Annotated in this window: 49 protein-coding genes and 2 pseudogenes (2 of these 51 cut by a window edge); 28 read left to right on the plus strand and 23 right to left on the minus strand. The window is 62.3% G+C overall.

From position 1 onward, the window contains the following. The 6 genes from D109_RS0110025 to D109_RS1000000134880 form a co-directional block, all read left to right on the plus strand. On the plus strand, nucleotides 1-967 hold the 3' portion of the coding sequence (locus D109_RS0110025; RefSeq protein ID WP_017476762.1) for an asparaginase. It extends 11 nt beyond the left edge of the window; 967 of the gene's 978 nt are visible here — the last part of the coding sequence; its start codon lies beyond the left edge, outside the window; the stop codon is at nucleotides 965-967. 50 nt (nucleotides 968-1,017) lie between these two features. Beyond that, a complete protein-coding gene (locus D109_RS0110030) occupies nucleotides 1,018-2,010 on the plus strand; it encodes an AraC family transcriptional regulator (protein ID WP_017476763.1) in 993 nt (330 codons plus the stop codon). Between the two features lie 155 nt (nucleotides 2,011-2,165). Next, on the plus strand, nucleotides 2,166-3,200 hold the full coding sequence (locus D109_RS0110035; protein ID WP_017476764.1) for a histone deacetylase family protein: 1,035 nt from the start codon (nucleotides 2,166-2,168) through the stop codon (nucleotides 3,198-3,200). Continuing rightward, on the plus strand, nucleotides 3,197-4,288 hold the full coding sequence (locus tag D109_RS0110040; RefSeq protein WP_017476765.1) for a polyamine ABC transporter substrate-binding protein: 1,092 nt from the start codon (nucleotides 3,197-3,199) through the stop codon (nucleotides 4,286-4,288). Before D109_RS0110035 ends, D109_RS0110040 begins: the two co-directional genes overlap by 4 nt. A 79-nt stretch (nucleotides 4,289-4,367) precedes the next feature. Next, nucleotides 4,368-7,031, plus strand: coding sequence for a dermonecrotic toxin domain-containing protein (locus tag D109_RS1000000134875; RefSeq protein WP_256219485.1), 2,664 nt, complete (start codon nucleotides 4,368-4,370; stop codon nucleotides 7,029-7,031). Beyond that, entirely contained in the window at nucleotides 7,010-8,965 is a 1,956-nt protein-coding gene (locus tag D109_RS1000000134880; RefSeq protein ID WP_256219486.1) for a hypothetical protein, read from the plus strand. The genes D109_RS1000000134875 and D109_RS1000000134880 overlap by 22 nt, the downstream gene beginning before the upstream one ends. Here D109_RS1000000134880 and D109_RS0110050 read toward each other — a convergent pair. Then, the gene (locus tag D109_RS0110050; RefSeq protein WP_017476766.1) at nucleotides 8,925-10,472 is read right to left on the minus strand and encodes a PLP-dependent aminotransferase family protein; all 1,548 of its coding nucleotides are present in this window, start codon (nucleotides 10,470-10,472) and stop codon (nucleotides 8,925-8,927) included. The two genes, D109_RS1000000134880 and D109_RS0110050, sit on opposite strands and share 41 nt — an antisense overlap. 90 nt (nucleotides 10,473-10,562) lie before the next feature. Here D109_RS0110050 and D109_RS0110055 point away from each other — a divergent pair, with 90 nt between their 5' ends. The 3 genes from D109_RS0110055 to D109_RS0110065 are packed head-to-tail and all read left to right on the plus strand — an operon-like array spanning nucleotide 10,563 to nucleotide 12,326. Next, nucleotides 10,563-11,198, plus strand: a complete 636-nt coding sequence (locus D109_RS0110055; protein WP_017476767.1) for an FMN-binding negative transcriptional regulator — start codon at nucleotides 10,563-10,565, stop codon at nucleotides 11,196-11,198. Further along, complete coding sequence (locus D109_RS0110060; protein WP_003213433.1) at nucleotides 11,195-11,641, plus strand: GNAT family N-acetyltransferase; 447 nt, start codon at nucleotides 11,195-11,197, stop codon at nucleotides 11,639-11,641. The genes D109_RS0110055 and D109_RS0110060 overlap by 4 nt, the downstream gene beginning before the upstream one ends. 13 nt (nucleotides 11,642-11,654) lie before the next feature. Continuing rightward, on the plus strand, nucleotides 11,655-12,326 hold the full coding sequence (locus D109_RS0110065) for a GNAT family N-acetyltransferase (RefSeq protein ID WP_017476768.1): 672 nt from the start codon (nucleotides 11,655-11,657) through the stop codon (nucleotides 12,324-12,326). 490 nt (nucleotides 12,327-12,816) lie between these two features. On the opposite strand, the gene D109_RS1000000134885 is transcribed toward D109_RS0110065, so the two are convergent. Then, nucleotides 12,817-13,056, minus strand: a complete 240-nt coding sequence (locus D109_RS1000000134885) for a hypothetical protein (protein WP_032868384.1) — start codon at nucleotides 13,054-13,056, stop codon at nucleotides 12,817-12,819. 33 nt (nucleotides 13,057-13,089) lie between these two features. Between D109_RS1000000134885 and D109_RS0110075 the strand changes: the two genes are divergently transcribed. From D109_RS0110075 to D109_RS0110085, 3 genes are all read left to right on the plus strand, one after another. Next, entirely contained in the window at nucleotides 13,090-16,062 is a 2,973-nt protein-coding gene (locus D109_RS0110075; RefSeq protein ID WP_017476770.1) for an autotransporter domain-containing protein, read from the plus strand. Nucleotides 16,063-16,173: 111 nt separating this feature from the next. After that, the gene (locus D109_RS0110080) at nucleotides 16,174-17,502 is read left to right on the plus strand and encodes an autotransporter domain-containing protein (RefSeq protein WP_017476771.1); all 1,329 of its coding nucleotides are present in this window, start codon (nucleotides 16,174-16,176) and stop codon (nucleotides 17,500-17,502) included. A gap of 112 nt (nucleotides 17,503-17,614) precedes the next feature. Continuing rightward, on the plus strand, nucleotides 17,615-18,688 hold the full coding sequence (locus D109_RS0110085) for a hypothetical protein (RefSeq protein WP_152416344.1): 1,074 nt from the start codon (nucleotides 17,615-17,617) through the stop codon (nucleotides 18,686-18,688). Between the two features lie 74 nt (nucleotides 18,689-18,762). On the opposite strand, the gene oadA is transcribed toward D109_RS0110085, so the two are convergent. Both oadA and D109_RS0110095 read right to left on the minus strand, forming a co-directional pair. Continuing rightward, nucleotides 18,763-20,571 (minus strand): sodium-extruding oxaloacetate decarboxylase subunit alpha, encoded by a 1,809-nt coding sequence (oadA, locus tag D109_RS0110090; RefSeq protein ID WP_017476773.1) that lies wholly within the window; start codon nucleotides 20,569-20,571, stop codon nucleotides 18,763-18,765. Nucleotides 20,572-20,582: 11 nt separating this feature from the next. Then, a complete protein-coding gene (locus D109_RS0110095; protein WP_003213442.1) occupies nucleotides 20,583-21,998 on the minus strand; it encodes an acetyl-CoA carboxylase biotin carboxylase subunit in 1,416 nt (471 codons plus the stop codon). A 196-nt stretch (nucleotides 21,999-22,194) separates the two neighbouring features. On the opposite strand from D109_RS0110095, the gene D109_RS0110100 reads away from it, so the two are divergent. After that, nucleotides 22,195-23,169, plus strand: a complete 975-nt coding sequence (locus D109_RS0110100; protein WP_026077866.1) for a LysR family transcriptional regulator — start codon at nucleotides 22,195-22,197, stop codon at nucleotides 23,167-23,169. Here D109_RS0110100 and D109_RS1000000134890 read toward each other — a convergent pair. From D109_RS1000000134890 to D109_RS0110110, 3 genes are all read right to left on the minus strand, one after another. Further along, nucleotides 23,099-23,296: a PA3496 family putative envelope integrity protein gene (locus D109_RS1000000134890; protein WP_081253237.1), complete on the minus strand. Its 198-nt coding sequence runs from the start codon at nucleotides 23,294-23,296 to the stop codon at nucleotides 23,099-23,101. The two genes, D109_RS0110100 and D109_RS1000000134890, sit on opposite strands and share 71 nt — an antisense overlap. 222 nt (nucleotides 23,297-23,518) lie before the next feature. Beyond that, the gene (gene hexR, locus D109_RS0110105; RefSeq protein WP_010168370.1) at nucleotides 23,519-24,385 is read right to left on the minus strand and encodes a transcriptional regulator HexR; all 867 of its coding nucleotides are present in this window, start codon (nucleotides 24,383-24,385) and stop codon (nucleotides 23,519-23,521) included. Between the two features lie 162 nt (nucleotides 24,386-24,547). Beyond that, entirely contained in the window at nucleotides 24,548-27,421 is a 2,874-nt protein-coding gene (locus D109_RS0110110; RefSeq protein WP_017476775.1) for an EAL domain-containing protein, read from the minus strand. A 279-nt stretch (nucleotides 27,422-27,700) separates the two neighbouring features. Between D109_RS0110110 and uvrD the strand changes: the two genes are divergently transcribed. The 3 genes from uvrD to D109_RS0110125 all read left to right on the plus strand — a co-directional run bounded on the left by uvrD (nucleotide 27,701) and on the right by D109_RS0110125 (nucleotide 31,495). After that, nucleotides 27,701-29,884: a DNA helicase II gene (uvrD, locus tag D109_RS0110115; RefSeq protein ID WP_017476776.1), complete on the plus strand. Its 2,184-nt coding sequence runs from the start codon at nucleotides 27,701-27,703 to the stop codon at nucleotides 29,882-29,884. Nucleotides 29,885-30,075: 191 nt separating this feature from the next. Continuing rightward, entirely contained in the window at nucleotides 30,076-30,951 is an 876-nt protein-coding gene (locus D109_RS0110120; RefSeq protein WP_017476777.1) for a Tim44 domain-containing protein, read from the plus strand. 136 nt (nucleotides 30,952-31,087) lie between these two features. After that, nucleotides 31,088-31,495: an SMI1/KNR4 family protein gene (locus D109_RS0110125; RefSeq protein ID WP_003213456.1), complete on the plus strand. Its 408-nt coding sequence runs from the start codon at nucleotides 31,088-31,090 to the stop codon at nucleotides 31,493-31,495. Between the two features lie 84 nt (nucleotides 31,496-31,579). Here the strand turns inward: D109_RS0110125 and D109_RS0110130 are convergent, their stop codons facing one another. Continuing rightward, nucleotides 31,580-33,343, minus strand: a complete 1,764-nt coding sequence (locus D109_RS0110130) for a cation:proton antiporter (RefSeq protein ID WP_017476778.1) — start codon at nucleotides 33,341-33,343, stop codon at nucleotides 31,580-31,582. A 295-nt stretch (nucleotides 33,344-33,638) separates the two neighbouring features. Between D109_RS0110130 and D109_RS0110135 the strand changes: the two genes are divergently transcribed. Next, nucleotides 33,639-34,124, plus strand: coding sequence for an acyl-CoA thioesterase (locus tag D109_RS0110135; protein WP_003213461.1), 486 nt, complete (start codon nucleotides 33,639-33,641; stop codon nucleotides 34,122-34,124). Here D109_RS0110135 and pdxY read toward each other — a convergent pair. Beyond that, nucleotides 34,121-34,993, minus strand: coding sequence for a pyridoxal kinase PdxY (gene pdxY, locus D109_RS0110140; protein ID WP_017476779.1), 873 nt, complete (start codon nucleotides 34,991-34,993; stop codon nucleotides 34,121-34,123). The genes D109_RS0110135 and pdxY overlap by 4 nt on opposite strands. 117 nt (nucleotides 34,994-35,110) lie before the next feature. Here pdxY and D109_RS0110145 point away from each other — a divergent pair, with 117 nt between their 5' ends. Beyond that, nucleotides 35,111-35,509 carry a DUF3301 domain-containing protein gene (locus tag D109_RS0110145; protein ID WP_017476780.1) on the plus strand — a complete coding sequence of 133 codons (399 nt, stop codon included), beginning with the start codon at nucleotides 35,111-35,113 and terminating at the stop codon, nucleotides 35,507-35,509. On the opposite strand, the gene D109_RS0110150 is transcribed toward D109_RS0110145, so the two are convergent. Genes D109_RS0110150 through dksA form a run of 4 tightly spaced genes read right to left on the minus strand, consistent with a single transcriptional unit; the run spans nucleotide 35,503 to nucleotide 38,792 of the window. Then, a complete protein-coding gene (locus D109_RS0110150) occupies nucleotides 35,503-36,465 on the minus strand; it encodes a GTP-binding protein (RefSeq protein ID WP_017476781.1) in 963 nt (320 codons plus the stop codon). The genes D109_RS0110145 and D109_RS0110150 overlap by 7 nt on opposite strands. A 45-nt stretch (nucleotides 36,466-36,510) precedes the next feature. Continuing rightward, nucleotides 36,511-37,155: a DUF1826 domain-containing protein gene (locus tag D109_RS0110155; RefSeq protein WP_017476782.1), complete on the minus strand. Its 645-nt coding sequence runs from the start codon at nucleotides 37,153-37,155 to the stop codon at nucleotides 36,511-36,513. Then, entirely contained in the window at nucleotides 37,155-38,360 is a 1,206-nt protein-coding gene (gene zigA, locus D109_RS0110160) for a zinc metallochaperone GTPase ZigA (RefSeq protein WP_026077867.1), read from the minus strand. The genes D109_RS0110155 and zigA overlap by 1 nt, the downstream gene beginning before the upstream one ends. 27 nt (nucleotides 38,361-38,387) lie before the next feature. Continuing rightward, nucleotides 38,388-38,792 carry an RNA polymerase-binding protein DksA gene (dksA, locus tag D109_RS0110165; protein WP_017476784.1) on the minus strand — a complete coding sequence of 135 codons (405 nt, stop codon included), beginning with the start codon at nucleotides 38,790-38,792 and terminating at the stop codon, nucleotides 38,388-38,390. A gap of 126 nt (nucleotides 38,793-38,918) precedes the next feature. On the opposite strand from dksA, the gene D109_RS0110170 reads away from it, so the two are divergent. Then, nucleotides 38,919-39,287, plus strand: a complete 369-nt coding sequence (locus D109_RS0110170) for a hypothetical protein (RefSeq protein WP_017476785.1) — start codon at nucleotides 38,919-38,921, stop codon at nucleotides 39,285-39,287. Here the strand turns inward: D109_RS0110170 and D109_RS0110175 are convergent. Next, a complete protein-coding gene (locus tag D109_RS0110175) occupies nucleotides 39,284-40,507 on the minus strand; it encodes an N-acetylmuramoyl-L-alanine amidase (RefSeq protein ID WP_017476786.1) in 1,224 nt (407 codons plus the stop codon). The genes D109_RS0110170 and D109_RS0110175 overlap by 4 nt on opposite strands. Before the next feature lie 128 nt (nucleotides 40,508-40,635). Between D109_RS0110175 and folE2 the strand changes: the two genes are divergently transcribed. Genes folE2 through D109_RS0110210 form a run of 7 tightly spaced genes read left to right on the plus strand, consistent with a single transcriptional unit; the run spans nucleotide 40,636 to nucleotide 46,278 of the window. Next, nucleotides 40,636-41,532, plus strand: coding sequence for a GTP cyclohydrolase FolE2 (gene folE2, locus D109_RS0110180; protein WP_017476787.1), 897 nt, complete (start codon nucleotides 40,636-40,638; stop codon nucleotides 41,530-41,532). Beyond that, nucleotides 41,529-42,197, plus strand: a complete 669-nt coding sequence (locus D109_RS0110185) for a metal ABC transporter ATP-binding protein (RefSeq protein WP_017476788.1) — start codon at nucleotides 41,529-41,531, stop codon at nucleotides 42,195-42,197. The genes folE2 and D109_RS0110185 overlap by 4 nt, the downstream gene beginning before the upstream one ends. Next, nucleotides 42,197-43,063, plus strand: coding sequence for a metal ABC transporter permease (locus D109_RS0110190; protein ID WP_017476789.1), 867 nt, complete (start codon nucleotides 42,197-42,199; stop codon nucleotides 43,061-43,063). Before D109_RS0110185 ends, D109_RS0110190 begins: the two co-directional genes overlap by 1 nt. Before the next feature lie 11 nt (nucleotides 43,064-43,074). Then, the gene (locus D109_RS0110195) at nucleotides 43,075-43,959 is read left to right on the plus strand and encodes a metal ABC transporter substrate-binding protein (RefSeq protein WP_017476790.1); all 885 of its coding nucleotides are present in this window, start codon (nucleotides 43,075-43,077) and stop codon (nucleotides 43,957-43,959) included. Continuing rightward, a complete protein-coding gene (hisI, locus tag D109_RS0110200; protein WP_017476791.1) occupies nucleotides 43,956-44,381 on the plus strand; it encodes a phosphoribosyl-AMP cyclohydrolase in 426 nt (141 codons plus the stop codon). The genes D109_RS0110195 and hisI overlap by 4 nt, the downstream gene beginning before the upstream one ends. Then, nucleotides 44,378-44,938: a DapH/DapD/GlmU-related protein gene (locus D109_RS0110205; protein WP_017476792.1), complete on the plus strand. Its 561-nt coding sequence runs from the start codon at nucleotides 44,378-44,380 to the stop codon at nucleotides 44,936-44,938. The genes hisI and D109_RS0110205 overlap by 4 nt, the downstream gene beginning before the upstream one ends. Nucleotides 44,939-44,940: 2 nt before the next feature. Beyond that, on the plus strand, nucleotides 44,941-46,278 hold the full coding sequence (locus D109_RS0110210) for a dihydroorotase (RefSeq protein WP_017476793.1): 1,338 nt from the start codon (nucleotides 44,941-44,943) through the stop codon (nucleotides 46,276-46,278). A 142-nt stretch (nucleotides 46,279-46,420) separates the two neighbouring features. Here the strand turns inward: D109_RS0110210 and D109_RS0110215 are convergent, their stop codons facing one another. Further along, nucleotides 46,421-46,942 carry a DUF3617 domain-containing protein gene (locus tag D109_RS0110215; RefSeq protein WP_017476794.1) on the minus strand — a complete coding sequence of 174 codons (522 nt, stop codon included), beginning with the start codon at nucleotides 46,940-46,942 and terminating at the stop codon, nucleotides 46,421-46,423. A 130-nt stretch (nucleotides 46,943-47,072) separates the two neighbouring features. On the opposite strand from D109_RS0110215, the gene cls reads away from it, so the two are divergent. Further along, a complete protein-coding gene (cls, locus tag D109_RS0110220) occupies nucleotides 47,073-48,512 on the plus strand; it encodes a cardiolipin synthase (protein ID WP_017476795.1) in 1,440 nt (479 codons plus the stop codon). Nucleotides 48,513-48,657: 145 nt separating this feature from the next. Here cls and cfaB read toward each other — a convergent pair whose 3' ends face one another. Further along, the gene (gene cfaB, locus D109_RS0110225; RefSeq protein WP_026077868.1) at nucleotides 48,658-49,842 is read right to left on the minus strand and encodes a C17 cyclopropane fatty acid synthase CfaB; all 1,185 of its coding nucleotides are present in this window, start codon (nucleotides 49,840-49,842) and stop codon (nucleotides 48,658-48,660) included. 305 nt (nucleotides 49,843-50,147) lie between these two features. Here cfaB and D109_RS1000000135240 point away from each other — a divergent pair. Beyond that, a pseudogene (locus D109_RS1000000135240) lies at nucleotides 50,148-50,222 on the plus strand (hypothetical protein); the annotation flags it as partial. Between the two features lie 202 nt (nucleotides 50,223-50,424). On the opposite strand, the pseudogene D109_RS1000000135245 reads toward D109_RS1000000135240, so the two are convergent. The 7 genes and pseudogenes from D109_RS1000000135245 to hflK (D109_RS0110260) form a co-directional block, all read right to left on the minus strand. Continuing rightward, a pseudogene (locus D109_RS1000000135245) lies at nucleotides 50,425-50,715 on the minus strand (DNA-binding domain-containing protein); the annotation flags it as partial. Further along, a complete protein-coding gene (locus D109_RS0110235; RefSeq protein WP_017476798.1) occupies nucleotides 50,706-51,551 on the minus strand; it encodes a DUF692 domain-containing protein in 846 nt (281 codons plus the stop codon). The gene D109_RS0110235 and the pseudogene D109_RS1000000135245, both read right to left, overlap by 10 nt. Nucleotides 51,552-51,617: 66 nt before the next feature. Then, a complete protein-coding gene (locus tag D109_RS0110240) occupies nucleotides 51,618-51,869 on the minus strand; it encodes a membrane protein (RefSeq protein ID WP_017476799.1) in 252 nt (83 codons plus the stop codon). 107 nt (nucleotides 51,870-51,976) lie between these two features. Further along, nucleotides 51,977-53,872, minus strand: a complete 1,896-nt coding sequence (locus D109_RS0110245) for a cation-translocating P-type ATPase (protein WP_017476800.1) — start codon at nucleotides 53,870-53,872, stop codon at nucleotides 51,977-51,979. Continuing rightward, the gene (gene hflK / locus D109_RS0110250) at nucleotides 53,869-54,903 is read right to left on the minus strand and encodes a protease modulator HflK (RefSeq protein WP_017476801.1); all 1,035 of its coding nucleotides are present in this window, start codon (nucleotides 54,901-54,903) and stop codon (nucleotides 53,869-53,871) included. Before hflK (D109_RS0110250) ends, D109_RS0110245 begins: the two co-directional genes overlap by 4 nt. Next, nucleotides 54,900-55,898: a protease modulator HflC gene (hflC, locus tag D109_RS0110255; protein WP_177325510.1), complete on the minus strand. Its 999-nt coding sequence runs from the start codon at nucleotides 55,896-55,898 to the stop codon at nucleotides 54,900-54,902. The genes hflK (D109_RS0110250) and hflC overlap by 4 nt, the downstream gene beginning before the upstream one ends. A gap of 9 nt (nucleotides 55,899-55,907) precedes the next feature. Further along, nucleotides 55,908-57,671 carry the 3' portion of a protease modulator HflK gene (gene hflK / locus D109_RS0110260; protein WP_017476803.1) on the minus strand. 168 nt of this gene lie beyond the right edge of the window, so the window shows 1,764 of its 1,932 coding nt (coding positions 169-1,932); the start codon falls outside the window, past its right edge; the stop codon is at nucleotides 55,908-55,910.

The raw sequence follows: 57,671 nt of genomic DNA on the forward strand, positions 1-57,671 counted from the left end.
CAACAACGTCATGGTGCTCTACACCGGCGGCACCATCGGCATGCAGGCCAGCGCCAACGGCCTGGCCCCCGCTTCGGGTTTTGAAGCGCGCATGAGCGAAGCCCTCGCCCAACTGAATATGCCAGCCTGGCGCTTTAGGGAAATGTCCCCGCTGATCGACAGTGCGAACATGACCCCCGCCTACTGGCAGCGCCTGCGCGCCGCCGTGATCGAGGCGGTGGACGAGGGTTGCGACGCCGTACTGGTGCTGCACGGCACCGACACCCTGGCCTACAGCGCGGCCGCCATGAGTTTCCAACTGCTGGGCCTGCCCGCACCGGTGCTGTTTACCGGCTCGATGTTGCCGGCCGGCGTGCCCGACAGTGATGCCTGGGAAAACGTCAGCGGTGCGCTGGCAGCCCTGGGCGAAGGCCTGATGCCGGGTGTGCAACTGTATTTCCACGGCGCGCTGATGGCCCCAACCCGCTGCGCAAAAATTCGCAGCTTTGGTCGCCACCCGTTTGCCGCGTTGCAGCGTAACGGCGGCGTGGCCAAGGCGGACATGATTCCGGCGGCGCTGCATTACCGCCAGGCCAAGGCGCTGGCCAATGTGGGCGTGCTGCCGTTGGTGCCGGGCATCGCCGCCGCGCAATTGGACGCGTTGATCGACAGCGGTATCCAGGCGCTGGTGCTGGAATGCTTCGGCAGCGGCACCGGGCCAAGCGACAACCCGCCGTTCCTCGCCAGCCTCCAGCGCGCGCAGGATATCGGCGTGGTCGTGGTGGCAATCACCCAATGCCATGAAGGCGGTGTGGAGCTGGATGTGTACGAAGCCGGTAGCCGCTTGCGGGGCGTGGGCGTGTTGTCGGGTGGCGGGATGACCCGTGAAGCGGTATTCGGCAAGCTCAATGCCTTGATCGGCGCCGGGCTGGACACCGCCGAAATCCGCCGCCTGGTCGAACTCGACCTGTGCGGCGAACTGAGCTGACCGGCATATAACTTGCTCCTCTTCCAGCCATCCCCTGGCTGGAAGCACCCATGCTGCACTCCCACCTCACCACCCTCAACGCCGTCTCGCTGGTGCTCAGCACCTTTAAGGCCGAAGGCCAACCCGCCGAGGCCTTGCTGGCCGGCAGCGGTATCTGCGCGGCGGACTTGAGCCGCGCCGACACCCGCATCACCACCAACCAGGAGATGCGCGTGTGCGCCAACGCCGTGGCCCTGCGCCGGGATATCGGCCTGGAGCTGGGCCGGCAAATGCACGTTTCTTCCTATGGCATGCTCGGTTACGCACTGCTCACCAGTGCCACCTTCGGTGACGCTTTGCGCCTGGCGCTGCGGTATCCGGCGCTGCTGGGAACACTTTTCGAGCTGGACCTGGAGGAAGACGGCACGCGCATCTGGTTCAGCGCCGCGGATTACCGGGAAAATCCGGCACTGGAAATATTCAACGTCGAACTCTGCCTGGCCTCGTTGAAGGTGATCTGCGACGACCTGCTGGGGCATGCCCTGCCGCTGCTGGGGGCGCGCTTTGAACACGACGCCCCGGATTACCGCGCGCGGTACGCCGAAAGCTTTGCCTGCCCGCTGCAATTCGGCGCCACCGCCAACGCGTTTGCCTTCGACCGAAACTGGCTGGACCAGCCCCTGCCTTTAGCCGACGCCGTCACCCACCAGGCCATGGCCGAGCGCTGCCGCAAGCAAAACACCGAGTTCACCGGGCGCCAGGCCTGGCTGGGCAAGATTCGCCACCTGCTCGCCAGCCAACTAAGCGCCGCGCCGGGCCTCGACGGCCTGGCCGAGCAGATGAACTGCTCCCCGCGCACGCTACGCCGGCACCTGCATGACTTGGGCTGCAGCTATCAGGAGTTGCTGGACGAGCTACGCTTCGAGCGGGCCAAACGGTTGCTGGGCGAGGATGAACTGCCCATTTACCGAATTGCCGAGGCGCTGGGCTTCAGCGAAACCGCGAGTTTCCGTCACGCCTTTGTGCGCTGGAGCGGCGTAGCACCCAGCCAGTTCCGCCCCTGAAGCCACTTGCTGGGGCGTGGCCGCGCCATTTCGGGGCGAATTGCGGTCACACACTTTGGCCATATTTATCCCCTTTTGGCCGCTCCTGCCATTCTCATAAATCCCACCCGCCGCAAGACTGGACCTCACCGATTCAGCCTGCGGAGAACAACAATATGCTGACGATCTACTCGGACGATCACCACCTGCACCATGGCCGGTGCGAGTTGATGGACGGGCAATTGATGCCCTGTTTCGAAATGCCCTCCCGCGCCGACCATGTGTTGCAACGGGTCAAGGAGCGCGAGCTGGGCCCGGTGCAAGCACCCGAGGACTTTGGCCTGGCGCCGCTGCAACGTATTCACAGCCCCGCGTACCTGGACTTCTTCAAAGGTGCCTGGCAACGCTGGACCGCGTTCGGCCAGGACGGAGACTTGCTGCCCTACACCTGGCCCGCCCGCACCTTGCGCCGAGTCATCCCCACCAGCCTGCACGGCCAGCTTGGCTATTACAGCTTCGACGGTGGCGCACCGATCACCGCCGGTACCTGGCAGGCGGCCTACAGCGCAGCGCAAGTCGCACTCACCGCGCAACAGGCGATCCAACAAGGCGCCCACAGTGCCTTCGCCCTGTGCCGCCCGCCCGGGCACCATGCCGCCAGCGACTTGATGGGCGGATATTGCTACCTGAACAACGCGGCCATCGCCGCCCAGGCGTTTCTCGACCAAGGCCACAAAAAGGTGGCGATCCTCGATGTGGATTACCACCACGGCAACGGTACCCAGTCGATTTTCTACGAGCGCAGCGATGTGCTGTTCACCTCGATCCATGGCCATCCGGAAGCGGAGTTTCCGTTCTTCCTGGGCTACGCCGACGAGTTGGGCGAAGGCGCCGGTGAAGGTTTCAACTTCAATTACCCGCTGCCCGCAGGTTCTGGCTGGGACCGTTGGAGTGCCGCCCTCGAGCAGACGTGCGAGGAGATTGAACGCTATGGCGCCGATATCCTTGTGGTGTCGCTGGGCGTCGACACCTTCAAGGACGACCCGATCTCCCAGTTCAAACTGGACAGCCCCGACTACCTGGCGATGGGTGCGCGAATCGCCCGCCTCGGCAAACCGACGCTGTTCGTGATGGAAGGCGGCTACGCCGTGGCAGAAATCGGCATCAATGCCGTCAACGTTCTCGAAGGTTTTGAGGGATTCGTCCAATGAACAGGCTCAAGCATCTTGTCCTCTGCGCCGCCGTGCTCAGCGGGGCCACGCACGCCGAAGAAAGAACCCTGCGGGTCTACAACTGGTTCGACTACATCACGCCCAAGGCCCTGGAAGATTTCAAGGCGCAGAACCCCAGCGTCAAGCTGGTCTACGACATCTTCGACACCAACGAGGCCCTGGAGGCCAAGCTGCTGACCGGCAACTCCGGCTATGACGTGGTGGTGCCGTCCAACGTGTTCCTGGCCAAACAGATCGAAGCCTCGGTGTTCCAGCCACTGGACCGCAGCAAACTGCCCAACTGGAACCACCTCGACCCCAAGCTGATGAAGCTGATCGAGGCCAACGACCCCGGCAATAAATTCGCCGTGCCTTACATGTACGGCACCATCCTGATCGGCTTCAACCCGGACAAGGTCAAGGCCGCGCTGGGGGCCAATGCCCCCGTGGACAGCTGGGACCTGATCTTCAACGTCGAGAACATCAGCAAGCTCAAGCAATGCGGGGTAGCGCTGCTGGATTCGCCGTCGGAGATCCTGCCCCTGGCCCTGCAACACCTGGGCCTGGACCCCAACAGCAGCAACCCCAAGGACTATGAAAAGGCCGAGGCCCTGCTGATGAAAATCCGCCCGTACATCACCTACTTCCACTCCTCCAAATACATGGCTGACATCGCCAACGGCGACATCTGCGTGGCAGTCGGTTATTCCGGCAGTTTCTCCCAGGCGGCCAACCGCGCCAAAGAGGCGAAGAACGGTGTGGTCGTGGACATGCGCCTGCCCAAAGAAGGCGCGCCGATCTGGTTCGACATGCTCGCGATTCCCAAGGGCGCGAAAAACCCCGAGGACGCCTACACCTTCATCAACTACCTGCTGCAACCCGGCGTGATCGCGCCCATCAGTGATTTTGTCGGCTACCCCAACCCCAACCAGGATGCTACCTCGCTGGTCGACCCGGCGATCCGCAGCAACCCCAACCTGTACCCCACCGAAACGGCGATGGCCACGCTCTACACCTTGAAACCGCTGGGCCGCGATGCAGAACGCGCCAGGACCCGAGCCTGGACCAAGATCAAGTCCGGCACCTGAACGGCTAACTAACTACCGCCCGGGCCACCGGGCGGCTGGCTACTGTGGGGCGATCCCTTGTCTAGATGGATTGCCCCACATGCCCGACGCCCCCACGCCCAATGGCCCCCTCACCACCAACACCCTGATTACCCAGCTGACCACCGGCCCCACCCTGCGCGATGTCGCCTGCAACGCGTTGCGCCCGGCCTTGAAAGAGCTGTATCCGCAACTGGACATCGACCCTGACCTTGCCGTGGTGGTGTCACCGTTGTGGCTGGCCAGGGACGGCGAGATTCTTCCCGGCCTGCCTCACTATGAGCCGCTCAGCGGGGCATTGGCCCGACACGCGATGACACGTACCCAGGCCACCTACTTCGACGGTGAACACTACCTGACCTACCGCTCCAACACCGGGCCGGATATTCAGCTGCCCGTGCGCATCGATGCCATCGGCCGGCTGATCAACGAACTCGCACCGTTGTTGTTTATCGCGTTCCAGGAACAACAGCTGGATTACTGGAACCAGACCAACGGCCCCAACGGCACCCACTGGCAAGCACTGGCCGTTGCCCTGCGCAGTATCTGGGACCTGGAGGGAGGCACCTGGGACGAAGACGAACGCGCCATGGCCAAGCTGGTGTACCAATACCCCGATTACGCCCTGCGCCTGCCCAACGACAAGTACCGCACCCGTACCTACCTGGTGGACGTGGATGTGAGCCGCAACGAACGGGTCGAACACCTTAACCTCACCGGCTTCGCGGTGCTGATCGGCACCCACGAGCAACAGACGATCATCCTCACCTACTACCTGGGCAGCGGTTACGACAAATTCGACAGCTTGCAAGAACTGGGCAATTCCCTGAGCGGTCACGCCCTCAACCCGCAGGGCCTGCCACTGCACTGGAGATTGTTCGAACCGGAAGGCGATTTTTTCGAGCACCAGGCCTGCGTGCTGATCGGCATGCAGATCGACGCCATTGACCAGTTCAACGTCATCGACCCACAGATCGAGGCGACTGAAGATCCCCTGCAACGGGACTTCCTGCTGGACTTCAACCAACTGCCAGCACCCCACCAGGCCGGGCTGGAATGGATGCGCCAGGCACTGCCGAAGTGGCTGAAGGACGCCCCGCTTACCGACCTGTCGCTGTACAGCCGTGCCTTGCTGGACCTGGCGCAACTCAACACGCGCCAGGCCAGCCAGAGCTATCAGGACGGCATTGCGCCGATCCGCGATTACGCCCTGCAAGCCTTGCGCGAGCAAATGCTCAAGGACCATCCCGACGCCGCCCGGATCAACGTGCAGAAGATCAGAATTACCGTGACCAGCCTGGTGGTCACCGGGTTGTTCGTCGTGCCGGGACAGACGGAAACCGTGACATTCGACCTCGTCGAACTGGCCCTGCAAAACCTGATCGCCTTGCCACTGGGCGACAAATCCGTGAGCTACGAAAACGGCAACAGCGTGCCGACATGGATGACCGCCAGCTACCTGGAAGGCCTGATCAGCCGGGTGAACGTCGGCCAGCAATACCCGGCCCTGGTCAAACGCGTGCTGCTCGATGACCCGGTGCAAGCCGGTCGCCGCCAAACCCTCTACATCGCCCAACTGCGCCTCCAGTTGCCGCTGCTGGCCCTGCAACTCAAGATCCGCGGCCAGTTCGGCCTGGACGAACTGGGTTACCGCTATATCTGCGCGGTGATGTCCAGCGCGGTGGCGGAGCGGCGTGTCGACGGCCACCTGATTGTGATACGCCCGCTGGCCTTCGTCCCCACCCTGCGCATCACGCAGAGGGCCGACAAGGTCGACAACATGTTCGTCATCGGCCCCCAGGATGCCAAGGCAGGCCCGTGCCTGCTCTATCAGCCGATGTCCAGCACGCCATTGATGCAATTTGCCTCCCGAGCCAACCTGATCTACGCCATCAAACAGGACACACCGCTACGCCAAGCGGTGCTGGCCTGGCTACCGGACGCGGCACGTTTCGGCTACGCCCAGTTCGTGTTCCCCGGCAGCCTGGCCTCTCCCTGGGTGTTGACCAAACTGCTGATCGAACCGTTGACCGCCGTGGTCATGAGCGGCCCGATTGTCTTGACCGATGAAGTCCTGGGCGGCGATTACCTGGCGAGCCTGTTCACCGCCAACGCCCAGGCACTGATAACCCTGGCCGACCGCCAATCGGTGTCTAACGCCGAAGCGCGCTGGGAAAGTTTCAAACACGCCGGATGGCTGATCTTCAACGCCGCACTGCCCTTCCTCGGCAAGACCGTGGGCACGGCGGCCTGGATCGGCCAGTTGATGGATGGCCTGGACCAGGCCGTCCAGGCCCATGAAGTGGGTGACAGCACCACCCAATGGTCGGCCTTGACCGATGTGTTCCTCAACCTGGGCATGGCCCTGGTGCTGCACATGGCCAACCGGCGCAAACCGCCCATGGAGCCGGCACCCCGCAAAGCCCTGCCCCGTGAAGAAAAGCCACCGGTCGTCAGCGTAACCGTGACCCGGCAGGCCGATATCCAGACCGCGGAACTGCCCCTGGGCCATGAGTCGCCCATCCATTCCCTCGCCGCCTTGACGCGCAAGCCACTGAGCCTGAGAAAAACCCTCGAGAGCTTCGACGTGACCAAGCCCCAAGGGTTGGGCGCGCAGAATAACGAGACGGGCCCCCACCAGCATCTCTACCCGCTGGGTACCCACTGGTACGCCCCGGTGGAGAGCGTTGGTTTGAGGTCACGGTGGATGAAAACGACAGCGTGATCATCATTGACCCCACGCAACCGAGCCGCCGCGGGCCTCTGCTGATCAACAACCGTCAGGGCCAGTGGTTTATCGACACCCGCCTGCGCCTGCGTGGCAGCGGCCTGCGCAGCCGGCTAAAACGCGGCCAGCGCCTGCGGCCCCCAAGGATTGCCGAACTGCGCGAACAACTGGACACCTTCGAAGGCCAACGCGGCCAGAAAGCCGCCGAACTGGACGTCGCCCGCGCCGCCAGCCGCGCCGCACCACCCGCCACGGCACAGGTCGAGCGCGACGACTTTATCGCCAAGCTGCAAAAACGCCGGGAGGAATATGAAGTGCCCATCCGCCAGCTCAGGTCGCTGAACCTGCTGGACACCGTGCCGGATTACCCAGGACGGATGATCACTTACCTCAAACAGCAAATCCTGCTGACCCGAGCCGCCATCGACGAGTACATCGGCGACTTTCAGGCCCTGCTGCAAAGCCTCGGCCCGCAGCTGGAAAAGGACTCACCCACCAGCGCCGAACATCGCCGCCTGGACAGCATGACCCGGCAACTGGCGGAACATCTGGAATACCTGCACTCACGTTTCAAGGAGTTGCAAAACCTCGGGCCTAACGGCCTCACGCTGGTGGAACAGACCCGGCAACACATGCCCAGCGTGCAACTCGACGACCTCAAGGCGTTTCGGGTGTCCATCTCACGCTTCCTGTGTGTGCAGGAAGGCGAAGCCGGTGCCCACAGCGATGCCAGGGGCGCCCTGAACCGGATTGCCGAGGCAGCCGACTTGACCATCCAGAGCTCGATTGAGGTGCAGGAAGCCCGGGGCACCACGACGCTGCACGAACGCATCGAAGCCCTGGATACGCTGGTGGACCAATTTGCCGTGATCAATCAGGACCTGCTCGACCTGCCAGGGGAGTACCCGGGGCAGATACTGACCGTGCCCCTGGAAGAAGTGCGCCAGCAAACCGACGAATTCGCCCAACGCACCGTGCAGCAACTGGCGGCGGCCTTGCGCGAGCGCAAAGCACTTGAGCCACGGCCGCACACCTCGGCCTCCAATCAGCCGCCCGCGCGCAAAATCATCAAGACCCGCTTCAAGGGTGTCGTCGTCGGCGAGCCACGACCCGATGAACCAAGCCTGGTGGATGTACGCGAGCCGCTCACGCAAAAGGTCATCGCCACCTTCCATGAGAAAACGCCGGGGGTCTGGGTCAAGCGCGAATCGCCACATCCCCAGGCAGCCCGCGCTCGCCGGCCAGGGCTGGCGGTGAGCATGAAAAATGGCCAGGCTTTGCTCGGTGACGTCGACCGCTTTATCGAGCGCACCAAGGGCCTGGCGAGCGAGAGCCAGCGGCTGCCGGTGGAAATCGAAGAAAAGGTGCATCGTCGCGCGGAAAAGCTTGAGGAGGCCAGCCGCGCGATTGAACGGGCCTCGGTGGCCAGCAACGAGACAGACAACACCGCTTCCGCGGCCCTGAGCGGGCAACTCGACGAGGCGGTGAAAAAGCTCTACCGCGAAGGCCATCGGATCAAGCTGGAGATGCTCAAGAAACGCCCGCCCACCGCCGCGCATCTGCAACTGCTGTACGCTGATAATGAGATCACCATCGAACTCAGCGGCACCCGCAGCCGACTCAAGGGCCCGCGCAAGGACTTCCTGCAGGAGTACGAAATACGCGAGAAACAGAACAAACGGATTCTGTGGTACGCGCATTTCCACTACGCCGCGATGGACGCCGTCGGAGAGGCCTACACCGCCGCGCACCTGAAAACCCTTGAACAACGCCGCCTGGGCGGCGCATTCGAGTCCCGGGGTGACGCATCAGAACAGGCCGGCATCGAAATTTACCGCAGCGAAATCGGCCCGCAACTGGCCAGGCGATTGTTCCTGGCTCCCGAAGCGCCTAGCCCCACGCCTGGGCCAAGCGGCTCAGCGCAAGGCTGATCTGCGCTTCGGGTACGGCGGCAAACCCCAGCACCAGGCCGGCGCGCTGGTCCGGCGGGGTGCTGGAGTCCGGCAGCCAATAGCTGCTCAGGCCATTGATTTCCACATCTGCCGCAGCGGCCTGTTCAATCAGTTGCCGCTCCCGCGCCACACTGTCCACCGAGACGGTCAAGTGCAGCCCTGCCGCCACCGCGGGCAGGCTGCCTACACCGGGAATATCCACAGGCCAGCCCGCCAGCAGCACATTGCGTCGGCTCAACGCCGCACGGCGCATGCGCCGCACATGCCGCTGGAAATGCCCGGCAGCCATGAATTCGGCCATTACCGCCTGGGTGCTGACTTCAGAGTGCCGCACATCCACCGCCCGGCGCCGGGCAAACCCCTCCACCAACGCGGTCGGCAACACCAGGTAACCCAGACGCAGTGCCGGGAACGCCACCTTGCCAAACGTGCCCACGTACAACACTCGGCCACTGCGGTCCAGGGCAGCCAAAGGTGCCAGGGGCGCGCCGCTATAACGGTACTCGCCGTCATAGTCGTCTTCGACGATCCAGCCGCCCGTGCGCTGGGCCCAAGCCAGCAATTCCAGGCGGCGGGCGAGGCTCATCACCACGCCAGTGGGGTATTGATGGGACGGCGTGACGTAAGCCAGGCGGCAACTGTCGAGGGCATTCAGGGCACGGCAGTCAATGCCCTCGCTGTCCACCGACACGCCGTGCAGCCGGCCACCTGCCACAGCGAAGGCATGGCCGGCGGCTCGGTACCCGGGGTTCTCGATCGCCACGCCGTCACCCGGCTCCACCAGCAGCTGTGCACAAAGGCTGATTGCCTGTTGCGCGCCACTGGTGATCACTATTTGTTCAGCCGTGCATTGCAGGCCCCGTGAACTGCGCAGATAAGCCGCGATCAGCCCCCGCAGGCGTTCTTCTCCCGCCGGGTCGCCGTAACACAGTTGCTGCAAGTCGGGCTTGCGCCAGAAAGCCGCATTCAGCTTGGCCCAGATCTCAAAAGGGAACAGGTCGAACGCCGGTACACCCACCCGAAACGCACGCGGCGGACCACTGGGCGGCAGGGCCAAATGATTGTTTTCCATGCGCGTCAAAGGGCCGCTGTGGATAACTTCCGCGGATGAAATCACCGGCAAATCCAGCCAGTTTGTGGATAACCCTGGGGATAAGCCTGTTGAAAACCCTGTGGATACTTTTGTGGATAGTTTTTTACCGGCGGTCGGGGTTTGCGGCAATTGCGCGACATAGGTGCCATCGCCCACACGGCCTTCGATAAAACCTTCGGCATACAACTGGTCATAGGCACGTACCACGCTGTTGCGAGAAATCGACAAGGCCGCCGCCAGGTCACGGCTGGCCGGTAGCCGGGTGCCGCTGACCAGGCGCCCGTCCAGCACCCGCTGGCGCAAGGCCTGATAGAGCTGGCGCGTCAGGCCCTGGCGGCGGTCCAGTTCGATACCCGCAGGGTTAAACGACAGCGGCGGCTCAATGGGGGGCATGGGATTGGACCTATAAAATTGGCGCTAGATGGCTCTTACAACGAACCAATAGCCTGCCTAGGATGCAAGCATTCGCCAAGGGAAATCTTCATGTACACACCACGCGCCTTTGCCCTCGATGACTTGCCCGAAATCCAGCAACTGATCCAGCACACGCGCTTGGCGCAACTGGTGACCTTTGGTGAGCAAGGTCTGCAAGCCAGCCACCTGCCGTTGCTGCTCAACCCCGATGAAGGGCCAAACGGCACCCTCTACGGGCACATGGCCAAGGCCAACAGCCAATGGCAGGCGCTGCAAAATGGCCGCGAGGCCCTGGTGATTTTTGCCGGTGCCGAGGCCTACGTCAGCCCATCGTTCTACCCGGCCAAAGCCGAACACGGCAAAGTGGTGCCGACCTGGAATTACATCGCGGTACACGCCTATGGCACCGGCGAAGTGTTCACCGATGCCGAGCGCCTGCTCGAGCTGGTCAGCGCCCTCACCGACCGCCATGAAGGCAAGCGCGCCCAACCCTGGAAAGTCAGCGACGCCCCGGCCGACTACATCGACGGCATGCTCAAAGCCATCGTCGGCTTTGCCCTGCCGATCCAACGCCTGGAAGGCAAACGAAAACTCAGCCAGAACCGCAGCCCGGCGGACATCGCCGGAGTACGTGAAGGCCTGGCCGCCAGCACCGACGTACGCGACCAGACCCTCGCCCGCTTTATTCCCAAGGAGCCATCATGAGCCAGATCGAAATCCGCCAGGTCAGCGCCGCCGACCACGCCGCGTGGCTGCCACTGTGGCAAGCCTACCTGCGCTTCTACAACACCGAGCTGCCGGACGCCGTCAGCCAGAACACCTGGCAACGCCTGATCGACGCCAATGAGCCGACCCATTCGGCCCTGGCCTGGCAGGATGGCAAGGCCGTAGGCATGGTTAACTTCATCTACCACCGTTCCAACTGGAGCATCGAAAACTCCTGCTACCTGCAGGATTTGCTGGTAGACCCGGCCCAACGTGGCACCGGCGTCGGCCGCAAACTGATCGAATTCGTCTACGCCACCGCCAAGGCCGATGGTTGCTGCAAGGTCCACTGGCTGACCCACGAGACCAACGCCACCGCCATCCAGCTCTACGAACGCATCGCCGAACGCCCCGGCTTTATCCAGTTTCGCAAAGGTCTTTAAGGAGAAGCACAGCATGACGACATCATTGGCCGACTGGAAAGGTGTCCCGGCGCCCACCGTCACCCTCATCGAAGGCCGCTTCGTGCGCCTGGAAAAACTCGACCCGGCTCGCCATGGCGATGACCTGTTCAATGCCCTGCAAGGCCCCGGCGCGGATCCGACGTTATGGGATTATTTGCCTTACGGCCCGTTCCCGGAGCGCGCCGCCTTCGACGCCTGGCTGAACAACCACGCGTCCCACAGTGACCCGTACTTCTTCAGCGTGATCGACAAAGCCAGCGGCGACGTACAAGGCATCCTTAGCCTGATGTCCATCGTGCCCGAGCAAGGCCGCATCGAAATCGGCCACGTGACCTTCGGCGCGCCGATGCAGCGCTCGCCAAGAAGCACCGAGGCGGTGTACCTGCTGGCCAAGCACTCGTTTGAGCTGGGCAATCGTCGCCTGGAATGGAAGTGCAACAACGCCAACGCCCGCTCCAAAAATGCGGCCGAGCGGTTGGGGTTCAGTTTTGAAGGGGTGTTTCGCCAGCACACGGTGGTGAAAGGAAAGAACCGGGATACGGCGTGGTATTCGATCCTGGATGGGGAATGGCCGGCGATTGGCGCGGGGTTTGAGCGGTGGCTGTCGGATGAGAACCAAACGGGTTCGGGTCAACTGAAAACGCTGGTGGAGTGCCGTACCTAAGCCACCCTGCCACCCCCTGACAAATGTGGGAGCGGGCTTGCTCGCGAAAGCGGTGTATCCGTCAAAAATGTATTAACTGACACACCGTCATCGCGGGCAAGCCCGGCTCCCACATTGTATCTTCAGCGTATCCGGGCCTTGTGCTCAGCCAACCCTGCCCTCTTTCCACCCCAACGCCTGCAAGGCGTCACAACCATCCTGCAACAACAGATGCGCCGCCGAGGCGAAGTGATGCGCTGGGTGGCGGTTTCGAGTAGCCCGCGGGCGTCGGCATCGGGGTAGAGGAACAGGACGGGGTCACAGCTGATATTACTTTCAAGAGCGGTGTAGTTGGGCATGAAGAAAGACTCGTAATTGAAGTTCAGAGGTCTCACTTTGCTTTCGACCGGCTAAGATCGGTCACCGACGAATCAGCAACCGGCGGACTATATGCCAGCGGCTATACCTTAAAATACTTGCCCACGATCAAAAATCTCATGATCGCCTTTTCCTACGAGCCTCTACGAAGCTTCACCCCGCCCATCTTCAACCCAAACGGCCTGAATGCCGCATTCAACAACTTTAGCGTCTGATTGCCCTCGCCGTGTTCGATATACACCAGAGTACGCATAGGTATTTTGCACATCCGTGCAAATAGACTTTGGTTCAGCATGGTGACTTCAACCCGCAAACGACGCACCACCTCAGTAACCTCCCCGCCATCATTCTGTAAAAAACCTCCGCTATACAGGTCGACTCTTTTCCAAAAACAAGGACGTCTGCCATGCCTCCGTCACCCCAGCGCCTCGCACTCACCCTCGGCCTGCTGGTCGGCAGCGGCTTTGCTGACGCAGCCCCGACCCCGCCCAAGACATTGCAGATCGACACACCGACCACCACCGGGCAAACCCTGAGCGGCAGTGACTCGCTGACGATCTCGGCACCGGGCAGTATCACCACCTCCAAAGTCGCGGTGACCTTGAAGGACGGCACCACCGGCAATGGCGTGGTAATCGACAACGCCGGCAGCATTACCTCCACGGGTGGCCGGGCCATCGACAGCAGCGGCGATCTCACCGCCGCGCGCAACTACAGCATCTACAACCGCGCCGGCGGCGCGATCCAGGGTGCCAACGACGCGCTGCGCATCGACAGCAATTTCGCCAGCGGCAGCCTGTTGATCGACAACAGCGGCACCATTCGCTCCGCCACCGGCCAAGGGCTGGACCTGGATGCGATCCGCAGCCCCAACGTCACCACCACTATCATCAACCGCCAGGGCGGGTTGATTCGTGGCGACGCCAGCGACGGCATGAAAACCGGCGACAATGCCACCCTCACCAATTACGGTGAGATTTCCACCGGTGACACCCACTCGCGCGATGACAAGTTCGACGGCGTCGACATCGACTCCGCTACCGGCGTGACCGTCACCAACTACGGCCTCATCTCCGGTGGCCGACACGGCATCACCACCGACCTGGGCGCCACGCTGACCAACTACGGCACGGTGATCGGCCGTAACGGCTCGGGCTTTGGCTCCGATGGCGACGGCACGGTGATCAACCACGGCACCATCACTGGCGCATTCTCAGGACTGCAGCCAGACGGCGACGGTGACGGCGTGGACATCGACAAGATCGCCCACATTGAAAACTACGGCGTCATCCAGGGTGTGGGCGCCGGTGGCGTCGACAAGAACGGCTTTGCCAACGGCAGTGAAGGCATCGCCCTCGGCGGCGGCTATGTGTTCAACGGCGTCGGCGCGCTAGTCAGCGGCGCCAACAACGCGATCCTGGTGGACGACGGCAGCGACGGCCCGGGACTGGCCGCCACCACCCTGATCAACCATGGCACCATCCAGGGCCTGGACGGCTTCGGCGTGAAGTTCGTCGGCGAGTTTGCCGACACGGTGGTCAACGCGGGCTTGATCAGCGGCAGCAACGGCCTGGCCCTGGATCTGGGCGGCGGCAATGACCAGTTGACCCTGCTCGGCGGCAGCCGCTTTGTCGGCGTAGTGGACGGCGGCACCGGATATGACCGCGTGATCATGGACGACGCTTCGGGCGGCAGTTTCGGCGACAGCCGCAACTTCGAATGGCTGGACGTAAAGCAAGGCACCTGGACCCTCACCGGCAGCGGTGACTTCAGCGACGGCGGCGAGATTTTCAGCAGCGCCAAGCTGATCAACCAGGGCGGGATTGCCGGTAACGTGACCGTCGATGAAGGCGGTATTTATGCCGGTGGCGGCAGCGTCGGCAGCCTGTTGGTCAAAGGCACCTTGCAGACCAACACCGCACTTGGCACCGCCAGCATCACCCGCGACTTGACCATGACCAGCGGCTCGACCCTGGCCTATGGCGTGAATGCCGACGGCAGCAGCGCTCCAGTCCAAGTCGGTGGCACGGCCTATCTGAATGGCGCGACCCTGGCGGTCAATCCCGGCACCGGCACCTACCCGTGGCAGAGCCACTACACGGTGCTGCAGGCCGGCAGTATCAATGGCACGTTCGGCAAGGTCACCAGCGACTATGCCTTCCTCACCCCGACCCTGAATTACAGCCCAACCCAGGTTGGCCTGACCTACACCCGTAATGACATTGCCTTCAATCAGTTCGCCAACACCGGCAACGGCACCAGCGCCGCCAACGCCCTGGCGAGCCTGGGCAACAACAACCCGCTGTATAACGCCCTGCTCAACACCACCAACAGCAGCGCCGGCGCCGCCATCGAGCAACTGGCGGGCAGCAGCACTGCCAACCTGACCAGCGCCACCCTCGGCGCCAGCGCCCAGGTCGGCAACAGCATGCTGAGCGCCATGCATCAACTGGGCGGCGGTGCAGGATTGCTGGTGGGCCTCGATCAGAAAGATACGCCCGTACTGGCCGCCACCGGCGTACCCGCCGAGGCCCGCAACCTCAACGACCCCAACGCCCGGGGTCGCCTGTGGCTGCAAGGCATCGGCAGCTACGGCAAGCTCGACGGCGACCACGGCAGCAATGGCCTGACCCAGCGCACCAAGGGCAGCGTGCTGGGTGCCGACTGGGCACTCGATTCGGACTGGCGCGTGGGCGTACTGGGCGGTTATTCGAAGACCGACCTGGACACCACCGGCGTCGATGGCAGCGTCGACAGCTGGCACGCCGGTATCTACGCCATGCGCCAGAGCGGCCCGTTGGCCTTACGCCTGGGCGCCGCCTACAGCGGGCACCAAGGCGACAGCAAACGCACCGTGGCCTTCGACGGTTTCAACGATCGCCCCAAAGGTGACTACGACGCCAACAGCCAACAAGCCTTCGCCGAACTGGGTTATGCCATGGGCAGCGGGCGCCTGAGCGCCGAGCCGTTCGCCAACCTCGGCTACCAGCGCTACCACCGCGACAGCTACAACGAAAAAGGCGGCGCTGCCGCCCTGCATGTCGACGGGCAAACCCAGGACAATGTCAGCAGCACCTTCGGCCTGCGCCTGGCGCACCTGAGCCAGCTCGACAATGGCATCAGCCTCACACCACGGGTCAGCGCCGGCTGGAAACACACCTACGGCGATGTCGACAGCAGCACCCGCCAGGCCTTCCTGATGGGCGGCACCGCGTTCAACGTCGAAGGCAGCGCCCTGGACCGTGACAGCCTGATGCTGGAAGCCGGGCTGGATGTTGGCCTGTCAGCCCGCCACACGCTGGGTGTGGGCTACAGCGGCGAAATAGGCAGCAACAGCCGCAATCATGGGTTGATCGGGCAATGGCAAATGAGTTTTTAATCGCCGCCCACTAGAGACATCTCCGGCAAACGAAGGGTGGATAGCCTGACATTTATCCGCCCTTTACCTCGCTAGATTTCCCGACCTCATACATCAAGAGGTTGGGTTTAGATGCCACTCCTACAGAAACAACTCGCTGTCGCCATCATCTTCGCACTGGGAGCCACCAGCGCCCAATTCGTCCAGGCGCAAGAGGAGATTGATCCAGACAGCGAGTGGTTCACCCCACAACCGGCGGTCGGCCAACAGGGCCGCCCGTATCCCAAGCCACCCGAGCCCACTCCCGACTTCTACTTCGCCGACCAAGCGACCACCCGCAACGGCCAGCAGGTCGCTCGCGTCCTGGACTCGGCCGTGGATACCCTTCTCGAGTCGGGAGAGCTAAACGAATGGCAAGAGTACCAACTGGAAAGCCTCACCCGGGAACTCGGCAATCTGGCACCAGGCCGTGTGGGTGCGGTCCTTGAGCAACTGGCAGGCAGTCAGAACGCCAACCTTGGTACCGCCACTCAAGACAGTATGAAACAGCTCAACGCCAGCCTGCTTTCAACCCTGCGCCAACTGAGCGACGACCGCAACGTCAGCGATGGCACAGGCAATGGCCGCGTCTGGCTCCAGGCTCTGGGCGACGCCGGCAAGCTCGAAGGACAGCACGGTAGCGTGGGCGTGCAGCGCCGCACTCAGGGCCTGATGCTGGGTAGCGACTGGGCAGCGAGCGACGCCTGGCGGGTGGGCGTGATGGGTGCCAAGTCGGCCAGCGACCTGAGCGCCAAACGTTTCAAGGGTGATCTGGACAGCTGGCACCTTGGTGGTTACGCAGTGCGGCAGGACGGGCCCCTGGCCCTGCGCCTGGGTGCGATCTATAGCAGCCATGCCGGCCAAACCAAGCGCTCCGTGGACGTTGACTTCGTTGATTATCGCGAGCAGGCCAAAGGCAAATACAATGCCCAAAGCCAGAACGCTTTCGCCGAGCTGGGCTATCAACTGGACAGGGGCAGCTTCAGTGTCGAACCCTTTGCCGGTATCGGCTACCAGCGCTATCACCGCGATCGTTACACCGAAAAAGGTGGCTTTACAGCGCTGAACGTCGGCACCCAGACTCAGGAAAACCTCAGCAGCACCTTCGGCCTGCGCATGGCCAGCGCGTTTGAGCTGGACAACCGGATGACCCTGAAACCGCACCTGAGCACAGGCTGGAAGCATCTCTACGGCGACGTGGGCAGCACCGTGCGCCAATCCTCCGCCTGGGTAAAACGGCCAACCTTCAACAGTGCCTTCAGCATCGACGGCACCTCCCTGGACCGCGACAGCCTGGCCTTGCACACCGGGATCGACCTGGTGATGTCGACGCAACACACCCTGGGCTTGAGCTATACGGCCGAGGTCGGCAACAACAGCCATCAACAAGGACTGATGGGCAATTGGCAGATGGCGTTCTAACCTCGCTGAATTGAGGAACAATCCCGCAAGTATCGGCCCCAGGTCCTGACAGTCATCGACCCGGTTTGCTCGCTACATTCCGGTCTCTTTCTACACAAGAGGCCGGAACATTATGTCGTCGACAATCCCGTACTTTCCTTCCATGGGCTCCTTGCTGGCCTACGGCACCCGGTCACTGGCCGAGGCTGTAGCGCCTCGCCCACCTTCAGCCGCCCCCGTCGGCGCAAACCTCACCTCCGTCTCCGTAACCCTCAACAATGAGGCAGGACTGGATATCGACAAGGTCAGCCAGTTGATTTCCCCCCACGCCAAAACCGGCCCCCGCACCTCACTGCGAGGCATCGAAATCACCAACTCGCCTACCGCCACGACCCAGGGCCTTTCAAGCGCCGGCCAGAACCCTGTCTGGCTGGAAAACCAGGGCCTTATCGAAAACAAAAAGGGCACCGGGATAAAACTTGCGGGCAACCAGGCGGACGAGGTGGTGAACGCCGGCATGATCAAAGGCAGCAACGGCATGGCCCTGGACATGGGCGGCGGCGATGACCTGTTGGTTGTGCGCAGCAGCGGCGGTTTCGACGGCGCCGTCGACGGAGGCAGCGGCACCAACCAGGTGCTGCTGGACAGTGCCAAGGGTGGCACCTTTGACGGCGCCAGCCAGATGCAACACCTCTGGGTGGGCAGCGGTGCCTGGACCTTGACCGGCCCCGTGCCCGCCAACCAGAAAGGTGAGGTCTACACCGACGCGACCCTGATCAACAAAAGCCAAATCGGTGGGGAGATGCACGTACGCCCGGGCGGCACCTACGCAGGTGGCACCGTTGGCAGCCTGAATGTCGCGGGCACCCTGCTGCTCGACCCGGCCACGAAGTCGCAGACCAGGGTCAAGGACACCTTGCACCTTGAACAGGGTTCGACACTGGCCTTCAAGGTCGGTACGGATGAAGCCCACAGCACGTTGAAAGTCGAGAACCGCGCCGTCTTGAACAACGCCACGCTGAACATCGACGTCACGGCCGAGAGTGACCAGCTTCTGGAGCGCCAGCTACGGGTGGTTGACGCCCGGCAGGTTGACGGCCAGTTCGGCACGGTCACCAGCAATCTGAAGGCCTACACCCCCGAGCTGATCTACACCCCAACCGGGGCTTATGTGGCGTTCAAACCCAAGGAAGCCGTGGCGGCCTGAGGGCAAATCCCAGGCGAAAAAAAAGGGGGCACATGCCCCCCCGAGGTTTAAGCGGTAGTGTCGAAGGCTGTTGATCAGCCTTCGATTTCAATCAGGATTTCACCCGGGTTGACCCGGTCGCCCTTGGCCACGTGAACGGCGGTGACCTTGCCGGCAATAGCCGCCTGTACTTCGGTCTCCATCTTCATCGCTTCAGTGATCAACACGGCCTGGCCGGCTTTCACCACATCGCCTTCCTTGACCAGCACGTCGACGATATTGCCCGGCATCGCCGTGCTGACATGGCCCGGCGCGGTAGCGTGCTTGCGCTTGCTGCCGCCACTGCTGACAAACTCGTTGAGCGGTTCGAACACCACTTCTTCGGGCATGCCGTCGATGGACAGGTAGAAGTGGCGCTTGCCTTCGGCCTTGACGCCGACACCGGTGATGTCCACGCGGTAGCTTTCGCCGTGCACGTCGATCACGAACTCGGTCGGCACACCTTCACCACCGGCACGGGCCACGCCGCCGGCTTCAGGAATCGGCAACAGCACTTCCGGGCTCAAGGTGCCGGCGTCGCGCTCTTCGAGGAACTTGCGCCCGATGTCCGGGAACATCGCGTAGGTCAGCACGTCTTCTTCGGACTTGGCCAACGCGCCGATTTCGCCGCGCAGCTTGGTCATTTCCGGTTTCAACAGGTCCGCCGGGCGCACGTCGATGACTTCCTCGCTGCCGATGGCCTGGCGCCGCAGTTTTTCATTCACGGTGCCCGGCGCCTTGCCGTAGCCGCCTTGCAGGTACAGCTTCACTTCGTTGGTGATGGTCTTGTAGCGCTCGCCGGCCAGCACGTTGAAGAACGCCTGGGTGCCAACGATCTGCGAAGTCGGGGTAACCAGCGGCGGGAAGCCGAGGTCTTCACGCACCCGCGGGATTTCAGCCAGCACTTCGCTCATGCGGTTCAGCGCGCCCTGCTCTTTCAGCTGGTTGGCCAGGTTGGAAATCATCCCGCCCGGTACCTGGTTGACTTGCACACGGGTGTCGACGGCGGTGAATTCGCTTTCGAACTGGTGGTATTTCTTGCGCACGGCGTAGAAGTACAGGCCGATTTCCTGCAGCAGTTCCAGGCTCAGGCCGGTGTCGAATTCGCTGCCTTTGAGGGCCGCGACCATCGACTCGGTACCCGGGTGGCTGGTGCCCCAGGCGAAGCTGGAGATGGCGGTGTCGATATGGTCGGCGCCGTTTTCGATGGCCTTGAGTTGGCACATCGCGGCCAGGCCGGCGGTGTCATGGGAGTGAATGAAGATCGGCAGGCTTTGCTCTGCTTTCAGCGCCTTGACCAGTTCGCCGGTGGCGTATGGCGTCAGCAGGCCGGCCATGTCCTTGATCGCCACCGAGTCGCAACCCATGGCTTCCATTTGCTTGGCCTGGGCCACGAACGCCTCGATGGTGTGCACCGGGCTGGTGGTGTAGGCGATGGTGCCCTGGGCATGTTTGCCGGCCGCTTTCACCGCTTCGATGGCCACCCGCAGGTTACGCACGTCGTTCATCGCGTCGAAGATGCGGAACACGTCGATACCGTTGACGGCGGCCTTGGCGACGAAGGCTTTGACCACGTCGTCGCTGTAGTGGCGGTAGCCCAACAGGTTCTGGCCACGCAGCAGCATTTGCAGGCGCGTGTTGGGCAAGGCCGCACGCAGTTTGCGCAGGCGCTCCCACGGGTCTTCTTTCAGGAAGCGTACGCAGGCGTCGAAGGTCGCGCCGCCCCAGACTTCCAGGGACCAGTAGCCGACTTTGTCGAGCTTGTCGCAGATCGGCAGCATGTCGTCGGTGCGCATGCGGGTCGCCAGCAACGATTGGTGGGCGTCGCGCAGGATGGTGTCGGTGACAAAGATTTTCTTGGACATTGTTGTATTCCTCACAGGCCTGCGTGGGCGGCGATGGCGGCGGCGATGGCCAGGGCCAGCTCTTCGGGTTTGCGCTTGATCGAGTAGTTGGTCAGCTCAGGGTGGCTTTCCACGAAACTGGTGTTGAACTGGCCGCTGCGGAATTCCGGGTTACGCAGGATTTCCTGGTAATAGGCGGCGGTGGTCTTCACGCCTTGCAGACGCATGTCGTCCAGGGCACGCAGGCCACGGTCCATGGCTTCTTCCCAGGTCAACGCCCACACCACCAGCTTCAGGCACATGGAGTCGTAGAACGGCGGGATGGTGTAGCCGGTGTAGATCGCCGTGTCGGTACGCACACCGGGACCGCCGGGCGCGTAATAACGGGTGATCTTGCCGAAGCTGGGGAGAAAGTTGTTCTTCGGGTCTTCGGCGTTGATGCGGAACTGCAACGCGAAACCCCGGTGCTGAATATCTTCCTGCTTGACCGACAGCGGCAGGCCCGACGCGATGCGGATCTGCTCACGCACAATGTCGATGCCGGTGATTTCTTCGGTGATGGTGTGTTCCACCTGCACCCGGGTGTTCATCTCCATGAAGTACACCTCGCCCTCGGCGAGCAGGAACTCCACGGTGCCGGCGTTCTCGTAGCCCACGGCCTTGGCGGCGCGCACCGACAGATCGCCGATGTAGGCGCGCTGTTCAGGGGTCAGCTGGGGGCTCGGGGCGATTTCGATCAGCTTCTGGTTACGGCGCTGGATCGAGCAATCACGCTCGAACAGATGCACTACGTTGCCGAAGCTGTCACCGAGGATCTGCGCCTCGATGTGCTTGGGATTGACGATGCATTTTTCCAGGAACACTTCCGCCGACCCAAACGCCTTGGTGGCTTCGGAAATCACGCGAGGGAAGGCTTGTTCAAGTTCTTCGCGGCTGTTGCAGCGACGGATACCGCGACCGCCACCACCGGAGGTGGCCTTGAGCATCACCGGGTAACCGATGCGGTCGCCTTCGGTGAGGGCTTCGGCGATGTCGGCAACGTTGCCTTCAGTGCCCGGGGTCACCGGCACGCCGGCTTTGATCATGCTGCGGCGGGCTTCGGTCTTGTCGCCCATTCGACGAATCACTTCGGCCGACGGACCGATGAACTTGATCCCACGTTCGGCGCAAATATCTGCCAGCTCGGCGTTTTCCGAGAGGAAGCCGTAACCGGGGTGCAGCGCGTCGCAACCGGTTTCCACCGCCAGGTTCACCAGCTTGCGCGGGTTCAGGTAGCCGGCCAATGGCTCGGCACCGATGCTGTGGGCTTCATCTGCGCGCTTTACATGCAGGGCATGGCGATCGGCGTCGGAATAGACCGCGACCGAACGAATGCCCATCTCGGCGCAGGCACGCACGATACGTACGGCAATCTCACCACGGTTGGCGATCAGGATCTTTTTTATCACTTGGAAATTCCCTTGAGCCGATTGCTACCTACTTCGACCCGCCGGAGCCGGGTCGGCGCGTGACCAAATGTTTCAAGCCAGTCGCGAGACACACACTATGCCCCTGTAGGGATTAACAAAAATCAATAATAATTGGGTTGTGTATAAGCAAAGACTTATAGTCAGCGCATCAGAGGTCGGCGGGAGTGCTTGAGTAATGCGTAAGTCATTGATGCGTATGACATTGCGTCAGTTGCAGATTTTCAATGAAGTCTGTGATTTGCGTTCCTACAGCCGCGCAGCCGAGGAAATGTCCCTCACGCAGCCGGCCGTTAGCCTACAAATCAAGCAGCTGGAAGAGCTGCTCGGCCAGCCGTTGTTCGATTACGTCGGCAAAAAGCTCTATATGACTGAAGCTGCCGAAGCGCTGCAACGGGCCAGCCGAGACATCTTCGGGCGCCTGGAAAACCTCGACATGCAGCTCTCCGACATGCAGGGCTCATTGCAAGGCCAGCTGAAACTGGCGGTAGAATCCAGCGCCAAGTACTTCGTGCCGCACCTGTTTGCCGCCTTCAAGCGCCAGCACCCTGAGGTCAACCTGCACCTGACGGTGGTCAACCGCGCCCAGGTGATTCGCAGGCTGTCGGACAACCGCGATGACCTGGTGATCATGTCCATGGTGCCCCAGGACATGGGCCTGGAATTCCTGCCGTTCCTGAACAACCCGATTGTCGCGGTGGCGCCCCGCGATCACCCGCTGAGCCATCAAGGGCCGCTGCGCTTGCAGGACCTGGAGCCTTACACGCTGCTGTTGCGCGAGCCAGGTTCCGGGACGCGGATAGCGTGCGAGGAGTACTTCAAGGAGAAGCGCGTGCACTTCACCCAGACGGTGGAAGTGTCTTCCGCCGAGGCCCAGCGCGAGTGCGTGACCGCCGGGTTGGGCGTGGCGCTGCTGACGCGCCACGCGGTCAACCTGGAACTGGCCACCGGCGGGCTCAAGGAGCTGCCGGTGGAAGAACTGCCGCTGTACCGCAGTTGGTGCCTGGTGCAGGCCAAGGCCAAACGCCTGTCACCGGTGGCCCATGCCTTCCTGGGCTTTATCCGCAGCGAGCGGCTGCAAATCAGCGCGCTGGCTGAGCGCTTCGCTGGGCAGCTGCGGGCGCCTGCCAGTGGAGTTCCGGATAGTCACTGATGCTCTGTTGCAACTGGCGCTGATCGCAGCGGTCTTCAATTGCGCGACGGAAGGCCATGCGGCGCTGGTCTTCCTGTTGGCGGCGGGTTTTGACAGCGCTGTTGCTTTCTTCGTATTGCCGAGCCATTTCGAGTCTCCCAATGCGAGTAAGGGGAGTTCAGGATGGGCGCGGGCAATGACGGTTTAGCGGCACGGGGATGACAGGACGATGAATCTTCCGGGGCAGAACCCAATCAAAATGTGGGAGCGGGCTTGCTCGCGAATGCGGTGGGCCAGCCAGCATATTCAGTGACTGACACTCCGCATTCGCGAGCAAGCCCGCCCCCACAATTGGTCCGCGTACAAACTATCAGTCGTCGAGGGCTTTTACGGACTTGGGTGACAACCGCAGACTGCGCAAGCTGCGCTTCACGCTCTTGAGGTGGTTGACCAGGCTCGGGCCCCGCGCCATGGCCACGCCCATCGCCAGCACGTCGATCACCACCAGGTGGGCGATACGCGAGGTCAGCGGCGTGTAGATCTCGGTGTCCTCGTGCACATCGATCGCCAGGTTGACGGTCGACAGCTCCGCCAATGGCGTCTGGCTCGGGCACAGGGTAATCAGGGTCGCGCCGCTTTCACGCACCAGGTTGGCGGTGATCAGCAAATCCTTGGAGCGGCCCGACTGGGAAATGCAGATCGCCACGTCGGTAGGCTTCAACGTCACCGCTGACATCGCCTGCATGTGCGGGTCGCTGTAGGCCGCCGCGGTCAGCAACAAACGGAAGAACTTGTGCTGGGCATCCGCCGCCACCGCACCGGACGCGCCGAAACCATAGAACTCCACGCGCTGGGCCTGGGACATGGCAGTCACGGCTTTTTGCAGCTCTACCGGGTCGAGCTTTTCCCGCACTTCCATCAGGGTATGCAGGGTGGTGTCGAAGATTTTCAGGCTGTAGTCGGCGACGGAATCGTCTTCGTGAATCGCGAACTGCCCGAAGCTCGCACCGGCGGCAAGGCTCTGGGCCAGCTTGAGCTTCAAGTCCTGGAAACCGGAGCAACCAATGGCGCGGCAGAAGCGCACGATGGTCGGCTCGCTGATGCCCACGCTGTGGGCCAGGTCGGCCATGGAACTGTGCATCACAGCCGCAGGGTCAAGCAGCACGTGATCGGCAACCTTGAGTTCCGATTTGCGTAACAGGTGGCGCGACTGGGCGATATGTTGCAACAGGTTCAAAGGGCTGGACTCTTGTTATTGGCAGACGCCAGGGATGTAGCAAGCTTGTAGTTATACTACAAGAATTACCGATTTGCCCGTTCGATGCATCACTTAATCACGCTGCTGCCCGCTGAATCAGCGGGCAGGCTCGATGTAGCCCCGCGAGCAGCTTGGGCTCAACTACGGAAAATCGGCATTTTTTCGTAACAAATCCGCCAGACCGTCCGCCTCCATCGGCCGACTGATCAAATAGCCCTGCACTTCATCGCATTGCTCGGCCCGCAGGAAATCCAGCTGCTGCTGATCTTCCACGCCCTCGGCCACCACCTTGAGCGACAGCCCGTGAGCCATGGCGATGATTGCGCGGGTGATCGAGGCATCTTCGCGGCCCTGGCCGAGGCCGCGAATGAACGTCTGGTCGATCTTCACGTAGTCCACGGGGATGCGCTTGAGGTAGCTGAGGGACGAGTAGCCGGTGCCGAAATCATCAATCGCCAGTTTCACACCCAAGTCGCGCAGTTGCTGGAAGGTCGAGATGATGTGCTCGACACTGTCGAGCAACTGGCTTTCGGTCAGTTCAAGCTCCAGGTATTGCGGATCAAGCCCGGTTTCTTCCAGCACCTGGCGCACCAGGCTGACCAGCTTGCCCTGGCGCAATTGGTGTACCGACAGGTTGACCGACACACGGATCGGCGCCAGCCCCTGGCGCTGCCACTCACAGGCTTGCCAGCAGGCCTGGCGCAACACCAACTCCCCCAGCGGTACGATCAATCCGGTTTCTTCGGCCAGCCCGATAAAGTCCCCCGGCGGCACCATGCCCCACTGCGGATGCTCCCAGCGGATCAACGCCTCAGCGGCATTCAGCTTGCCGGTGGCCAGGCACAGCTTGGGTTGGTAGAACACCGTGAGCTGGCGCTCATCAATCGCCTTGCGCAGCTGGTTTTCCAGCTGCAAGCGCTCCAGGGTGCTGGCTTGCAGGCTGTCGGTGTAGAACTGGAAATTATTCCCGCCCAAATGCTTGGCGTGCTGCATGGCCATGTTCGACTGGCTGACCAGCGCGGATATTTCCCGCGCATTGTCGGGCAACAGGCTGACACCCATTGAGGCGCTGACCACCAACTCATGCCCTTCCACCGTCACCGGCACCCGCAACTTGGCCAGCAGCCGCGTGGCCACCCGCGCCAGGCTCGACAGGTTGCCGTACGCATCGAACAGCACGGCGAATTCATCGCCAGAGAGCCGCGCAATGGTGTCGGCTTCAGGCAAGGCGTTGATCAAGCGGCGGGCCATCTTCTGCAATAACTGGTCAGCCACTTCATGCCCGAGGCTGTCGTTGAGCAGCTTGAAACGGTCCAGGTTGATATGCAGCAGGGCCAGGCTGCGGCCGCCCTGGCGCACACGTTGATGAGCTTCCCGCAGCCGCTCGCGGAACAGCGAGCGGTTGGCCAGCCCGGTCAATTCGTCGTAGTGCGTGAGATAGCGCATGCGCTCTTCGGACTCGCGCCGTGCGGACAGATCGGCGAAGAAACCCACGATGTGGCTGACGTTTCCCCGAATATCGCGCACCACGTTCAATTGCAGCCACTGCGGATAGAGTTCGCCGTTCTTGCGGGTCTCCACGAGCTCGCCCTGCCAGGTGCCGTGGCTGAGCAACGCCTGGCGGATCACCGGGAAGTGCCGCCGTGCGTCGCGGCTGCAGGGGAGTTCGACGACATTGCGGCCGATCATGTCGTCAATGTCGAAGCCGGTGACGCGGCTGAACGCCTGGTTGACGGCTATCAGCACGTAGTCCGGGTCGAGGATCACAATGCCTTCGCTGGCCGCCTCGAACACCGTCGAGGCCAGGCGCTGCTGTTCTTCCAGGACCTTGCCGGCGCTGATGTCGCGGCGGGTGCCGAGCATCCGCGTGACGCGTCCGCTGGGCGAGCGCTCCACGGCGCGGCCACGGTCCTGAATCCACACCCAATGGCCGTCACCATGGCGCACTCGGTATTCCACCAGGTAATCCTCGCTGCGGCCTTTCAGGTGTTCCACCAGCGCCCGCTTGAGCAGCGGTAAATCGTCCGGGTGCAGACGCGGCTTGAGATGACTGAGCATCGCCGTGACGTATTCCGGCTCCAGGCCGAACAGTTCCTTGAGTTGGGTGTGGTGAACCTCGTCGGTTTGCAGGTTCCAGTCCCACAGGCCCAGTTCGCTGGCCTGCAAGGCCATCGCCAGGCGCGCCTCGCTTTTGCTCAGGGCCAGGCTGGCGACATCCAGTTCCTGGCTACGCTGATCGACGCGCTGTTGCAGGCCGATCTGCGCCTCGCGCAACTCTTGCTCGACCTGGCGTCGCTGCTCCACTTCACGCACCAGTTCCTGATTCAACTGCTCGCTGCGCTGCTGCGCTTGCTGCAGGTGCTCGATCAACGCCTGGTTCTGGAAGCGCCTGAGCAGCCCGCGCTGGATCAGGCGGTTGACCTGCCACGCCACCAGGCTCAGGGAGGCCAGCAGAATCAGGCCCAAAAAGCCCCAACCCTGCTGCTGCGGGTCGCCGGTCCAGAATAAATAGAGGATGGCCGGCACCAGACAGGGCAAGGCAAACGACAGGAACGCCGGCAGGCTGACGGCGTAGGCCACACTGGCGGACAAGGTCGCCGCGCCGAGCAAGCCGAACACCCAGGCCTGTTGCGCGAAGCTGTCCACCGGCACCAGGGCGATGGCAGCACTGGCCAGCGTCAGGCCGCTGACGGCCGAGCCCAGCATGAACATGCGGCGCCAGATCGGCTGCGCCTGACGGCTCGGCATGGCCGAATCGAACGCCGCCACCTGAATCACCCGCAGGGCCACCAGCGCCAGCAGCCACACCAGCCAAATGCTGTCCAGCAAGTAGCGCTGCGGGCTCCAGAGTAACCAGGCGCAGACCAGTCCATTCACCAGCATTAATAAGGTAGGCAGCAGGGAGCCTTGGTAAAGCAGGCGCGTGCGCTCGACCGCCATCTCCATGGCGTAGTGCTTGCGGATAACCTGCGCCGGCGCCACCGAGGGGCCAGCCAGGTCAATGCTAAGGGTCATAGGCAGTGTTCTTATAATGGTGAGCCCGAAACGTCGACGGAGCATACACAAGCAAACGCTCGGGCCAAACTGCTCCACGTCATAAAAACAGCCTGATAATCAGGCGCAAACCTTGGAGCCAGACAGCTTGAGTGAGACAGGGCGCGGGCTGTGGGCGATGACCGACCGGTCATCACCGTGAACAGATTGTTGCCTTATCCAGTGCAGGCCCTGAAGTTTTCCCGCGACCATCCGGCATTGGGATTTGCCCGACTCCCCCGGGCACCCTAGAATGCGCCGATGCGCGATGATCTCTCCCTTTTGCTGAACTCCCTCAACGATGCCCAACGCCAGGCCGTAGCGGCCCCCGTTGGCCGTCAGTTGGTCCTGGCCGGTGCTGGCTCCGGTAAAACCCGAGTGCTGGTGCACCGTATCGCCTGGTTGATCCAGGTCGAGAACGCCTCGCCTCACTCCATCCTGTCGGTGACCTTCACCAACAAGGCCGCTGCCGAGATGCGTCATCGCATTGAGCAGTTGATGGGCATCAGCCCGGCCGGCATGTGGGTGGGTACCTTCCACGGCCTGGCGCACCGCCTGCTGCGGGCCCATTGGCAGGAAGCCGGCCTGAGCCAGACCTTCCAGATTCTCGACAGCGACGACCAGCAACGCCTGGTCAAGCGGGTGATCCGCGAGCTGGGCCTGGACGAACAACGCTGGCCGGTCCGTCAGGCCCAGTGGTTTATCAACGGCCAGAAAGATGAAGGCCTGCGCCCGCAACATATCCAGGCCAGCGGCGACCTGTTCCTGGCCACCATGCGCAGCATTTATGAAGCCTATGAAGTGGCTTGCCAGCGCGCCGGTGTGATCGACTTCTCCGAACTGCTGTTGCGCGCCCTCGACCTGTGGCGCGACAATCCGGGCTTGCTGGCGCACTACCAGAAGCGTTTCCGCCACATCCTGGTGGACGAGTTCCAGGACACCAACGCCGTGCAGTACGCCTGGTTGCGCCTGCTGGCCAAGGGCGGCGACAGCTTGATGGTGGTGGGCGACGACGACCAGTCGATCTACGGCTGGCGTGGCGCGAAAATCGAGAACATCTACCAGTACAGCGACGACTTCCCGGACGCCGAAACCATTCGCCTGGAGCAGAACTACCGCTCCACCGCCGGTATTCTCAAGGCCGCCAACGCCTTGATCGCCAACAACACCGGACGCTTGGGCAAAGAGCTGTGGACCGACGGCGGCGAAGGCGAAGCGATCAACCTGTACGCCGCCTTCAACGAACACGATGAAGCGCGCTACGTGGTGGAAACCATCGAAAGCGCCCTGAAAACCGGCCTGGCCCGCAGCGATATCGCGATCCTTTACCGCTCCAACGCCCAGTCCCGGGTGCTGGAAGAAGCCTTGCTGCGCGAGCGCATTCCATACCGTATCTATGGCGGCCAGCGCTTCTTCGAACGTGCTGAAATCAAGAACGCCATGGCCTACCTGCGCTTGTTGGAAGGTCGCGGCAACGATGCAGCACTGGAGCGGGTGATCAACATCCCGGCCCGCGGCATTGGCGAGAAGACCGTCGAGGCGATTCGCGACCATGCACGCCACAGCGATGTGTCGATGTGGGAAGCCATGCGCCTGCTGGTCGCCAACAAGGGCCTGACCGGCCGTGCGGCCGGTGCCTTGAGCGTGTTTGTCGAGCTGATCGAGAACCTGGCCGCCAAGTGCATGGAAATGCCCCTGCACCTGATGACCCAGACCGTGATCGAGCAGTCCGGCCTGATCGCCTACCACGAAGCGGAAAAAGGCGAGAAAGGCCAGGCCCGGGTAGAAAACCTTGAGGAACTGGTCAGCGCCGCCCGCGCGTTCGAAAACAACGAAGAAGACGAAGACCTGACGCCACTGGCAGCATTCCTCGGCCATGCTTCGCTGGAGGCCGGCGACACCCAGGCTGACGAGCACGAAGACAGCATCCAGCTGATGACCTTGCACAGCGCCAAGGGCCTGGAGTTCCCGTACGTGTTCCTGGTGGGCATGGAAGAAGGCCTGTTCCCCCACAAGATGAGCCTGGAAGAGCCCGGCCGCCTGGAAGAGGAACGCCGCCTGGCCTATGTGGGCATCACCCGGGCCATGCAGAACCTGGTGATGACCTACGCCGAAACGCGCCGCCTGTACGGCAGTGAGACCTACAACAAGGTCTCGCGCTTCGTACGTGAAGTGCCAAAAGGGCTGATTCAGGAAGTGCGCCTGTCCAACAGCGTCAGCCGACCATTCGGCGGCGGCCAGCAGCAGAACTCCAGCAGCATGTTCGCCGGCTCGGAAATCCCCGAGACGCCATTCAGCCTTGGCCAGCAGGTCAAGCATGCGATCTTCGGCGAAGGCGTGATCCTCAACTTCGAAGGCTCAGGCGCCCAGGCCCGGGTGCAGGTGAATTTCGCCGAAGGCAGCAAGTGGCTGATGATGGGCTACGCCAAGCTCGAAGCAATCTGAAACAACTGCAGAACATGAAGGATGTTGCCCCGCTCTTGTATTTGGCAGCGGTGGGGCCAATATCTGTACTAAGTCCTACAGACGATTCGGTATTGGCCCTACGCAAAAGCCCGAAACACTATGCCGCTAGCCACTGACATCACACCTGTGCAACATGGCGCGCGTGCAATCCACAAATGGGAATTCCCTTTATGAAACGTTTTCTTAGCATCGCCATGGCGTTGTGCATCGGCCTGACGATGAGCCTCGACGCCAACGCCAAGCGCTTCGGTGGCGGCAAATCCATGGGCTCGGCCCCGAGCCACCAGACCAGCCAAATGGCCCCATCCGGCGGCGGCATGGGCGGCGCAGCTGCGACCGCTGGCGCGGCCGGTGCCGCAGGCGCTGCTGCCAAGGCTGGCGGTGCTTCGCGCTGGTTGGGCCCTCTGGCCGGTATCGCGGCCGGTGGCCTGCTCGCCTCCATGTTCATGGGCGGCGGCTTCCAGGGCATGCAGATCTTCGACATCCTGATCATGGCGGTCATCGCCTTCCTGATCTTCCGCTTTATCGCCGCCCGTCGCCGCAAGCAGCAGGAGCACATGGCTCCAGCTGGCGCGCCGATGCAGCGTGAAGTGTTCGAGCAGAAGCCTGCTGCAATGGGTTCGATCTTCGGCGGTTCGGCGGCTCCTGCCGCCGCTCGTCCGGTGATCAACGCGCCAGCCTGGTTCAACGAAGAGCGTTTCGTCGAAGCGGCCCGCAGCCACTTCCAGTCCCTGCAGCAACATTGGGACGCCAACGAAATGGACAAGATCGCCGAGTTCGTGACCCCGCAATTGCTGGAGTTCCTCAAGCGCGAACGTGCTGACCTGGGCGACGGCTTCCAGTCAACCTACATCGAAGACCTGAAAGTGCAGCTTGAAGGTGTGGATGACCGCGCCGACAAGACCATCGCCACCCTGACCTTCAGCGGCGTGTCGAAGACCTCGCGTTTCGACCAGGGCGAAGTGTTCAGCGAAAGCTGGAACATGGAACGCCCACAAGGCGAGAACCAGCCTTGGCTGGTCGCCGGTATCCGCCAGAACGGCTGATCCCTGCACGCTTCGAGTATGCAGTAACAAAAACCCCGGACTTGTCCGGGGTTTTCTATTTCACGGTTGCACTTATAGCGAGCTACTGTATAAAACGCCCCTATAAACCGCGCCATCTAGCAAGAGGATCCCGGCCGTGGAAGAAGTTATCGAACAATTGCGTGAAGCCAACGAACCGGTACCGGTTCCTCTGGAGCTGCCTGACGAAGACCAACTGGTGGAAATCGAGGAACAACTGTTCATCGATATTCCGTTCGTCTTCCGTGAATTCCTGCTGACCGTCAGCGACGTGGTCTACGGCAGCCTGGAGCCGGTGACCGTCACCGACCCACAGTCCCACACCTACCTGCCAGACGTTGCCGCCAACGCCTGGGATGCCGGTGTTGACCGCAGCATGATCCCCATCTGCCAGGACGGCGACGACTACTACTGCGTCGAAGAAGACGGCACCGTGGTGCTGTGGTCCGGCGAAGAAGAACTCGTCACCGAAGAAACCTGGGAATCGGTGTGGCACTGGGCGCGGGACGTCTGGCTGGAAAGCTGAGACCTACTGTGTGCCAAGGGCGCTTGTTGTGGCGAGCGAGCTTGCTCGCGCTGGGCTGCGAAGCAGCCCCAGCCTCAGGCCCACTTAGTGCTCCGGCGTATCCTTATGGTTATCGAGGGTCTCCAGCAAGGCGACCTGCATCCGCGTATGCACGCGGATGAACCAGCGCCAGAGCACGGCGGCCACGGCGGCCGTCACCACGGCGATCAGCACCAGCAACTTGTTGGTCGGCAGGATACTGGCCGACAAGGCTGCCAATAGCAGGAAAATCACCAGCAGCGAAAGAATCGGGATCACTTCGGCGATCACCCGGCGCACGCGCTGAGTATGGCGCCCAGCCATTTCCGGCTTCACGCTCATCTCCGCCAGCAGCATCGACAGCGCCTTGAGCTTGCGGTACGCCGCGATCAAAAACGGCAGCGACAGCAGCAGCGCGCCACCCCAGATCAATGCCTTCTGCCAGCTCGGATCACTGACCCAGCCTTCCAGATAACCGCCAATGCGTGCCGCAAAGAAGCCGCCGGCAAAGAAGATCGCTACCACCAGCGCCAGGTTCACCCCCACCTGCAAAATGATCTTGCGGATCATCGAGGCGAGCATCGCCCCCTCGCCCTGGGGCTGAATACTGCGCAACCACTCGCCATACATCCCGAACACCCGGCTCATGCGCTTGGGCATGACCGCCGCGATCCTCAGCGACAGCGGGTCCGCGCCACGGATCAGATAGGGGGTAAGCAGCGTGGTGATCGCAGAAACCGCCACCGCCACCGGGTACAGGAAGTCGCTGGTGACCTGCAACGTCATGCCCAACGCGGCGATGATGAATGAAAATTCGCCAATCTGTGACAGACCCATCCCCACCCGCAGCGAGGTGCGGCCATCGTTGCCGGCGATAAACGCCCCCAGCCCGCAGGACAACATCTTGCCCAGCACCACCGCCACGGTAATCACCGCAATGGGCCAGGCGTATTGCAGGAGGATCTGCGGGTCGATCATCAAGCCAATGGCGACAAAGAAGATCGCGCTGAACATGTCGCGAACCGGTTCGATCAAGCGCTCAATCTTCAACAGTTGCCGGGATTCGGCCATGATCGCGCCGATCAGGAATGCCCCCAGCACCATGCTGTATTCCAACTTGACCACCAGCAGGCAGAAGCCGAAACACAGGCCCAGCACGGTGATCAGCAGCATCTCGTTGCTTTCGAATTTGGCTACGTACTCCAGCAAGCGCGGCACCAGCAAGATCCCGATCACCAGCGCGACAATCATGAACAACGACAGCTTGCCGACGGTGGAAAACACTTCACCAGAGCTGACCGTGCCACTGACGGCGATGCTCGACAGCAAGGCGATGATGCCGATGCCCAGGATGTCTTCGACGATCAGCACGCCAAAAATCAGCTGGGCAAAGCGCTGGTTTTTCATCTTCAGGTCATTGAGCGCCTTGACGATGATGGTGGTGGAGGAAATCGCCAGGATCGCGCCCAGGAACAGTGAGTCCATGGTGTTCCAGTCGAACCAGCGGCCGATTTCGTAGCCGATCCAGATCATCAGGATGATCTCGAGGAACGCCGCGATAAACGCCGTGGCACCGACCTTGAACAGCTTGCGCAGGCTGAACTCCAGGCCCAGGCAGAACATCAGGAAGATCACTCCAAGCTCGGCCAGGGTCTTGATGGTGCCTTCGTCGTGGATCAGGCCAAACGGTGGGGTGTGCGGGCCGATAATGAAGCCGGCGACGATATACCCCAACACCACCGGCTGCTTGAGCCGATGGAACAGGATCGTCACCACCCCGGCCACCAGCATGATCACGGCCAGGTCTTGGATAAAGCTGATGGCGTGCATGGCGAGGGGCTCCTTGAGGGGTACTGGCGCTTTTCCCATTTCCACGCATGCGCCGCGAAAGGTCGCAATGAACGGAAAGAAAAGTCTGCCTTGATTGTAAGAATTGCCTTTGAGACGGGCTTTTGAAGGGTAACACCGCGACTTGCGACAGAAAGCCGGTGCAATATATGGAAACAGATCGCCCCGGGCGTGACGGCAAGCCGGGCCCCAGCGTCCCGTTATGAATGGCTCTGCAAAGATTCCAGCACCCGCAGAGGTGCCTCCCCACCCAATGCCTACAACCCGTGAGTGTGCTATGGAACCCGGAAACGCCCAGCTGTCGATGACAGTATTGATGACCCCTGACATGGCCAACTTTTCAGGCAATGTGCACGGCGGCACGCTGCTCAAATACCTCGACGAAGTGGCCTACGCCTGCGCCAGCCGTTATGCCGGCCGCTATGTGGTGACGTTGTCGGTGGACCAGGTGATTTTTCGCGAGCCGATCCATGTCGGTGAGCTGGTGACCTTTCTGGCTTCGGTCAACTACACCGGCAACACGTCGATGGAAGTGGGGATCAAAGTGGTCACCGAGAACATCCGCGAGCGTTCGGTGCGCCATACCAATAGCTGCTTCTTCACCATGGTCGCGGTGGATGACCAGCGCAAACCGGCCGCCGTGCCGCCGCTGCAACCGCAGAACAGCGAAGACAAGCGCCGGTTTGTGCAGGCCCAGCAACGCCGGCAGATTCGCCAGGAGCTGGAAAAACGCTATCAGGAAATCAAGGCCGACGGGCCTTAAAGCCCTATCGGCGTCGCCTCAAAGCGAACCCGCGGATGTGCAATCCGGTCCTGGGCGCGCACCAGTTCCAGCTCATAGCTGGCGCACGCCTGGGTTTCCAGCAGCACTTCGTGCACCGCTGCAGCGGTGAACTCAAAGGCCGCCACCAGGCTGTCGCCCAACAACACCCGCGCCAGGAACAGGCCCGACGTCAGGTCACCCACGCCCACCGGCTGACGCGGGAACGCCAGCAGCGGCCGGCGCAGGTGCCAACTGCCTTCGGCCGTCACCAGCAGCATCTCGAAACCGTCCGGCAGCTTGCCGGGATAATCCAGGTGCTTGACCAACACCGCTTTCGGCCCACGAGCCAGCAACGCACGGGCCATGCCCAGGCAATCGAACAACGACTGCGGCTTGCGCCCGGCAAAGCTGTCCAGCTCCAGTTGGTTGGGGCACAGGAAGTCGGCCATCGCTGCCGCTTCGTCCAGCAGAAAGTCGCTGACCTCCTGGGGCACGATGCAGCCTTTCTCCGGATGGCCCATCACCGGGTCGCACATGTACAACGCCTTGGGGTTGATCGCCTTGATTCGCGCCACGCCGGTGAGGATCGCCCGCCCCTGGGCCGCACTGCCCAGGTAGCCCGACAGCACCGCATCACAGTTGCCCAGCTCGCCAATTGCTGCGATGCCCTCCACCAGCGCAGGAATTTGCTGCGGCGCCAACACTTCTCCCGCCCACTGACCATACTGAGTGTGGTTGGAGAACTGCACGGTATTGAGCGGCCACACGTTCACCCCGACCCGTTGCATGGGGAACACGGCGGCGCTGTTTCCGGCATGGCCAAAGACCACATGAGACTGGATCGCAAGCAGATGGGGCGTACGTTTCATGCAGGGGATTTCCGTAAAGCCATTGATATTCTGGCTGCGCAGTATGCGACTAAACGCGGCCTGTACGACAGACCGGAGACGCAGTTAAGCTGGCCACACTTTGTTGGAGTTCATCGAATGCTGACCCTCGGAAATATCTTCGTGCTGATGCTGCTGGCGACCGGTGCTGCCTGGCTGTGGCACAACCACGGCCTGCGCGAGCGGGCGCTGGAACGGGTCAAGCAGCACTGCGCCAAGCTCGACATCGAGCTGCTCGATGGCGCCGTGGCGTTGAAACGCATCGGTTTTGTGAAGGATGCCAGCGGTCGGCGGCGCCTGGCACGGATCTACAACTTCGAATTCACCGTGACCGGCGAAACACGGCACCCGGGGACCATCACCCAATTCGGCGCCCATAGCGCGCAAATCGAGCTGGCGCCCTACCCGTTCGAGATCAAGACGCCACTGCCCAGCGCCGAGATCATCGAGCTAAGCCAGTGGCGCCAGGAGCATGGCAGCAGCAAGACCCGTCACTGACGGCAATCGGCTAACCCGCGCTGTAACTGCGCAATGTCCTGCGCTTCACTGAAGATCAATTCGATCCGCGAATCCCGGCGCCATTCGCTGGGCCGCCAGGCGAACGCGGCGTTATCCACAGCGTTGGCCGATACCCAGCCGTCGGGGCTGTGGATAACCAGTTTTGCCCGCCGCCAGTCCATCAACGCCAGCCATTGCTGCAGACGCTGCGGGTCGAATTGCTGACTGGGATGCCAGCGCCAACCAACGCTCCAATCACCCTCCTGGCCCTGACTCAGGCAAATCGGCACTGACGGATCCGTCCAGATGGCCGGCATTTGCCCCACGCCTTTGGGCACCTCGAAGTTATCCACAGCCGCGGCGGCTTGAACGTTCAAACCCGGTAACTGCGCCAACGGTAGCTGCGCCTGCTGCGTCCAATAGATCGGCCGGTCGGGCAATTGCTCTTGAATCAACAAGCGCTGCGCATCACTCAGGGCTTCATTTTTGTTCAATACCAACAGCCCGGCGCTGGCCAATGCTTCACGCTGGGCGTTGGGCAGTGGCTTGCCCGCCGCCAACGCCTGGGCATCCAGTACCAACACGCACGGCTGCACCGCCAGCACTTGCTGCCAGGGCGCTTCCCGCAGTTGTTTGAGCAATTGAGCCGGATGCCCCAACCCGGACGGTTCGATAAACAGCCGGTCGGGCCTGGCCTTACGCAACAAACGCCCCAGTCCTACCTGAAACGGCGCCCCGTTAACGCAACACAGGCAGCCACCCGCCACTTCACCGAGGGCAATGCCGTCGTCATCACGGGTCAGCAGCGCAGCATCCAGGCCAATCTGCCCGAATTCATTGATCAACACCGCCCACCGCTCGTTGGCCGGGCGCTGGGCCAGCAGGTGCTTGATCAGGCTGGTCTTGCCAGCGCCCAAGGGCCCGGCAATCACGTGGGTTGGAATGTTCTGCAGCATGGTGGACATCATTCAGACCGTGTAGAGAGGTTCGATCCTACCCGGTTACGCCAACCAATCCAGCGTCAGAATCAACCGTCGTTGATCGGCTTGCAGCGGCGGCGAACGATGGATCAGGCCAAAGCCTTCGTTACCGTGCCATTTTTCGCCCTTGAGCAAGGCCACTTCGCCACAGTGGATTTGCTCAATGCACTCTTCCGGCTCCGCGCTCGCCTGGCTCAGGTGCCGCCGCTCCATGACGCCTTCGCGCAACCACTGGCTGCCGATACCGGCGTAAGTGGTGATCAGCCGTACCGGCACATGGTCCACGTGAAAGCGCGGGCACATCGCCTTGTCCAACAGCCGCAAGCGCACGCCGATACGCTTGGCACCCAGCAAACAGCCAAAGGCGCTGACCAGCCACGACACATCGGCGATAAAGCCTTCGTAGCCTTCAAGATCACGGCAACCTGACGCAAAGTCCTGCAAGTTCGGCTCGGCGTCTTCCCTGTTCAGCTCAACCACCAGCGACTCGGCCAACGGCTCATTGAGCGCCACCAGCAACGCGCCGAACTCGGCGATGTGCAGCGGCAACTGACGCTGCCACACCGCCAGATTCACGCCGTCTTCAAGGATATCGGTGAGCACGGCCGGGGTTTCACCGTGGGTCTGGCGAACCACCGGGCGCAGTTTCAGGGTCGGTGCCAGCATCAGGCAGCCTCTTCGAACCAAGGGCCAAAGGGATCAGCCAACAAGCGCCAGCCTTCAACGCCTGTGGCCATTTCATCGTCGGTGAGCAGGCAGGCGTCCAGCTCGGCGGTCATCTGCGCGAAGTCGATGTTCTGGCCGATAAACACCAGTTCCTGGCGGCAATCACCGGTACTCGGCTGCCAGTTGTTCATGATCGCAGCGACACCCTCCTCGTCCTGCGGCCACTGGGTTTTCGGCACGAAACGCCACCAGGGCCCGGCAAAGCCATGGCGCATCAAGCCGCCGGCCTGGGACCAGCTACCGGCGTCCTGATGTTTACTGGCCAACCAGAAAAAGCCCTTGGAGCGCAGCAGTTTTCCATTCACCCAAGGCCGGTCGATAAAGTCGAAAAAACGCTGCGGATGGAATGGTCGGCGGGCGCGATACGCGGTGGAGGCGATGCCGTATTCCTCGGTTTCCGGCACGTGCTCGCCCCGCAGTTCCTGCAACCAGCCCGGCGCCTGGGACGCGCGCTCAAAGTCGAAGCGGCCGGTGTTGAGGATCTTCGCCAGCGGCACCTCGCCCATGACCATCGGAATAATTTCCGCTTGGGCATTCAGGCGCTCCAGGATCGCCATCAACTCCTCGCGCTCGCGGCTGCTGATCAGGTCGATCTTGCTGATGAGGATCACATCCGCGAACTCGATCTGCTCGATCAGCAGGTCGGTGATCGAGCGCTCGTCTTCTTCACCCAGGGTTTCGCCGCGGGACGCCAGGCTTTCGGCAGCCTGGTAGTCGAGCAGGAAGTTCATGCCGTCGACCACGGTGACCATGGTGTCGAGCCGGGCGATGTCCGCCAGGCTCTGGCCTTCTTCGTCGCGGAAGGTAAAGGTTTCGGCCACCGGCAGTGGCTCGGAGATGCCGGTGGACTCGATCAGCAGGTAATCGAGCCGACCTTCCTTGGCGAGCTTTCCGACTTCTTCCAGCAGGTCTTCGCGCAAGGTGCAGCAGATGCAGCCGTTGCTCATCTCCACCAGTTTTTCTTCGGCGCGATTGAGGGTGACGTCGCGTTGGACCTCACTGCCATCGATATTGATTTCGCTCATGTCGTTGACGATCACCGCCACCCGCAGGTTTTCGCGGTTGCGCAGGACGTAGTTGAGCAGCGTGCTTTTACCGGCGCCGAGGAATCCGGACAGCACAGTAACGGGGAGACGATTGGGCATCAGGTATTCCTCATCAGGGTTGGCCGGTCAAATCGCCCGTTGATGGCGTTCGCGCAGCTCTTCACGTTCTTTGGCTTCGATACACAGGGTGGCCGTGGGGCGCAGCAGCAGGCGCTTGAGGCCGATGGGCTCGCCGGTTTCACGGCACCAGCCGTATTCACCGCGGGCCAGGCGTTCCAGGGCTTCGTCGATTTTGTCCAACAGCTTTTTCTCGCGCTCCAGAAGGCGCAGTTGCCATTGGCGCTGTTCTTCGGCGCTGCCGACATCGGCAGGATCGCTGTTGGGCTCCTGTTCGCGCAGCACCATGAATTCAGCGTCGATACGCGCTTGCAGCTCGTTGCGCTGGGCCAGCAGCAGCTCGCGGAAGAAACCTTGCTGGGCTTCATTCATGTAGTCGGCGGACGGTTGGGCGAGAAGGTCTTGTTCGGTCATCGGAGGTGGTTCACGGGTCAGGCTGATCTTTAATGTTATAGTATAACAATGCAAATAAGCCAATCCCCCTTGCTCGCGACGACGAAGGGCGCAATGCTGGCAGCCGAAAACGCCCCGAGAACCTCTATGAAATACCTGTCGTGCGCTGTGTTGCTGATGGTGGCGAGCCTGGCCAACGCCCAAGTGCCCAGCCTGCTGGCCAACTGCACCCGCAGCGCCAACCTGCTGGCGTGCGTCGACGCCCAGGGCAATGCCTACAGCGTCGCGACAGCAGGCAGCACTACCTATTTGCGGGGTTTCGAGGTGATCGGCAAACGCTACTGGGCACAGACCAACAGCCGCTACGGGCAGCTGACGTTCTTTACCGGGTTGGCGTCCGATGGTGAGGCATGGGTGGGCTACACGCGGCGAGTGGGCTGGACCACCATCAACCGATTTTCCAGTTCCGGTGGTGCCAGCGCCAAGTTCACCTGCAGCCGAATCACCGGCTGTTAGACCTGGCCATTCTTCTGTTCCTGAACCCAGGCCATGTAGCTGTTCATCGGCGGGTTCTTCTGGAAGTAGCGCTTCAACCCTTCAAACAAACCGTCTGCCACCGCCTGTTGATGGCGCGCGGTGACCAGCCGCTGGGCGTCCTGGGTGTTGGAGATAAACCCGGTTTCCACCAGGATCGACGGCACGTCCGGCGACTTGAGTACCGCAAAGCCGGCCTGTTCGACGCGTTTTTGATGCAGCGTGGTGATGCTTTGCAGGCTACCCAGCACCGAACTGCCCAGCTGCAGGCTGGAGGCGATGGTGGCGTTCATCGACATGTCGAGAATCACCCCGGCGAGCATCGGGTCCTTGTCCTTGAGATTGAGCAAGGTGGTGGCGCCCAACAGGTCGGCGCCGTTTTCCCGCTGCGCCATGAACCGCGCGGTGGCGGACGTCGCACCGCCTTCAGACAGCGCATAGACAGAGGCGCCGGATGCCGTAAGCCGTGGCGCGGCATCGGCGTGCACCGAGATAAACATGTCGGCCTTGTGCTGACGGGCGATGTCCACGCGCTTGCGTAGTGGCACGAAGAAGTCGTCGTTGCGCACCAGCTTCACATCGAAGCCCTTCTCACGCTTCAAGCGCTTGGCCAGCAATTGCGCGATGGACAGCACCACGTCTTTTTCGCGCTGGCCCTTTGATCCAATCGCGCCGGGATCCTTGCCGCCATGCCCAGGGTCCACCACCACGATGATGTCGCGTTTCGGGTGCGCCTTGTCCACCGGCGCAGGCACGGGGGCAGCCAACGCGGCCGGTGCCGCAGCGATTTGCATAGGCGCATGAGTGGCGCTGGTCAGGTCCAGCACCAGGCGATGACCTTGGCCATCCTGAGGCGGCAGCAGAAAGCTGTTGAGCTGCATCGGCGCCTTCAAGTCCAGCACGATCCGCGTATCACCCTGGCCAAAGTGCCCCGATCGAATCGATGTAATGCCGCTATTGGTCAGGGCCAGTTGGCTGAAATCCCCGGTCAGCTTCGCGCCGCTCAAATCGATGATCAACCGCTCCGGGGCGGTCAGGGTAAAGGTCTTGTATTGCACCGGGCCGCTGAGGTCCAGCACCAGCCGCAGCTTGTTATCCGAGCGCCACAGCCGTGCATTGCGGATCTGCGCGGCAGACACACCCAAGGGCAAGGTGAACACCGCGCTGGCCAGCAGCAGGTTGAGGAGTTGACGTCTGTGCATGACTTACACCGCAAATAAAGGAGCGTCCGTACTCGACATGACTGAATAAAAGACAGAGCAGAAAAACTTTCGTCGATTCAATTGTAATAATATAACATGTCTTTTTATTTCCAACGATGGACCTGCTCATGAACGCGCTGACTCTGCCCGATATCGCCGCGCAGGCTTCACGCCAAGCCTTGCCGCTGGATTGGGTGGGCATGTGCGGCATTGCCCTGCCCATTCAGATCGACGGCCAACGCCTCAGCGCCAAGGCTGATGCCGGCGTCAGCCTGGACGACGGCGAGGCGCGTGGCATTCATATGTCGCGGCTTTACCTGGCGCTGGAGATGCTTGAACAGCAACCCCTTACGCCAGCACTGCTGCGCAGTGTATTGCAACGTTTTCTCGACAGTCATGAAGGTTTATCCACAAATGCCTACCTGCGGATTCATGCGGATCTGCTGCTGAAACGCCCGGCGCTGGTCAGCCCGTTGGCCGGCTGGAAAAGCTACCCGGTGAGCATCGAGGCGCGCCTGGAAAACCAGATGTTCCACGTGGAACTAAAAATTGACGTTACTTACTCTTCAACCTGCCCGTGCTCGGCTGCCCTCGCCAGGCAATTGATTCAGCAGCAATTTATCCAAGACTTCGCCGGCACACCGCTGCAACACGAAGACGTGCTGACCTGGCTCGGCAGTGCAAACGGCATCGTCGCCACGCCCCACAGCCAACGCAGTAGCGCGCTGTTGCAGGTTCACCTTCAAGGCGATCAACCCACACTGCCGCTGACGCAACTGATCGACGAGACCGAAGCCGCCCTTGGCACCGCCGTACAAACCGCCGTAAAGCGCGCGGACGAACAAGCCTTCGCCCTGGCCAACGGGCAGAACCTGATGTTCTGCGAAGACGCCGCCCGCCGCCTGAACCTCGCCTTGAAACGCTCGGATGCAGTCAAAGCCTTCCACTTGAAAGTAATCCACGCCGAAAGCCTGCACGCGCACGATGCCGTGGCTGAAAGCCGCTGGACGAGACCTTCCGAATGATCACCTGCACCGCTTTGCGCTGGGGCGCCCCTGGCCAACCACTGACCCCAGCCGTGGATTTCACCCTGGAAAAAGGCAGCCTCACCGGCATCATCGGCGCCAACGGCACCGGCAAAAGCAGCCTGCTGAAAGTCATCGCCGGCTTGCAGAAGCCCTTGGCCGGGAAAGTGACGATTGAGGTTCCACGCCGTGGTGGCCTGTCGTTCCTGCCCCAACAACAGAACCTCGACCGCCAGTTCCCCATCAGCCTGCAAGAGTTGGTGGCCGCCGGCTTCTGGGGCAGCAAGCAAACCCCGCAACAACGCACCGAACGCCTGAGCGCCGTACTCGAAGACTGGTGCCTCAGCGGCCTTGAGCATCGGCCGTTGATGGCCTTGTCGGGCGGCGAACTGCAACGCGCCCTGCTCGCCCGCATGAGTTTGGCCGAGTCACCGATATTGCTGCTGGACGAACCCCACGCAGCCCTCGACGAAGACGGCCAGGCGCTGTGCTGGAAACACATCCATGCCTGGCACGATGAAGGCCGCACGGTGGTCGTGGTGTGCCATGACCTCGGCTCCGTCCGCCAACACACCCAGCAAGTGGTGCAGATCAAAAGCAGTGGCTGCGTGTTCGGCTCCAGCAAAGAACTGATCCGCCCGCAGCCGCACATGCAGGTGGCCTGATGCACTTCGCCGCCCACCTGTGGATGCCGTTTCTCGACTTCGTATTCATGCGCCGCGCCCTCGTCGGCGGGCTGGTATTGGCGTGCAGCACGGCGCCGCTGGGGGTGTTCCTGATCCTGCGCCGCATGAGCCTGATCGGTGACGCGGTGTCCCACGGCATCCTGCCGGGCGCCGCCCTGGGCTTCTGGTTCGCCGGCCTGAGTTTGCCCGCGCTGACCATCGGCGGCCTGGGCGCCGGCCTGAGCATGGCCGGCCTCGCCGCCTGGATCACCCGCCGCACGGGCCTTAAGGAAGACGCCAGCCTCGCTGCCATCTACCCAATCTCCCTGGCCAGCGGCGTACTGATTCTTGGCCTCGCCGGCAAACGCCTGGACCTGCTGCACCTGCTGTTCGGCTCGGCCCTGGCGGTCGACGGCCCGACCCTCACCGGCATGCTCTGGGTTTCGGGCTTCAGCCTGATCGCCATGGCGGTGATCTACAAACCACTGCTGCTGGACACCCTCGACCCGCTGTTCCTGCAAACCGTCAGCCGCCTCGGCCCGTTGGCTCACGGGCTGTTCCTGACGCTGGTGGTGTTGAACCTGGTGATCGGCTTCCAGGCCATCGGCGCCTTGATGGTGGTCGGGTTGATGATGTTGCCGGCGATTGCTTCACGTTTCTGGAGCCGGCGCCTGCCGGTGTTGATCGCCATATCGGCGGTGCTGGGATGCCTGTCGGTGTGGCTTGGCTTGTTGCTGTCGTTCTACTACTCGCTGCCCAGCGGCCCGGCGATTGTGCTGGTGGCTGGCGGCTTGTACCTGCTGTCCGTAGTCTTCGGTCCGGTGCACGGCTTGCTGCGCCGCCCGCCTTTGCTTACATCCCAATGAGGTGTTTCCCGATGCGCGCTCTACTCGTGCTGTTCAGTGTGTTGCTGCCGCTGTCGTTCGCGACGGCCCAGGCTGCCGACAAGCTTCAGGTGGTTACCAGCTTCAGTATTCTTGACGACATGACCCACCAGGTCGGTGGCGATCATATCCAGATCAGCAACATGGTCGGCCCCGACGCCGACGCCCACACCTACGAACCGACGCCCGACGATGCCAAGGCCCTGCTCAAGGCCAAGGTCATCATCAAGAACGGCCTGGGCTTAGAGCCGTGGCTGGATCGCCTGGTCACCAGCACCGAAACCAAGGCCACCGTGGTCACCGCCAGTAAAGGCGTGCTGTCCCACACCATGGAAGAAGACGGCGAGACCATTCCCGACCCACACGCCTGGCACAACCTGGCCAACACCGTGATCTACGTGAACAACATCACCAAAGCGTTGATCGCTGCCGACCCGGCCAACAAGGCGGACTACGAGCACAACAGCCAGGTGTACCTGAAAGAAATCTATCGCCTGCTGGCGGAAGCCAAGGCCAAGTTCGGCGCCCTGCCACCGGGCAACCGTCGCATCGTGACCTCCCATGACGCCTTCGGTTACCTGGGCCAGGCCTACGGTATCGAGTTCCTGTCGCCTCAAGGTTTGTCCACCGAACGTGAACCGTCTGCCGCCGAAGTCGCCACGCTGATCACCCAGATCCGCAAGGACAAGGTCAAGGCCGTGTTCATGGAAAACATCAAGGACTCGCGCCTGCTCAAGCAGATCGCGGACGAAAGCGGTGCACAAATCGGTGGCACGCTGTACTCCGACGCCCTGGCATCAGAAGGCCCGGCCAGCACCTTTACCGGCCTGTTCGAGTACAACCTCAACACCCTGTGCGCGGCCCTGAGCAAGCCATGAAACTGAGCATGCTCGACCTGGAAAAGGCTGCCATCGGCAGCCGCTTTCCACTCGACCGTGTACTCGACGCCCTGCCGTGGAACAGCGATGGCTTGATCGCCGCCATCGCCCAGCAACACGGCAGCGGCGAGGTGTTGATGCTGGCCTGGATGAACCGCCCGGCCCTCGAAGAAACCCTGGCCACCGGGCAGGTCTGCTACTGGTCCCGCTCGCGCCAGCAGCTGTGGCGCAAAGGTGAGACCTCCGGCCACTGGCAACTGCTGGTGGAGGCGCGCCTGGATTGCGACGGCGACGCCGTGTTGCTGATCGTCGACCAGCAAGGCCCCGCCTGCCACACCGGGCGACCCACCTGTTTCTACAACGTCATCGACGGCCGCCACGTACACATCCTCACTGCGCCTCTCCAGGAGCCTGACCCATGATCCGCAAGAACCCTTCCGGCGATCTGCCCGTGATTGCCGAATCGGCCTACGTCGACAAAACCGCAATCATCTGCGGCAAGGTCATCATCGGCGAAAACGTGTTTGTCGGCCCTTACGCGGTGATCCGCGCCGACGAAGTCGACGCCAATGGCGACATGGACCCGATCACCATCGGCGCCAATTCAAATATCCAGGACGGCGTGGTGATCCACTCCAAATCCGGCGCCGCCGTGACCATCGGCGAGTTCACCTCCATCGCCCACCGTTCCATCGTTCATGGCCCGTGCACCGTCGGCGACCGGGTCTTCATCGGCTTCAACAGCGTGCTGTTCAACTGCGTCGTCGGCGACGGCTGCGTGGTGCGGCACAACTCGGTGGTCGATGGCCGCGATTTACCCGCCGCGTTCTACGTTCCCTCCACTACCCGCATCGGCCCCAACACCGACCTGTCCCAGTTCCCGCCGGTCAGTGTCAGCGCCTCGGAATTTTCCGAAGACGTGGCGCGCACCAACGTCGACCTGGTACTGGGTTACAAAGCCCTGCAAAACGAGTTCTGACCATGAGCCGCCTGCTGATCCGCAACGCCCGCCTGGTGAACGAAGGCCAGGAATTCGAGGCTGACCTGCTGGTCGCCAATGGCCGTATCGAGAAGATCGCCAGCAGCATCGACAACGCCAATGCCACCGTGGAAATCGACGCCCAAGGCCAGTGGCTGCTACCGGGGATGATCGACGATCAGGTGCACTTCCGTGAACCCGGCGCGCCGGACAAAGGCAGCTTCTACAGTGAATCCCGCGCGGCGGTGGCCGGTGGCATCACCAGTTTCATGGACATGCCCAACACCAACCCGGCGACGTTGAACCTGGCAGCCCTGGCCGACAAGAAGCGTCGCGCGGCCCTGCATTCGGTGGCCAACTATGGCTTTCACTTTGGGGTGAGCAACGACAACCTCGACACGGTGGCCGCGCTGGACCCGCGCGAGGTGGCTGGCGTCAAAGTCTTCATGGGCGCCTCCACCGGCAATATGCTGGTGGATGACCCGAAGGTTCTCGAACGCCTGTTCGCCGAGGTGCCGACCATTCTCCTGGCCCACTGCGAGCACACGCCCAGCATCCAGGCCAGCGAGCAACGGATGCGCGAGCGCTTCGGCGAGCACATTCCTGCCGTGGCTCATCCGCTGATTCGCGATGCCGAAGCTTGCTATCGCTCGTCGTCTTTGGCGGTGGAACTGGCTAAGCGGCATGGCACGCGCCTGCATGTGTTGCACATCACCAGCGCCCGGGAGTTGGTGCTGTTCGAAGACAAACCCCTGGCGGAAAAACGCATCACGGCGGAAGTCTGCCTGCATCATCTCTTGTTCGACGACCGCGACTACGCGCACCTCGGCCACCAGATCAAATGCAACCCGGCCATCAAGACACGCGCCGATCGCAACGCCCTGCGCCTGGCATTGTTGAGTGATCGTCTGGATGTAATTGGCAGTGATCATGCGCCGCACACCTGGGCGCAAAAACAGCTGCCATATCGTGAGGCGCCGTCAGGCTTACCGCTGGTGCAGCATGCCCTGCCGGCGCTGCTGGAATTGGTGGCCGACGGCTTGCTGCCGCTGACCACCCTGGTGGCAAAGACCAGCCACCGCGTCGCGGACCTGTTTGCGATCCCCGACCGCGGCTACCTGCGGGAAGGCTATTGGGCCGACCTGGTGCTGATCAAACCTGAACCCCAAGGCAAGCCCGTCATCAGCCAGCCGATCCTGGCCCGCTGCGGCTGGACGCCCTTTGCCGGGCGCAGCTTCCGGCACAGCGTCAGCACCACCCTGGTCTCCGGCCACCTGGCCTGGCACGACGGGCGCGTGCACGACAGTTGCCAAGGGCTGCCGCTGCATTTCCAGCGTTAAAGAGAATCAGGAACTGGCAATCCAATCAAATGTGGGAGCGGGCTTGCTCGCGAAAGCGGAGTGTCAGTCACTGAATGTGTTTCTGATACAACGCCTTCGCGAGCAAGCCCGCTCCCACATTTTGATCGGGGTTTATCTTAGGTTAAGCGCGCGGTTTGACGGTGCCGCAGTTGCTGCCCAACCACTGCGCATGGGTGTCCAGGCTACCCTTCTGCTGAACGCCGGTGGCGTTGAAGGTGCCGTTCACCGTGGTGGTGAATTCCTGTTGGCTCTGGAACGTCGCCACGCCAGTGCCCTGGGCTTTCGGGCAGCTGAAGCGGAATTTCCACTGGTTGCCGGTCTTGTCCGTCACCTGCTGTTTGCAACCCGATTGCGGGTCCGTCAACGGGATGGAATCGGACGCCACCTGGGCTGGAGTCAGGCACACCTGGACGCCTTTGCCGGCCATGGTGATGCCCTGCTTCTCAAGCATGGCGCGTTGTTCCGGGGTCATCTGTTGCTTGAGCTGACCGAGGATCAGCGACAAGTCCGGCAGGTCCTGGTTATCGACCTTCATGTTGCTGGTGGTCAGTTCCCACAAGCCCGGCGCCAGCATCTGCGCTTGCGCCGCCACGGGCAGCGTTAAACCAACAACCATGGCCAAACCAAGCAGACGAGCATTCATCGGGTAACTCCTGGGCAATTGTCGGCGTTAGACGCCGCAAAAGCGCCAGTGTTGCACAGCAAATAAAATAGCGACATTCGGGGCCGAACATGGTCTGTTAGGCACTTGTTCGTCAGGAGTACCGTTGTCCATGGATTTCTTTGGCCCGCACCTGCTCGCCTATTTCATTGCCACCCTGCATTTTCTGGGCACCCTCGCCGCCATCCATGCGGTGCTGACCGTCAGGACCGCCCAAGGCTCGATTGCCTGGGCGTTGTCGCTGATGTTCATCCCCTACCTGACGCTGATTCCCTACCTGATCTTTGGCCGCAGCACCTTCGACGCCTACATTCAGGCGCGGCGCCAGGCCAACCAGGAAATGCACAAGGCGATCACCGAGCTGAACTGGCGCCCGTGGGTTGAAGAGGCACTGGCCGCGCGCAACTCCCAGGCCTACGCCTCGCTGCGGGCCATGCCCAAGCTGGGGCGCATGCCGTGCCTGGCGAACAATCAGGTGCGCTTGCTGATTAATGGCGAGGCCACCTTCAGCGCGATTTTCGAGGCGATCCGTTCGGCAAAAACCGCCGTGCTGTTCCAGTTCTTCATCATTCATGACGACGAGCTCGGCCGCCAACTGCACACCTTGCTCAAGGACAAGGCCGCCGAAGGCGTGTCGATTTTCGTCTTGTATGACCGTATCGGTAGCCATGCCCTGCCCCATCGTTATGTGCAGTCGCTGCGGGACGCCGGGGTGCAGGTCAAGGCATTCGCCACCCGCAGCGGTTGGCTCAATCGCTTCCAGGTCAACTTCCGCAACCACCGCAAGATCGTGGTGGTCGACGGCATTACCGGGTTTGTCGGCGGGCATAACGTCGGCGATGAATACCTGGGCAAGAAACCACCCCTGGCCCCGTGGCGTGACACCCATGTGCAAGTCAGCGGCCCGGTGGTGGCGTGCTTGCAGGAATCCTTTGCCGAGGACTGGTTCTGGGCCGCGCGTGAGTTGCCGCCGCTGCTGCTGCCGGATACCTACCCGGACGACGGCGTGCTTTGCCAATTACTCGCCAGCGGCCCGGCGGATCCTTACGAAACCTGCTCGCTGTTTTTCGTCGAGGCCATTCATGCGGCGACTGAGCGGGTGTGGATCACCAGCCCGTATTTCATTCCCGATGAGGCGGTGTTTGCGGCGTTGAGGTTGGCGGTATTGCGCGGCGTCGATGTGCGCCTGTTGCTGCCATCGAGGCCCGATCACCGCATCGTCTACGCCGCCTCCAGCCTGTATGCGATCGAAGCCGTGCGCGCGGGCGTGCGGGTCTTCCGCTACACGCCGGGGTTCCTGCATCAGAAGGTGGTGTTGGTGGACAGTGAGATCAGCGCCATCGGCAGTGCGAACCTGGATAACCGTTCATTCCGGCTGAATTTCGAAGTGATGTTGCTGACCGTGGATGACGCCTTCGCCAGCCAGGTGGAGCACATGCTGCTGGAAGACTTCGCCCTGGCCCATGAAATCAGCCAGGAAGAAAACCGCCAGACCCACCGCCTGCAACAACTGGGCATGCGGGTCGCGCGGCTTATTTCCCCAATTTTGTAAGGCTTGCACCGAACCCAATGTGGGAGCGGGCTGGCTCGCGAAAGGGGAGTGTCAGTCACTGAATGTGTTTCTGATACAACGCCTTCGCGAGCAAGCCCGCTCCTACACAAGCCCGCTCCCACATTTAGATCACCGGGGCCATTGCTTACTGATACAGGTCATCCCGCGTCCACGGCAGCTCATGGCTACCATCGGCATGGGGTTTCACCGCCAGAATCTGGTGCAGGTTGATCCAGCCTCGGGCAAACGCATACGCACAGCCGGCCAGGTACAGGCGCCAGATGCGCAAGGCTTGCTCCGGCACCATCTTGCCCGCCGCCTCCAGGTTATCTTCCAGGCGCTCGCTCCAGTGGTCCAGCGTGCGTGCGTAATGCAGGCGCAGGCTTTCGACGTCGACCACTTCCAGCCCGACTTCGCTGATCTCGGCGGTCATCATCGCCAGGTGCGGCAGCTCGCCATTGGGAAACACATAGCGCTCGATAAAGTCCCCAGCGCCACGGCCCACAGGCCGGCCATCGGTGTGCTTGGCGGTAATGCCGTGGTTCATCACCAGGCCGCCCTCACGCACCGCGCCATAGAGAATCTTGCAGTACTCCGCCAGGTTGGCGTGGCCGACGTGTTCAAACATCCCCACGCTCACCACCTTGTCGAACCGGCCATCCTGGGGCAAGTCGCGGTAGTCCAGCAGCGTCAGCTCTACCTGGTCTTCCAGGCCTTCGGCTTTCACCCGCTCCTGGGCCAGCTCCAGCTGTTCCTTGCTCAGGGTGATACCAAACACCGTGACCCCGAATTCCCGCGCGGCATAGCGCGCCAGCCCGCCCCAACCGCAGCCCACATCGAGCAGATACTCCCCCGGCTGCAGCCGCAATTTGCGGCACAGGTGGCGGAATTTGTCTTGTTGGGCTTGATCGAGGGATTCACTGCCGGTCTCGAAATACCCGCAGGAATAGGCCATGTCACGGTCCAGCCAGAGCTGGTAGAACTCGTTGGACAGGTCGTAATGGTAGGAAATAGCCGCTGCGTCGGTGGCCTTGTCGTGGATCGAGCGCACCGGACGGGTGTCCTCGTCGTCATCAACCAAGGCATGACTCAGCTCGTCAACGACCCTGATCACTTCGGAAATGGAGCCTTCCAGCTCCAATTTGCCCTCGACGAAGGCTTCGCCCAATGAATCGAGTGTCGGATGGCTAAGCTTTGAAACCATCATGGGGTCCTTGACCACAATGGTGACGCTGGGATCCGGGCCCAGGTTGAATTCATGGCCGTCCCAGAGTCGAAGACGCAGCGGTAGCTGAAGATTCTGTAAGGCCGGTGGAAGTTGCGCGAGCATGAGTAGTCCCCCCTTGTTTCAGACGTCTGAAATGAGGGTAGACCATCCACGGAAAAATTAGCAGGCTATCGAAACAATAGCCCTTTTCTATGGTGCCCGCCGCTGGAGCAAACCCTCCTGGACCCACTGTTTCAGCCAGGTAACCGCTTGCAATGGCGCGCCCTCTTGGTAAGTGACTGCCAACTCGGCACACAGTTCGGAAAAACTCCAGCCACGGGTGACCATGCCAGTCAGCGCGCGGGTTTCAGCCGCTTCCAGGCTCCGGTACTGGCAAACATTCTGATGGCGCCAGACCAGGCAGACCTGCGCCAATGGCAGGGCCTCGCTGCCGGGAAAGTCCCACTCGCCTTTGCTGGCACGCCAGATGCCCAGGCTGTTGAAATCACACAGCACCTGCTGCACCGAGGGCACCAACTGCACCAGCAGCCCGGGCCAGTCTTCAGGCGGCAGCGTTGCCATGTCCTGCAGAGTCAACGGCTCGCCCTGCGGTGCATCAAAGGCCAGGGTGAAGGCCCATTCCAGCCGCGCCAGTTCGGCCAGCGGAGCGCCCTGCTCGGCATAATGTTCAACGATAAACCCGGGGAACCGCTCGCCAAACCAACGCAGGCTGTAATGGGCCGAGGGGTAACGCCGGATATAGGCCGAACCCACCTGCGCAAACTCATCGTCCCCCAGCCAATACCAGACGGCGCTGAAGTCATCGCGCAGCACTTCCTGCAACCGGGCGTGATAGGCGTTGTGGTAAATCGCCAGGCCCGTCTCGACATCCAGGGTCGGGCCGCCGATCAAGGTGGCGCTGAAGCTGTTGCTGGCAGTGGATGTCTCGGCCAACAAGTGCTGTTCAAAGGCCAACTGCCAATCGATCAGGCGCATAACGCTCTCCTGTCCAACGCGCTCGCGCCCAGTTCACGGGCCTTGTTCAGCTCGTCGAGCAGCTCCTGGAACGGCGGGAAATGGTCATCGCGTTCCAGCAAGGTCGAGACGGGTCCAAGGTGCTCCAGGGTCTGCTGGTACAGCGCCCACACGGGATCGCATACCGGATGGTCGTGCGTGTCGATCACGTAGTCACCGTAATCCATGTGCCCGGCCAGGTGCAGCTGGCGGATGCTTTCGGGCGGCAGGTTGCGAATAAATTCCCAGGCGTCGAACCCGTGATTGCGCGAGCTGACGTAGACGTTATTCACATCCAGCAGCAGCTGGCAGCCGGTGAGATGGGTCAGGGCGTTGAGAAATTCCCACTCGGTAAACTCATCCGCCTTGGAGCGCACATAGCTGGAGACGTTTTCCAGCACGAAGGGACGCTGCAACACATCCTGCACCTGCCGCACGCGACCGGCGACGTGGTACAGGCTTTCTTCGGTGTAAGGCAGCGGCAGCAGGTCATGCAACTGGTGCGCGTTGCCGCGGCTCCAGCACAAGTGGTCGGAAACCCACGCCGGCTGGATGCGCTCGGAGAGCTGCTTGAGTTGTTTCAGGTAATCGGTATCAAGGGCATGGGGCCCGCCGATGGACAGGGACACGCCATGCATCACCAGGGGATAACGCTCGGCTATCGCGTCCAGGTAGTACAAGGCCTTGCCGCCCTGCACCAGATAATTCTCGGAGATCACTTCGAACCAATCCACGGCCGGCGATTGTTCAAGGATCTGCTGGTAGTACTCGCTGCGTAAACCCAGGCCGTAACCCAGACTCGGAAGGGAAGCGGACATAAAGACACTCCTGGGGAAAGTGTCCGCAGCGGCGGGGGGCCCGCTGCGGTTGCACTCGGTTGCCGGTTACTCGCCGACTTTGCCGCCTTTCTCATCGCACATCGCTTTGCTCATCGACAGGAAGCCCTGGCCTTTGCAAGAACCCATGCCTTTGCACGCGTGGTCTTTGGTCTTGCAATCGTTCTGGCCTTTGCAGGCGTTGACGCCATAGCAATGGACCTGAGCGTCTGCTGCCTGAACCTGAGTGGCAACACCGGCAAACATGCCAGCAGCGGCGATAGCGAGGGCGGCACCAGCAGCAGCGGATTTGATGTTCATTGTGTATTCCTCATGATCGGTAGTGGAGTCGGTCTGAACGGATTGTTCAGTCTCGACATAGCACTAGAGTGAGGTCCCCCCATGGCGTTACAGCGAGATTGAAAAATTTATTCCTCAAGTTTCAATAACGGCTCCTGGAACCGCAACAGACGCCCCGCATTGCCCAGCACCAGCAGCGTACTGAGGTTGTGCAACACCGCCGCAATCATCGCGCCCGCCGCGCCCAGCCAGCCGAATGCGGCGAACACCACGATCGCCAACGTCCAGCCCAGGCCGATGATCACATTGACCTGCAACGTGTGCCGGCACTGGCGACTCAAGCGCACACAGGTACCCAAGCGCCGCAGGTCGCTACCGATCAGCACCACATCCGCCGACGCCAAGGCGATATCCGCCCCGCCCGCGCCCATCGCCACGCCGACCACACCCGCCTTGAGCGCCAACGAATCGTTGATCCCGTCGCCCACCACCATCGGCCGGAAGCCGCTGCCGATTTCCCCCAGCACGCGGTTGAGCTTGTCTTCCGGCAAAGCCTGGGCTTCGACGTCGCTGATGCCCACTTCCAACGCCAGGCTGTCGGCCACGCTTTGGCGGTCGCCCGTCAGCAACAGTTGGCGACCCAGGCCCAGTTCACGCAGCTCCTTCATCGCCTGGCGGGCTTCAGGTTTCACGCTGTCCGCCAGCAACAGCCAGGCAAGGAATTGCCCGTTCAGCGCCAGCCCGGCAATCGGGCCATCGTGGATGGGAACTGCCGTGGTCGGGATGCCCAGTTGTTCAAACAATTCCGGCCGACCGAGGGCGGCTTCGCCCTGCCCGGTCTGCGCGACCACACCGAGGCCCTGGCGCTCGCGAATATCCGACAGCACCAGCATTTGTTCCTGAGTCGCCAACCCCGCCAATGCCCGGCTGACCGGGTGGCTGCTGGCGGAGCCGAGGCTGGCCGCCAGGTTGAGCAGCACTTGCCGATCCGGCTCGCGGGTGTCGATGGACTGCAAACGCAGGGTGCCAAACGTCAGGGTGCCGGTCTTGTCGACCACCAGTGACGTCAGGTCTGCAAGCTCTTCGAGAAACGCCGAGCTGCGAATCAGAATGCCGTGACGCGCCGCCACCGCAATGCCCGCAATTGCCGTGGCCGGTGCCGACAACACCAATGCACAGGGGCACGCCGCCACCAGTACAGCGAGCATCGCCTGGGCGTCATTGGTGACAAACCAGGTGACCGCCGCCAGCAACAACACCAGCACCATGTAGCTGCCCGCGTAACGCTCCAGCAGCCGAGTGATCGGAGGCTTCGAACGTTCGGCGCTCTGCATCAGGGCGATGACTTTGCCCAGGGTCGATTCATTGCCGGTGCGGGTCACTTCCAGGCGCAGCAGGCCGTCGAGGTTGATCGCGCCACCAAACACCTGCACGCCAACACTGGCCTCAAGCGGCACCGATTCGCCGGTGATTGGCGCAGTGTCCAGGCTGGCCTGGCCCGACAGCACCACGCCATCGGCGGGCACCCGGTCACCGGCACGCACTTCGACGATATCGCCGGTCTTCAGGATGCCGTTGTCGACTTCCAGAATGGTCCCGTCCGCCTGCACCAGGCGCGCATGGCTGCGGGTCAGTTTGCCTAGGGCATGAATCGCTTCCTGGGAGCCGATGACACTGCGCTCTTCCAGCACATGGCCGAAGATCATGATGATCGGCAGCAGCGCAGCGGTCAGCAGGTCGCCGGTGGCCCAGGCACCGAGCATGGCCAGGGCGATCAGTTGGTCGGTGATGCCATGCAGGCTTGGATAACGCAGGCTGTACCAGGCCGAGCGCATCACGGGCACGGCCACCAGCAACGAGGCGACGCCCAGCAGCAGTTGACTCACGCCGGTCTGGTCCGGCGCCAGCCAGCGCCATACCAGGCCCAGGCTGAGCAAGCCCAAGGCGAGCATCGCCAGGGTCAGTTGCCGGGCAGCGCTGCGTTGTTCGGCCGATGAGAGCATCGGGGCGGCGTGGGCGGTCATTGTTCGGCTCCCTGAATGATCAGGCGGGAATCGTCTTTAGGGTCAACCGTGGTCACGGAGCCGGCCTGGCCGAGAATCTTCGGCAGCCGCTCGCGGTACAGGCGCAGCAACAGGCCGGGGTCGTTGACCTGGGCCAGGCTGGCGACCGTAGCGGTTTGGGCCTGGGCGTTGGCCAGGCGCTCGCTGGCCTGGGCGTGGGCCACCTGCACAGCACGGTCGGCGTCCTGGTTGGCGGTCTGGGTGAGTTTCTCGGCGTCGGTGCGCGCATTGGCCACCGCCTTGTCGGCTTGCTGGCTGGCAGTCAGCACCGCGTTGAAGGCGTTGACCGCCGGGCCCGGCAGGCTTGATTGCACGTCGACCCGGGTGACTTCGATGCCCAGGCCAAGGCCGGTGGACCTCAGGTCGGCCAGACGTTGATTGATGCCTCGCACCAGATCACCGCGCAGCCGTTCGCGGCGTTCGGCAGCCTGGTTGTCGGCGCCGATCAGCTCGGGGCGCGCCACCAGAATGGTGTCCAGGTCTCGCGCAGCGGTCAGCACCACGGCGCTGCGGGTGACCAGTCGATCCAGCGCCGGCAGAACATGATCGCCCTGCAACACAAACGCATAGGGCTCGGTGACCTTGTAGAAGACCCGTACATCCAGCTGCACCACCCCGGCATCGCCGGTCAGCAGGTAGCCGGAGCCCGCCAGGGCGTCGCTCAGCGGCGTGGCGAAACTGGCCACGCGGTCGGCTTGGGTGGCCGCGTCGGAACGCAGCAGGTTTTCCACCCGGCGCTCGATCACCCGGTCCGCTGCGGGCAACAGCACCACTTGCTCGAACGGACGCGGCCAGGCCAGCAGCAACCCGGCATTCTGGATCCGGTCCAGCGCGCCGAAGTGCAACACCACGGCACGGTTCTGCGGGTCGATCTGCCGCACGTTGGAAAACGCCCACGCCAACGCGGCCAACACCGTCACCGCATACAGCGCCAGGAACGTCAGCCGTCCAGCCTGGATCCACGGGCTGTCGAGGCTTTCCCGCTCACTCATGGCTGGACATCCTTGGGCCCGTCCACCAATGCGCGGAACGGCGCGGCGTCGGTGCGCAGGATGATTTTGGTACCCGGTGTGACGACGGTGCCGAGGGTGTCGAGGGAACGCAGCAGGTTGTACAACTGCGGATTGCCAGCGTAGGCACGGCCATAAATCTGCGCGGCTTCGACCCGGGATTGCGCTTCCATATCGGCGGCTTTCACCGTGGCGTCGGCCTGGACGATCCGTGCATCACGCTCGGCGGCCGAACGAATCTGCGCCGCCTCACGCTTGCCCACGGCGGTGCGTTCAGTGGCGATGGTCTCCCGCTCGGCGCGCATGCGGTCGACGGTGGCGGCCAGGGTCACCGAGGGCAAGGTCAGCCGTTCAACGCCCACCTGCACCACGCGCACGCCGTAGGTAGTGAGCAATTGTTGATCAATCTGCTGGCGCAGTTGCGCTTCAAAATCAGCGATCCGAACCTGGCTGGCATCGGTGTTCACTAGGTTGGCCAGGTCGAAACTGGCGGCGGTGGTTTCCAGCGCCGAGCCCACAAAGGTACGAATCTGCCGCGCCGCTTCATCCGGCTGGTTCTGCACCGCGCGCATAAAGCGCTGCACATTGTCGGGATCGCCCTGCACCTGCCAGGCCACATAGGCCTGCACGATGATCCGCAGGCCATCGCGGGTGCCCACATCCTGCAAACCGCTGGAGGTGGTGCGCAGGCGCAGGTCCACCGGGATCGCCGCTTCGAACGGCGCCGGCCAGCGCCAGCCCAGGCCCGGTTCCAGCAATACCCGCGACGGGTTGCCGAAACGGGTAATCACCGTGGCTTCACCGGAACGCACCTGCACCAGGCTCGCTGCGGCAACGGCGAACAGCACCAGCAACACCGCCCAGCCCATACGCCGCCATGGGAACGGGCCGGCTTCCTGTTCATCACCGTGATGGTGATGATGGTGGCCGTGGTGGTGACCATGGCCCGCGTGATCGTGAGAATGAGCGCTCAACAGATGAACTCCTTATTGAACGGCTTTACGCGGCACCGTGGGGTCGGCCGGTAAGGTAAAGGAACGCAGATCGATGGTCGGTGCGCCACTGGCGCCCAGGCGATGATCAAGAATGAGTAATTTGGCGTGGACCAGGCCCTGGCTCAGCTGGCTCAGGTACTGCTCCAGCACGAAGGCCTGGCCCGCTTGCTGATAGGCCTTTTGTTCGGCGCTGAAACGCAGGTCTGCTGCCTGGGCGCCAGCACTGACTTCGTGAGCCGTGGCCTGGGCCTGGTCGCGGGCGGTGCTGGCTTGCAGCAACGCCTGGTTGGTCTGCTCGCTGGCAGCGCCGCGCTCCCGGGAAATCAGCGCCTGGGCGCCAATCTGTGCGGCTTGCACCGCGTGGTAAGCGTTGGCCGCACCGGAAGGCGGGTGAATGGCTTCCACCACGGTGGCGAGGATTTCCACGCCGCTGTCGAGTGTCTTCAGGTCCGCTTGCACCGCCTTGCCAATGTCATCGGCGAGGTTGTTGCGTTCTTCACCCAGCAATTCGTCGAGGGTTCGCGAGGCAAATTCGTGGACGAGGATGCGGCTGGCGGTGCTGCGGATCAGCGTGGGCACATCGGCACTGTTATAGGTGGCGGCGAGTGCGGCCTGGTCGGTCAAGCCGATGCGGTACACGAAGCGCACATCCATATTGACGATCTGGAAGCTCTGCTTGTCGCCGCTGCTGCTGGCAATCACCTGGGCTTTGTCATTCACATGGGTAGCGTCCCACAGGCGGTTGGCGATCAACGGCGCCGGGCCCTCGGCCGGAGCGACGTCGGTGTTTGCCGCTTCGCCAACGCTGGTGGCCAGCTCATGGACCACGCCGTTCTCCACGTTCAGCACGCGGCCCAGCGGCCACGGCAAACCGGCATGCAGGCCAGGCCCGAAGACCTCCACCGGCTTGCCAAAGCGTTCATAAATCCCACGGCTTTGCAGGGCGACCTCATGCACGCCGGTCAGCAACCAACCTACGGCCAGCACCACCACCAGCACCGGCAGGAATGCCCGGCGCATGTAGGTAAAGGCCCAGATCTGGCGCAGGTCGATACCGAAACGGTTGTGCAGTTCGTGCTGCAAGGCGAGCAACGGTTGCGGCGGCCAGCGCAGCATCCCGGCGATAAAACTTTGCGCCATCAGGCGCGGTTCAAGGCGCTCCTGGCGCGGGCTGAACAGCGACAACAAGCCTCTTAACAGAAACTCCAGCGCCACCAGGGCCGGCAACAGGCTGATCAATACCGCCAGGCGCAACGGCCACACGGATTCTTCGCCGGCAAACAGCAGGCAAATCGCACTGACCACCAGGCAGATAATCGCCACCCGGCTCAGTTGCGCCAGCTGCGCTGCTTCCGGCCACTGGGCAGTGCTTTCCTGGGCCATGCGCCGCTCAAACACCAGCAAGCCGAATGCCAGTGCCAAGGCAATGGCCGCGCCCACACTGGCAGCCTGGCCCACTGCAGCGGCGGGCAAGGTCAGGCTCCAGAATTCCAGGACGCTGAACAGCGCCAGCAATGACCAGCCACACAGCCAGAACACCGGCGCGCCAATCTGCACCAGCAAGCCATTGCCGACGCGACCGAACTGCCGGTTAAGCCAGCCAGGTTCTTCTTGTGGCAGCGGCTGCTCGATCAGCCGTGCAGCCGGCTCCTCCAGCGCCATGGCCCGCCAATCCGCGACCCACCAGGCCGATTGAACACCGGCCACCAGCACCAGCAAGGCCGAGGCGCAGTTGATCAACACCACCGGCCAGAT

The sequence above is a fragment of the Pseudomonas sp. PAMC 26793 genome (genome assembly GCF_000313235.1).
GTDB classification, from domain to species: domain Bacteria; phylum Pseudomonadota; class Gammaproteobacteria; order Pseudomonadales; family Pseudomonadaceae; genus Aquipseudomonas; species Aquipseudomonas yamanorum.

Bases quoted from the DNA above. Each gene is read 5' to 3' on its own strand.
- D109_RS0110240 (WP_017476799.1), bottom strand. From the start codon at position 51,869: ATGAACATCAAATCCGCTGCTGCTGGTGCCGCCCTCGCTATCGCCGCT.
- D109_RS0110190 (WP_017476789.1), top strand. From the start codon at position 42,197: ATGCACTTCGCCGCCCACCTGTGGATGCCGTTTCTCGACTTCGTATTC.
- D109_RS0110110 (WP_017476775.1), bottom strand. From the start codon at position 27,421: ATGACCCTTAGCATTGACCTGGCTGGCCCCTCGGTGGCGCCGGCGCAG.
- D109_RS0110040 (WP_017476765.1), top strand. From the start codon at position 3,197: ATGAACAGGCTCAAGCATCTTGTCCTCTGCGCCGCCGTGCTCAGCGGG.
- dksA (WP_017476784.1), bottom strand. From the start codon at position 38,792: ATGACCGAACAAGACCTTCTCGCCCAACCGTCCGCCGACTACATGAAT.
- D109_RS0110185 (WP_017476788.1), top strand. From the start codon at position 41,529: ATGATCACCTGCACCGCTTTGCGCTGGGGCGCCCCTGGCCAACCACTG.
- D109_RS1000000134890 (WP_081253237.1), bottom strand. From the start codon at position 23,296: ATGGCTCGGCAATACGAAGAAAGCAACAGCGCTGTCAAAACCCGCCGC.
- folE2 (WP_017476787.1), top strand. From the start codon at position 40,636: ATGAACGCGCTGACTCTGCCCGATATCGCCGCGCAGGCTTCACGCCAA.
- D109_RS0110080 (WP_017476771.1), top strand. From the start codon at position 16,174: ATGCCACTCCTACAGAAACAACTCGCTGTCGCCATCATCTTCGCACTG.
- D109_RS0110245 (WP_017476800.1), bottom strand. From the start codon at position 53,872: ATGACCGCCCACGCCGCCCCGATGCTCTCATCGGCCGAACAACGCAGC.
- D109_RS0110235 (WP_017476798.1), bottom strand. From the start codon at position 51,551: ATGTCCGCTTCCCTTCCGAGTCTGGGTTACGGCCTGGGTTTACGCAGC.
- D109_RS0110135 (WP_003213461.1), top strand. From the start codon at position 33,639: ATGGAACCCGGAAACGCCCAGCTGTCGATGACAGTATTGATGACCCCT.
- D109_RS0110065 (WP_017476768.1), top strand. From the start codon at position 11,655: ATGACGACATCATTGGCCGACTGGAAAGGTGTCCCGGCGCCCACCGTC.
- pdxY (WP_017476779.1), bottom strand. From the start codon at position 34,993: ATGAAACGTACGCCCCATCTGCTTGCGATCCAGTCTCATGTGGTCTTT.
- D109_RS0110075 (WP_017476770.1), top strand. From the start codon at position 13,090: ATGCCTCCGTCACCCCAGCGCCTCGCACTCACCCTCGGCCTGCTGGTC.
- cfaB (WP_026077868.1), bottom strand. From the start codon at position 49,842: ATGCTCGCGCAACTTCCACCGGCCTTACAGAATCTTCAGCTACCGCTG.
- D109_RS0110150 (WP_017476781.1), bottom strand. From the start codon at position 36,465: ATGCTGCAGAACATTCCAACCCACGTGATTGCCGGGCCCTTGGGCGCT.
- D109_RS0110055 (WP_017476767.1), top strand. From the start codon at position 10,563: ATGTACACACCACGCGCCTTTGCCCTCGATGACTTGCCCGAAATCCAG.
- D109_RS1000000134875 (WP_256219485.1), top strand. From the start codon at position 4,368: ATGCCCGACGCCCCCACGCCCAATGGCCCCCTCACCACCAACACCCTG.
- D109_RS0110170 (WP_017476785.1), top strand. From the start codon at position 38,919: ATGAAATACCTGTCGTGCGCTGTGTTGCTGATGGTGGCGAGCCTGGCC.
- D109_RS0110050 (WP_017476766.1), bottom strand. From the start codon at position 10,472: ATGCCCCCCATTGAGCCGCCGCTGTCGTTTAACCCTGCGGGTATCGAA.
- D109_RS0110155 (WP_017476782.1), bottom strand. From the start codon at position 37,155: ATGCTGGCACCGACCCTGAAACTGCGCCCGGTGGTTCGCCAGACCCAC.
- D109_RS0110210 (WP_017476793.1), top strand. From the start codon at position 44,941: ATGAGCCGCCTGCTGATCCGCAACGCCCGCCTGGTGAACGAAGGCCAG.
- D109_RS0110195 (WP_017476790.1), top strand. From the start codon at position 43,075: ATGCGCGCTCTACTCGTGCTGTTCAGTGTGTTGCTGCCGCTGTCGTTC.
- D109_RS0110205 (WP_017476792.1), top strand. From the start codon at position 44,378: ATGATCCGCAAGAACCCTTCCGGCGATCTGCCCGTGATTGCCGAATCG.
- D109_RS0110215 (WP_017476794.1), bottom strand. From the start codon at position 46,942: ATGAATGCTCGTCTGCTTGGTTTGGCCATGGTTGTTGGTTTAACGCTG.
- D109_RS0110100 (WP_026077866.1), top strand. From the start codon at position 22,195: ATGCGTAAGTCATTGATGCGTATGACATTGCGTCAGTTGCAGATTTTC.
- uvrD (WP_017476776.1), top strand. From the start codon at position 27,701: ATGCGCGATGATCTCTCCCTTTTGCTGAACTCCCTCAACGATGCCCAA.
- D109_RS0110130 (WP_017476778.1), bottom strand. From the start codon at position 33,343: ATGCACGCCATCAGCTTTATCCAAGACCTGGCCGTGATCATGCTGGTG.
- hflK (WP_017476801.1), bottom strand. From the start codon at position 54,903: ATGAGTGAGCGGGAAAGCCTCGACAGCCCGTGGATCCAGGCTGGACGG.
- D109_RS0110145 (WP_017476780.1), top strand. From the start codon at position 35,111: ATGCTGACCCTCGGAAATATCTTCGTGCTGATGCTGCTGGCGACCGGT.
- oadA (WP_017476773.1), bottom strand. From the start codon at position 20,571: ATGTCCAAGAAAATCTTTGTCACCGACACCATCCTGCGCGACGCCCAC.
- D109_RS0110175 (WP_017476786.1), bottom strand. From the start codon at position 40,507: ATGCACAGACGTCAACTCCTCAACCTGCTGCTGGCCAGCGCGGTGTTC.
- D109_RS0110030 (WP_017476763.1), top strand. From the start codon at position 1,018: ATGCTGCACTCCCACCTCACCACCCTCAACGCCGTCTCGCTGGTGCTC.
- D109_RS0110085 (WP_152416344.1), top strand. From the start codon at position 17,615: ATGTCGTCGACAATCCCGTACTTTCCTTCCATGGGCTCCTTGCTGGCC.
- cls (WP_017476795.1), top strand. From the start codon at position 47,073: ATGGATTTCTTTGGCCCGCACCTGCTCGCCTATTTCATTGCCACCCTG.
- D109_RS0110060 (WP_003213433.1), top strand. From the start codon at position 11,195: ATGAGCCAGATCGAAATCCGCCAGGTCAGCGCCGCCGACCACGCCGCG.
- D109_RS0110035 (WP_017476764.1), top strand. From the start codon at position 2,166: ATGCTGACGATCTACTCGGACGATCACCACCTGCACCATGGCCGGTGC.
- D109_RS0110120 (WP_017476777.1), top strand. From the start codon at position 30,076: ATGAAACGTTTTCTTAGCATCGCCATGGCGTTGTGCATCGGCCTGACG.
- zigA (WP_026077867.1), bottom strand. From the start codon at position 38,360: ATGCCCAATCGTCTCCCCGTTACTGTGCTGTCCGGATTCCTCGGCGCC.
- hisI (WP_017476791.1), top strand. From the start codon at position 43,956: ATGAAACTGAGCATGCTCGACCTGGAAAAGGCTGCCATCGGCAGCCGC.